Annotated in this window: 50 protein-coding genes (2 of these 50 running past the window's edge); 30 read left to right on the top strand and 20 right to left on the bottom strand. The window is 72.3% G+C overall.

Annotation, left to right across the window (positions count from 1 at the left end; translation table 11 throughout):
* The 4 genes in view from QQX10_RS12155 to QQX10_RS12170 are tightly spaced (at most 1 nt apart) and all read left to right on the top strand, a layout consistent with a single transcriptional unit that may run on beyond the window.
* Window positions 1-530, top strand: partial view of an ABC transporter ATP-binding protein gene (locus QQX10_RS12155; RefSeq protein WP_439710129.1) — the 3' portion only. It extends 301 nt beyond the left edge of the window; 530 of the gene's 831 nt are visible here — the last part of the coding sequence; its start codon lies beyond the left edge, outside the window; the stop codon is at window positions 528-530.
* A complete protein-coding gene (locus QQX10_RS12160) occupies window positions 530-1,327 on the top strand; it encodes an ABC transporter permease (RefSeq protein ID WP_301121099.1) in 798 nt (265 codons plus the stop codon). The genes QQX10_RS12155 and QQX10_RS12160 overlap by 1 nt, the downstream gene beginning before the upstream one ends.
* Window positions 1,324-2,169: an ABC transporter permease gene (locus QQX10_RS12165; RefSeq protein WP_301121101.1), complete on the top strand. Its 846-nt coding sequence runs from the start codon at window positions 1,324-1,326 to the stop codon at window positions 2,167-2,169. The genes QQX10_RS12160 and QQX10_RS12165 overlap by 4 nt, the downstream gene beginning before the upstream one ends.
* A gap of 1 nt (window position 2,170) precedes the next feature.
* On the top strand, window positions 2,171-2,752 hold the full coding sequence (locus QQX10_RS12170) for a helix-turn-helix domain-containing protein (protein WP_301121103.1): 582 nt from the start codon (window positions 2,171-2,173) through the stop codon (window positions 2,750-2,752).
* Window positions 2,753-2,758: 6 nt separating this feature from the next.
* On the opposite strand, the gene QQX10_RS12175 is transcribed toward QQX10_RS12170, so the two are convergent.
* Complete coding sequence (locus tag QQX10_RS12175; protein WP_301121105.1) at window positions 2,759-4,117, bottom strand: 8-oxoguanine deaminase; 1,359 nt, start codon at window positions 4,115-4,117, stop codon at window positions 2,759-2,761.
* Window positions 4,118-4,121: 4 nt separating this feature from the next.
* The gene (locus QQX10_RS12180) at window positions 4,122-4,997 is read right to left on the bottom strand and encodes a M15 family metallopeptidase (protein WP_301121107.1); all 876 of its coding nucleotides are present in this window, start codon (window positions 4,995-4,997) and stop codon (window positions 4,122-4,124) included.
* Between the two features lie 74 nt (window positions 4,998-5,071).
* Between QQX10_RS12180 and ligA the strand changes: the two genes are divergently transcribed.
* The 7 genes from ligA to QQX10_RS12215 all read left to right on the top strand — a co-directional run bounded on the left by ligA (window position 5,072) and on the right by QQX10_RS12215 (window position 12,169).
* Window positions 5,072-7,177 (top strand): NAD-dependent DNA ligase LigA, encoded by a 2,106-nt coding sequence (gene ligA, locus QQX10_RS12185; protein ID WP_301121109.1) that lies wholly within the window; start codon window positions 5,072-5,074, stop codon window positions 7,175-7,177.
* A 107-nt stretch (window positions 7,178-7,284) separates the two neighbouring features.
* Window positions 7,285-7,503 (top strand): hypothetical protein, encoded by a 219-nt coding sequence (locus QQX10_RS12190; RefSeq protein WP_301121111.1) that lies wholly within the window; start codon window positions 7,285-7,287, stop codon window positions 7,501-7,503.
* Window positions 7,500-8,075: a GNAT family N-acetyltransferase gene (locus QQX10_RS12195; RefSeq protein WP_301121113.1), complete on the top strand. Its 576-nt coding sequence runs from the start codon at window positions 7,500-7,502 to the stop codon at window positions 8,073-8,075. The genes QQX10_RS12190 and QQX10_RS12195 overlap by 4 nt, the downstream gene beginning before the upstream one ends.
* Before the next feature lie 39 nt (window positions 8,076-8,114).
* A complete protein-coding gene (gene gatC / locus QQX10_RS12200; RefSeq protein WP_301121115.1) occupies window positions 8,115-8,414 on the top strand; it encodes an Asp-tRNA(Asn)/Glu-tRNA(Gln) amidotransferase subunit GatC in 300 nt (99 codons plus the stop codon).
* The gene (gene gatA / locus QQX10_RS12205; RefSeq protein WP_301121117.1) at window positions 8,411-9,952 is read left to right on the top strand and encodes an Asp-tRNA(Asn)/Glu-tRNA(Gln) amidotransferase subunit GatA; all 1,542 of its coding nucleotides are present in this window, start codon (window positions 8,411-8,413) and stop codon (window positions 9,950-9,952) included. The genes gatC and gatA overlap by 4 nt, the downstream gene beginning before the upstream one ends.
* 5 nt (window positions 9,953-9,957) lie before the next feature.
* Complete coding sequence (gatB, locus tag QQX10_RS12210; RefSeq protein ID WP_301121237.1) at window positions 9,958-11,466, top strand: Asp-tRNA(Asn)/Glu-tRNA(Gln) amidotransferase subunit GatB; 1,509 nt, start codon at window positions 9,958-9,960, stop codon at window positions 11,464-11,466.
* A gap of 58 nt (window positions 11,467-11,524) precedes the next feature.
* Window positions 11,525-12,169 (top strand): polysaccharide deacetylase family protein, encoded by a 645-nt coding sequence (locus QQX10_RS12215; protein ID WP_301121119.1) that lies wholly within the window; start codon window positions 11,525-11,527, stop codon window positions 12,167-12,169.
* Window positions 12,170-12,324: 155 nt separating this feature from the next.
* Here the strand turns inward: QQX10_RS12215 and QQX10_RS12220 are convergent, their stop codons facing one another.
* From QQX10_RS12220 to QQX10_RS12235, 4 genes are read right to left on the bottom strand one after another with little or no spacing between them, the layout of a single operon-like run.
* Window positions 12,325-14,601: a beta-xylosidase/alpha-l-arabinosidase gene (locus tag QQX10_RS12220; protein ID WP_500861481.1), complete on the bottom strand. Its 2,277-nt coding sequence runs from the start codon at window positions 14,599-14,601 to the stop codon at window positions 12,325-12,327.
* Window positions 14,598-15,491: a carbohydrate ABC transporter permease gene (locus QQX10_RS12225; protein WP_301121121.1), complete on the bottom strand. Its 894-nt coding sequence runs from the start codon at window positions 15,489-15,491 to the stop codon at window positions 14,598-14,600. Before QQX10_RS12225 ends, QQX10_RS12220 begins: the two co-directional genes overlap by 4 nt.
* A gap of 1 nt (window position 15,492) precedes the next feature.
* Window positions 15,493-16,491 carry a carbohydrate ABC transporter permease gene (locus QQX10_RS12230; protein WP_301121241.1) on the bottom strand — a complete coding sequence of 333 codons (999 nt, stop codon included), beginning with the start codon at window positions 16,489-16,491 and terminating at the stop codon, window positions 15,493-15,495.
* A gap of 25 nt (window positions 16,492-16,516) precedes the next feature.
* Window positions 16,517-17,821, bottom strand: a complete 1,305-nt coding sequence (locus QQX10_RS12235; RefSeq protein ID WP_301121123.1) for an extracellular solute-binding protein — start codon at window positions 17,819-17,821, stop codon at window positions 16,517-16,519.
* 126 nt (window positions 17,822-17,947) lie between these two features.
* Here QQX10_RS12235 and QQX10_RS12240 point away from each other — a divergent pair, with 126 nt between their 5' ends.
* Complete coding sequence (locus QQX10_RS12240) at window positions 17,948-18,946, top strand: LacI family DNA-binding transcriptional regulator (protein ID WP_301121126.1); 999 nt, start codon at window positions 17,948-17,950, stop codon at window positions 18,944-18,946.
* Between the two features lie 163 nt (window positions 18,947-19,109).
* Window positions 19,110-21,257 (top strand): heavy metal translocating P-type ATPase, encoded by a 2,148-nt coding sequence (locus QQX10_RS12245; protein ID WP_301121128.1) that lies wholly within the window; start codon window positions 19,110-19,112, stop codon window positions 21,255-21,257.
* Between the two features lie 146 nt (window positions 21,258-21,403).
* Here QQX10_RS12245 and QQX10_RS12250 read toward each other — a convergent pair whose 3' ends face one another.
* The 4 genes from QQX10_RS12250 to xylA form a co-directional block, all read right to left on the bottom strand.
* Window positions 21,404-21,724, bottom strand: a complete 321-nt coding sequence (locus QQX10_RS12250) for a hypothetical protein (protein ID WP_301121129.1) — start codon at window positions 21,722-21,724, stop codon at window positions 21,404-21,406.
* Between the two features lie 166 nt (window positions 21,725-21,890).
* A complete protein-coding gene (locus QQX10_RS12255; RefSeq protein ID WP_301121131.1) occupies window positions 21,891-23,240 on the bottom strand; it encodes a M20/M25/M40 family metallo-hydrolase in 1,350 nt (449 codons plus the stop codon).
* A gap of 175 nt (window positions 23,241-23,415) precedes the next feature.
* Window positions 23,416-24,843: a xylulokinase gene (locus QQX10_RS12260; protein WP_301121133.1), complete on the bottom strand. Its 1,428-nt coding sequence runs from the start codon at window positions 24,841-24,843 to the stop codon at window positions 23,416-23,418.
* A gap of 97 nt (window positions 24,844-24,940) precedes the next feature.
* Window positions 24,941-26,131 (bottom strand): xylose isomerase, encoded by a 1,191-nt coding sequence (xylA, locus tag QQX10_RS12265; RefSeq protein ID WP_301121152.1) that lies wholly within the window; start codon window positions 26,129-26,131, stop codon window positions 24,941-24,943.
* Between the two features lie 168 nt (window positions 26,132-26,299).
* Between xylA and QQX10_RS12270 the strand changes: the two genes are divergently transcribed.
* Window positions 26,300-27,469 (top strand): ROK family protein, encoded by a 1,170-nt coding sequence (locus tag QQX10_RS12270; RefSeq protein WP_301121159.1) that lies wholly within the window; start codon window positions 26,300-26,302, stop codon window positions 27,467-27,469.
* A 53-nt stretch (window positions 27,470-27,522) separates the two neighbouring features.
* Window positions 27,523-28,473, top strand: a complete 951-nt coding sequence (locus QQX10_RS12275) for a 2-hydroxyacid dehydrogenase (protein WP_301121161.1) — start codon at window positions 27,523-27,525, stop codon at window positions 28,471-28,473.
* A gap of 12 nt (window positions 28,474-28,485) precedes the next feature.
* On the opposite strand, the gene QQX10_RS12280 is transcribed toward QQX10_RS12275, so the two are convergent.
* From QQX10_RS12280 to QQX10_RS12315, 8 genes are all read right to left on the bottom strand, one after another.
* The gene (locus QQX10_RS12280; RefSeq protein WP_301121163.1) at window positions 28,486-28,845 is read right to left on the bottom strand and encodes a DUF1801 domain-containing protein; all 360 of its coding nucleotides are present in this window, start codon (window positions 28,843-28,845) and stop codon (window positions 28,486-28,488) included.
* A 23-nt stretch (window positions 28,846-28,868) separates the two neighbouring features.
* Entirely contained in the window at window positions 28,869-29,357 is a 489-nt protein-coding gene (locus QQX10_RS12285) for a methylated-DNA--[protein]-cysteine S-methyltransferase (RefSeq protein ID WP_301121165.1), read from the bottom strand.
* Window positions 29,354-30,820 carry a DNA-3-methyladenine glycosylase 2 family protein gene (locus QQX10_RS12290; RefSeq protein WP_301121167.1) on the bottom strand — a complete coding sequence of 489 codons (1,467 nt, stop codon included), beginning with the start codon at window positions 30,818-30,820 and terminating at the stop codon, window positions 29,354-29,356. The genes QQX10_RS12285 and QQX10_RS12290 overlap by 4 nt, the downstream gene beginning before the upstream one ends.
* 82 nt (window positions 30,821-30,902) lie before the next feature.
* Window positions 30,903-31,232, bottom strand: coding sequence for a hypothetical protein (locus QQX10_RS12295; protein ID WP_301121169.1), 330 nt, complete (start codon window positions 31,230-31,232; stop codon window positions 30,903-30,905).
* 135 nt (window positions 31,233-31,367) lie between these two features.
* On the bottom strand, window positions 31,368-32,687 hold the full coding sequence (locus QQX10_RS12300) for a cryptochrome/photolyase family protein (RefSeq protein WP_301121171.1): 1,320 nt from the start codon (window positions 32,685-32,687) through the stop codon (window positions 31,368-31,370).
* Window positions 32,688-32,750: 63 nt separating this feature from the next.
* Window positions 32,751-33,314 (bottom strand): NADPH-dependent FMN reductase, encoded by a 564-nt coding sequence (locus tag QQX10_RS12305; RefSeq protein WP_301121173.1) that lies wholly within the window; start codon window positions 33,312-33,314, stop codon window positions 32,751-32,753.
* Window positions 33,315-33,513: 199 nt separating this feature from the next.
* The gene (locus QQX10_RS12310; protein WP_301121175.1) at window positions 33,514-34,305 is read right to left on the bottom strand and encodes an NADPH-dependent FMN reductase; all 792 of its coding nucleotides are present in this window, start codon (window positions 34,303-34,305) and stop codon (window positions 33,514-33,516) included.
* A 131-nt stretch (window positions 34,306-34,436) separates the two neighbouring features.
* Window positions 34,437-35,180 carry a MerR family transcriptional regulator gene (locus QQX10_RS12315; protein WP_301121177.1) on the bottom strand — a complete coding sequence of 248 codons (744 nt, stop codon included), beginning with the start codon at window positions 35,178-35,180 and terminating at the stop codon, window positions 34,437-34,439.
* A 291-nt stretch (window positions 35,181-35,471) separates the two neighbouring features.
* Here QQX10_RS12315 and ilvD point away from each other — a divergent pair, with 291 nt between their 5' ends.
* The gene (gene ilvD, locus QQX10_RS12320) at window positions 35,472-37,169 is read left to right on the top strand and encodes a dihydroxy-acid dehydratase (protein ID WP_301121179.1); all 1,698 of its coding nucleotides are present in this window, start codon (window positions 35,472-35,474) and stop codon (window positions 37,167-37,169) included.
* Between the two features lie 60 nt (window positions 37,170-37,229).
* Here the strand turns inward: ilvD and QQX10_RS12325 are convergent, their stop codons facing one another.
* Entirely contained in the window at window positions 37,230-37,427 is a 198-nt protein-coding gene (locus QQX10_RS12325; RefSeq protein ID WP_301121181.1) for a hypothetical protein, read from the bottom strand.
* A 604-nt stretch (window positions 37,428-38,031) separates the two neighbouring features.
* Between QQX10_RS12325 and QQX10_RS12330 the strand changes: the two genes are divergently transcribed.
* The 3 genes from QQX10_RS12330 (at window position 38,032) to ilvC (ending at window position 41,553) form a co-directional block, all read left to right on the top strand.
* Window positions 38,032-39,903: an acetolactate synthase large subunit gene (locus QQX10_RS12330; protein ID WP_301121183.1), complete on the top strand. Its 1,872-nt coding sequence runs from the start codon at window positions 38,032-38,034 to the stop codon at window positions 39,901-39,903.
* 5 nt (window positions 39,904-39,908) lie between these two features.
* Entirely contained in the window at window positions 39,909-40,430 is a 522-nt protein-coding gene (ilvN, locus tag QQX10_RS12335; RefSeq protein WP_301121185.1) for an acetolactate synthase small subunit, read from the top strand.
* Window positions 40,431-40,521: 91 nt separating this feature from the next.
* Window positions 40,522-41,553, top strand: coding sequence for a ketol-acid reductoisomerase (gene ilvC / locus QQX10_RS12340; protein WP_301121187.1), 1,032 nt, complete (start codon window positions 40,522-40,524; stop codon window positions 41,551-41,553).
* A 60-nt stretch (window positions 41,554-41,613) separates the two neighbouring features.
* Here ilvC and QQX10_RS12345 read toward each other — a convergent pair whose 3' ends face one another.
* Window positions 41,614-45,771 carry an nSTAND1 domain-containing NTPase gene (locus tag QQX10_RS12345; RefSeq protein ID WP_301121189.1) on the bottom strand — a complete coding sequence of 1,386 codons (4,158 nt, stop codon included), beginning with the start codon at window positions 45,769-45,771 and terminating at the stop codon, window positions 41,614-41,616.
* Window positions 45,772-45,916: 145 nt separating this feature from the next.
* On the opposite strand from QQX10_RS12345, the gene QQX10_RS12350 reads away from it, so the two are divergent.
* The 11 genes from QQX10_RS12350 to QQX10_RS12400 form a co-directional block, all read left to right on the top strand.
* Window positions 45,917-46,375 (top strand): hypothetical protein, encoded by a 459-nt coding sequence (locus tag QQX10_RS12350; RefSeq protein WP_301121191.1) that lies wholly within the window; start codon window positions 45,917-45,919, stop codon window positions 46,373-46,375.
* Between the two features lie 184 nt (window positions 46,376-46,559).
* The gene (locus QQX10_RS12355; RefSeq protein WP_301121193.1) at window positions 46,560-47,615 is read left to right on the top strand and encodes a 3-isopropylmalate dehydrogenase; all 1,056 of its coding nucleotides are present in this window, start codon (window positions 46,560-46,562) and stop codon (window positions 47,613-47,615) included.
* Between the two features lie 81 nt (window positions 47,616-47,696).
* Window positions 47,697-48,806 (top strand): branched-chain amino acid aminotransferase, encoded by a 1,110-nt coding sequence (locus tag QQX10_RS12360; protein ID WP_301121195.1) that lies wholly within the window; start codon window positions 47,697-47,699, stop codon window positions 48,804-48,806.
* A 247-nt stretch (window positions 48,807-49,053) separates the two neighbouring features.
* Window positions 49,054-50,868, top strand: a complete 1,815-nt coding sequence (locus tag QQX10_RS12365) for an AMP-dependent synthetase/ligase (RefSeq protein WP_301121197.1) — start codon at window positions 49,054-49,056, stop codon at window positions 50,866-50,868.
* Between the two features lie 58 nt (window positions 50,869-50,926).
* Window positions 50,927-51,904 carry an alpha/beta fold hydrolase gene (locus QQX10_RS12370; RefSeq protein ID WP_301121200.1) on the top strand — a complete coding sequence of 326 codons (978 nt, stop codon included), beginning with the start codon at window positions 50,927-50,929 and terminating at the stop codon, window positions 51,902-51,904.
* A 47-nt stretch (window positions 51,905-51,951) separates the two neighbouring features.
* Complete coding sequence (locus QQX10_RS12375; protein ID WP_301121202.1) at window positions 51,952-52,917, top strand: ATP-binding cassette domain-containing protein; 966 nt, start codon at window positions 51,952-51,954, stop codon at window positions 52,915-52,917.
* Window positions 52,914-53,753, top strand: a complete 840-nt coding sequence (locus QQX10_RS12380) for an ABC transporter permease (protein WP_301121203.1) — start codon at window positions 52,914-52,916, stop codon at window positions 53,751-53,753. Before QQX10_RS12375 ends, QQX10_RS12380 begins: the two co-directional genes overlap by 4 nt.
* Window positions 53,754-53,875: 122 nt before the next feature.
* Complete coding sequence (locus QQX10_RS12385) at window positions 53,876-54,103, top strand: hypothetical protein (RefSeq protein ID WP_301121204.1); 228 nt, start codon at window positions 53,876-53,878, stop codon at window positions 54,101-54,103.
* A gap of 63 nt (window positions 54,104-54,166) precedes the next feature.
* Window positions 54,167-55,678, top strand: a complete 1,512-nt coding sequence (locus QQX10_RS12390) for a multicopper oxidase family protein (protein ID WP_301121205.1) — start codon at window positions 54,167-54,169, stop codon at window positions 55,676-55,678.
* A gap of 7 nt (window positions 55,679-55,685) precedes the next feature.
* Window positions 55,686-56,105: a hypothetical protein gene (locus QQX10_RS12395; protein ID WP_301121206.1), complete on the top strand. Its 420-nt coding sequence runs from the start codon at window positions 55,686-55,688 to the stop codon at window positions 56,103-56,105.
* A 23-nt stretch (window positions 56,106-56,128) separates the two neighbouring features.
* Window positions 56,129-56,571: the 5' portion of a M50 family metallopeptidase gene (locus tag QQX10_RS12400; RefSeq protein WP_301121207.1), read on the top strand. The gene runs 271 nt beyond the window's last position; only the first 443 of its 714 coding nucleotides appear in the window; it begins with the start codon at window positions 56,129-56,131; its stop codon lies beyond the right edge, outside the window.

Raw genomic sequence — 56,571 nt, forward strand, 5'->3', positions numbered from 1 at the left:
AGGACTCCGCGCTGCTGCCGTGGCGCTCCGTGTACGCCAACATCAAGCTTCCGTTCGAGGTCGCGGGCAAGCCCGTCGACCACGCCTACATCGAGGAGCTCATCGCGCTGGTCGGGCTCAAGGGCTTCGAGAAGGCCAAGCCCGCGCAGCTGTCGGGAGGCATGCGCCAGCGCGTGTCGATCGCCCGCTCGCTGGTGCTGAAGCCCTCCGTGCTGCTGCTCGACGAGCCGTTCGGCGCGCTCGATGACATGACCCGCCAGAAGCTCAACGTGGAGCTCATGCGCATCCTCGCGGCGAAGCCCGCCACCACGCTGCTGGTGACGCACGGCATCTCCGAGGCGATCTTCCTCGCCGACCAGGTCGCGGTCATGAGCCCGCGGCCCGGGCGCGTCAAGGAGATCATCACCATCGACCTGCCCCGCCCTCGCACGCCCGACATCATGCGGTCGCCCGAGTTCCACGCGTACGTGGACCAGGCGTCGGAGCTGCTGTTCGGCATCGGAGGAGCGGCCGCGGACGAGGACCACTGATGGCCCGCCGCCTCCCGCCGTGGGCCACGGGGCTGATGGGCGCGCTGGGCATCCTCGCGTTCTGGTGGATCTCCTCCGTCACCATCTTCGCGAACGTGGGCTCGGGCAACACCAAGGCCATCCCGACGCCCGTCCAGGTGATCCAGGGCTACGCGGACGTGGGCTGGGACTTCTACGCCAGGAACTTCGCGGTCACGCTCAACGAGGCCGCCCAGGGCTACCTCTGGGGCAACGGCCTCGCGCTGGTGCTGGCGGGCCTGGTGCTCGTGGTGCCCAAGCTCGAGGGCGTCGTCAACCAGCTCGCGGTGATCACCTACTGCATCCCGATCGTCGCGATCGGGCCGATCGTGCTCCTCATCGTGGGGCCGCCCAAGTCGGGGGAGCCGTCGGGAACGGCGGTCTTCCTCGCGGCCCTGTCGGTGTTCTTCACCACCGTGGTGGGGGCCCTGCTCGGGCTCAAGTCGGCGGACAAGGCGAGCCTCGACGTGGTCGAGGTGTACGGCGGCTCCCGCATGGCGCAGCTGCGCAAGGTGCGCGTCATCGCCGCCGCGCCGGCCATCCTGACGGCGCTGCAGATCGCCGTCCCGGCCGCGTTCCTCGGCGCGGTGCTCGGCGAGTACTTCGGCAAGGTCGAGACCGGCGTGGGGCCGGCGATGGTGATCGCCCAGCAGTCGCTCAACTCGCCCCGCGTGTGGGGGATCGCCCTCGCCTCGGGCGCCGTGGCGCTCACCGGCTATCTGCTCGTGGGGCTGCTCACGCGTCTCGCGACGCCCTGGTCGAGGGGGGCGGCGGCATGAGCCTCGCATCGTTCACCGGCACCCAGCTGGCCGTCGACCTCAAGCGCCAGTCGCGCCGGGCCACGCTCCGCGCGCTCGGCTCCTCGCTGCTGACCCTGGTGCTCACGCTCGTCGCGGTCCTGGTGCTCTGGCAGGGCGCCATCTGGGCGTTCGACCTGTCGCCGTTCGTGGCCAAGAGCCCCGCCGACGTGCTCGAGTTCATGCTCACCGACGAGGACGCCTCGGAGGTGTTCGAGAACCTCCTGGTGACGCTGGGCGACGCCGCGGTGGGGTTCGTGGCGGGACTCGTGGTCGCGCTGCTGGTGGCGTCCGGCTTCCAGCTGTCCAAGGGTTTCGAGCACGCGGCGATGCCGATCGCGCTCCTGCTGCGCTCGGTGCCGCTGATCGCGTTCGCGCCGGTGATCATCATGATCTTCGGGCGCGACTTCATGACCACGGCGGTCATGGGCGGGATCGTCGTGCTGTTCCCCGCGCTGGTGAACATCGCGTACGGGCTCAAGAGCGCCTCGCCGCAGATGCACGACGTGGTCTCCGTCTACGGCGGCTCTCCGGCGACGGCGCTGCGGAAGGTGTCGCTGCCGAGCTCGCTGCCGGCCTTCTTCGCCGCCGTCCGCATCTCGGCGCCCGGCGCGATCACCGGCGCGCTCCTCGCCGAGTGGCTCGCCACCGGGCGCGGCGTGGGCGGCTCGATCGGCGGCTACATCTCGTCGGCGCAGTTCTCGCTGGTGTGGGCGTCGGTCGTGGTGGTCACGCTGGTCTCGCTGCTGCTCTACAACGTGGTGCTGACGGTCGAGAACACGGTGCTCGCACGGATGGGCATGCACCCCGAGAAGCGCGTCTGAGATGACCGAGTCGACGACGACGTCCGATGAGGGCGCCGCCCGGCTCGGCGCGCGCCTGCGGGAGCTCCGCCAGCAGCGCCGTATGACCCTGGTGCAGCTGGCGGCTGCGACCGATCTGTCGCATCCGTTCCTCAGCCAGGTCGAGCGCGGCCTCGCGAACCTCTCCCTCCCGTCGCTGCGGCGCATCGCGCGCGCGCTCGAGACCAGCCCCGTCGAGCTCATGGCCGCGGCCGAGTCGGACGATGCGCGCCGCCGCCGGGTCGAGGTCACCCGCGCCGCGGCGCGACGCCCGACGCCCGACGGCTTCGCGCGCGGGGTCGCCCAGGCGCTGGTCAAGGCGGGCCGGCCGTTCATGCCGATCCTGGTGGAGTCGGAGTCGGAGGATCCCGAGGAGCCGTTCGTGCACGCGGAGGACGAGTTCGTGCTGGTCCTCGACGGCAGGGTCGTGCTCGAGACCGACGGGCGTCGCCACGAGCTCGGGCCCGGGGACTCGGTCTACTTCGCCGGCGGGGTGCGCCACCGGGTCTGGTCGCAGGGCGGGCCGTACCGCCTGCTCGTCGTGAAGGAGCAGAAGGGGACGTAGGCGCGGTCAGCCGCGGAGCCGCTGCCCCTCGGCGACCACGCGTCGCGCGATCGCCGCCTCGTCGGCCCGCACCAGGCGGCCGTCCGCGACCACGTCGCGGCCGTGCACCAGCAGCCTCCGCAGGACCGGCAGGGAGCCCAGGCCGAGCGCCGCGACCGGGTCGGCGATCCCCGCGTGCTCGACCGCGCCGAGCTCCCACACGGCGATGTCGGCGAGCTTGCCGGGCTCCAGCGAGCCGATCTCGGCCTCGCGCCCCAGCACCCGGGCGCCACCGATCGTGGCGAGCCGCAGCGAGTCGCGCACCGACATCGCGCCGGCACCGTCGCGCAGGCGTGCCGCGAGCACCGCCTGGCGGATCTCGCCGCCCAGCCTCCCGTGCTCGTTGGAGGCGGCGCCGTCCACACCGAGCCCGACCGGCACGCCCGCGTCGACCATCGCGCGCACCGGAGAGATGCCGGCCGCGAGCCGGGCGTTCGAGGAGGGGCAGTGCGCGACCCCGGTGCCGGTGTCCGCGAAGCGCGCGACGTCGTGATCCGACATGTGGACGCAGTGCGCCATCCACACGTCGGCGCCGAGCCACCCCAGGTCCTCGAGGTAGTCCGTCGGGCCCAAGCCGAAGCGCTCCTGGCAGAAGGCCGCCTCCTCCACGGTCTCGGAGCCGTGCGTGTGGAGGCGTGCGCCCAGGTCGCGCGCGAGCGTGGCGGACTCGCGCAGCAGGTCGGAGGTGACGGAGAACGGGGAGCACGGTGCGATCGCGACGTGGACCATCGACCCGGGGCTCGCGTCGTGGTAGCGGGTGACGGCCGCGGCGGAGGCGGCCAGCGCATCGTCCGTCGTCTCGACCGCGAAGTCCGGCGGCAGCCCGCCGTCGGACTCGCCCAGGTCCATCGAGCCGCGCGTCGCCGTCAGGCGCAGGCCCAGGTCGTCGGCCTCGTGCACGATCGCGCCCACCAGGTCGCCCGCGCCCCGCGGGAACACGTAGTGGTGGTCGGCGACGGTGGTGCATCCGGAGCGCGCCAGCACGGCCATCGCGCCCGCGGCGGCGGCGCCCACCGAGTCGGCGTCGATCCGCGCCCACGTCGGGTACAGCGCGACCAGCCAGTCGAACAGGATCGCGTCCTGCGCCATCCCGCGGGTGAGCCACTGATAGAGGTGGTGGTGGGTGTTGACCAGGCCGGGGGTGACCAGGGCTCCGGAGGCGTCGATCCGGTCGGGGAAGGCGTCGCGGACGTCCGACGGCGCGGCGCCCTCGCCGAGGGCGATGATGCGGCCGTCGCGGACGGCGATCCAGCCGCGGGCGTGCTCGGTGCCCGCGGCGTCGACGGTCACGACGTGTCCGCCCTCGATGAGCATGCTGGGTGCCATCGCGTCAGCCTCCGGTCGCCGAGAAGTGCATCCAGTCGTCCAGATCGGTCCAGGTGCCGCCCCAGGTCCAGCCGAGCGCGGTGAAGTCGGCGATGGTCTGCTGCTGGGTCTCGATCATCCCGGGGCGCAGCCACTCGCGGTCGATGTAGGCCTCCGCCAGCTCGGGGAAGACGTACCCGTCGCGCACCCACGGGTTGTGGAACGGGTTGATGTCGACCGCGAGACCGCTGGCGTGCTGGCTCCACACCGAGAAGCCGCCGGTGACCTTGCGGCACTCGAAGGAGATGGTGACGTTGAGGTCGCCGTAGTGGGTGCCGTTGACCTCGTCCCACGTCGTGACGCGCATCTCCTCGATGGGGAAGCGGCGCTCGTACATCTTCTCGAACACCGAGACCAGCTCGTCGGCGTGCGCCGCGTTGGTGATCATCTCGCCGGTGTGGGGCTGCAGGTCGAAACCCCAGAACGTCATGACGATGTGCGAGAGCTCCTCGGGTGCGACCGGGCACTCCTCGCGCCAGCTCGAGCGCGCGAGCACGTCGGCGGGCACGGCGGTGACGGTGGCCGCCCACTCGTCCGTCTCAGGGTCCGGGTACGCGCCGGGCCGCGGCTCCAGGCGGCGGTCGCGCAGCTCCGCGGGCGTCTCGCCGGGGTCGCCCAGGTCGTTGTCGTTCTTCACCAGCGGCGTGGTGGCGAGCCACGCGGGACGCGCGAAGGGCGTCGCGGTCTCCGTGACGGTGGGGCCGGGGACGATGCTCGGCTCGGGTGTCGCGGTGACGGTCGCCGTCGCCGTCACGGTCGCCTGCGGGGCCGGGGTGATCATGCTGCATCCCGCGAGCGCGGCGATGGCGACGGCCAGGGCGGCGAGCGGGGCGGGACGCATGCGCACAGGGTAGCGGGGACGGATGTCCGGCAGATGGCGTGTGGGTGTCGGACCGTCGTGGTGGGATAGGGGGCGTGACCGACCCCCGCGCCCGCCATCAGCAGCTCGTCCAGGAGATCGAGGCGCACCGCCACGCCTACTACGAGCTCGCCGCTCCCACGGTCTCGGATGCCGGGTACGACGCGCTCGAGCGGGAGCTGCGGGACCTCGAGGCACACTGGCCCGAGCTCGTGACCCCGGAGAGCCCCACGCAGACGGTCGGCGGCACGGCCGCGATCGGCTTCGCGTCCGTCAAGCATCGCGAGCGGATGATGAGCCTCGACAACGCGTTCTCGGTCGAGGACGTCGCGGCGTGGTTCGCGCGGGTCGAGAAGGACGCGGGTCCCCAGCGGGTGGTCTGCGAGCCCAAGATCGACGGCCTGTCCATCTCTCTCACCTACGAGCGCGGCGCGCTGGTCCGCGGCGTCACCCGCGGCGACGGCACCACCGGCGAGGACGTGACGGCCAACGTCCTCACCATCGCGGGACTGCCGCGCCGGCTGGCGGGCGAGCACGTGCCCGCGCTGGTCGAGGTGCGCGGCGAGGTGTTCCTGCCGGTCGCTGCGTTCGAGGAGCTCAACGCCCGCCTGGTCGAGGACGGCAAGGCGCCGTACGCGAACCCGCGCAACACCGCGGCGGGGTCGCTCCGCCAGAAGGACGCGACTGTCACCGCGACCCGGCCGCTCGCCGTCACCACGTACGCCCTCGGCGCGCTCGACTGGGGGGCCGCGGAGCCCGACCCCCGCGCATCGTCCCAGCACGGCATCTACGAGGTGCTGGCGTCCTGGGGCCTGCCCGTGACCGAGCACGCCCGGGTGGTGGAGGGCCTCGACGCGGTCGAGGAGTACCTGCGGGACCTCGAGGCGAGGCGCCACGCGCTCGTGCACGAGATCGACGGTGCGGTGCTGAAGGTGGACGACCGGTCGGTGCAGGGCGCGCTCGGGTCGACCAGTCGGGCGCCGCGGTGGGCCATCGCCTACAAGTTCCCTCCGGAGGAGGTGCACACCACGCTCGAGGACATCCGCGTCGACGTCGGCCGGACGGGCCGGGTGACCCCGTACGGCGTGATGACGCCGGTGCTCGTCGCGGGATCGACCGTCACCTACGCGACCCTCCACAACGCTCACGAGGTCGCGCGCAAGGGCGTCATGATCGGCGACACGGTGGTGCTGCGGAAGGCGGGAGACGTCATCCCCGAGATCGTGGGCCCGGTGGTCGCGGCGCGCACCGGGGAGGAGCGGGCGTGGACCATGCCCGCGGAGTGCCCCTCGTGCGGCACCGCGCTGGTCGAGCAGAAGGAGGGCGACAAGGATCTGCGCTGCCCGAACTCCGAGGCGTGCCCGGCCCAGATCATCGACCGGATCGCCTTCATCGGCTCGCGCGGCGCGTTCGACGTCGAGGTGCTCGGGGAGAAGGCCGCGGCCGCGCTCGTGGAGTCCGGCGTGCTCGTCAACGAGGCAGGCCTCTTCTCGCTCACGGAGGACGACCTGCGGCGGGTGCCGCTCTTCACGTACGAGGTGGATGAGAAGCTCTCCCGACGTCAGCTCGAGGCCGGCGTGCAGGGGCGCAAGGCGGGCGACGTGTCCGCCAACGGGATGCGACTGCTCGAGAACCTCGGCGCGGCCCGGACGCAGCCGCTGTGGCGCGTGCTCGTGTCGCTGTCCATCCGCCACGTGGGTCCGACGGCCTCGCGCGCGCTCGCGACCGCCTTCGGGTCCATGGAGGCGATCCGCGGGGCCTCGGAGGAGGAGCTGGCCGCGGTCGACGGCGTCGGGCCGGTCATCGCGGAGTCGGTGCTCCAGTGGTTCACGGTGCCGTGGCACGTGGAGATCGTGGAGCGGTGGAGCGCGGCCGGGGTCCGCATGGAGGACGAGCGGGACGACTCGGTCGCGCGCACCCTCGAGGGGCTCACGATCGTCGCGACCGGCTCGCTCGAGGGCTTCACGCGCGACTCCGTGAAGGAGGCGATCATCTCCCGCGGAGGCAAGGCGGCGGGCAGCGTGTCGAAGAACACGGACTACGTGGTGCTCGGTGCGAACGCGGGCTCCAAGGCGGCCAAGGCCGAGGCGCTCGGCGTGCCGATGATCGACGAGGCCGCGTTCGTCCGCCTGCTTGAGGGCGGCCCCGCCGCTCTCGCCTGACACGGTGCTCTAGCAGGCCGGACGCGGCCCTCGGGTTTCGCCCTGCCGTAAGCGGTTGCGGCTATGTAGTCTGGAGATGAGGCCCAGCGGGGCCTCGTGGAGGAGCCATGGACGTCAGCATCATCATCGGCATCGTCGCCGGCGTGATCGTCCTCGCCGCCGTCGTGTGGGTCATCGTCTCCACGCTGCGTGCGAAGTCGACGCCGCCCGAGGATCCGGGCCGCGGGCCGACCGGCCAGAGCGAGGACCCGACCATCGGGACCCCCTCCGAGACCTCGACTCCCCATTGGGACCGCCGTCCCGAGGGCCGTGAGGGCCCCCTGTGACGTCGATCCGGGTGGTGGCTCCCGACGAGAAGTCACGACTGCAGGAGATCGGCGAGCTCACGGCGCTCGCGTACCTGGCGGACGGCCTGATCGACCACGCCCACCCCTACGTCCCGCAGCTGCGGGACGCCGAGGCCCGCGCGCGCCACGCCGACCTGCTCGCGATGTTCGACGGCCAGGACGGTGCGGGCTCGATCGTCGGCACCATCACCCTGGTGCCGCCGGGGAGCCCCTTCACGGAGCTCGCGCAGTCGGGCGAGTACGAGCTGCGGATGCTCGCGGTGTCGCCCATGGAGCGGGGTCGGGGGATCGGTCGCACCCTGGCCCGCGCCGCGATGGACCGGGCGGTCGAGCTCGGCGCCCAGCGCATCGTCCTGTCGACCATGGACACCATGCACGCCGCCCACCGGCTCTACGAGAAGATGGGCTTCGCGCGCCGGGAGGACCTCGACTGGGTGGTCGAGGACAACGCCGACGGCACCGTGTCGCGGCTCGACCCCGACGTCATCGCCACCGAGCCCTCGCGCGCCCAGGCCGGCGTGCGGCTGCTCGGCTACAGCTGGGAGCCGTAGGCCCCGGGCGGGTCCCGCCCACGCACTAGAATCGCCACCATGTCTTCCCTTGAGAGAAGCGATGTGGCGCGCCTCGCGGCGCTCGCCCGCATCGAGATGACCGACGCGGACCTCGACCGGCTCTCGGGCCAGCTCGCCGTGATCGTCGACGCCGTGGCCAAGGTGGCCGAGGTGGCCGGCGAGGACGTGCCCGCGACCAGCCACCCGATCCCCATGGCGAACATCCACCGCGCCGACGAGGTCCGCCCGTCGCTCGCGCAGGACGCCGCGCTGTCGGGGGCCCCGGAGGCCGAGGACGGCCGCTTCCGTGTGCCCCAGATCCTGGGGGAGGAGGCATGACCGCCGTGGACGCAGCCGCCCGCGACTGGACCCGTGCCACCGCCGCGGAGATGGCCGACGCCCTCGCCGCCGGCGAGGTGACCTCGGTCGCTCTCGTGCAGGCGCACCTCGACCGGATCGCCGCCGTGGACGGCGCGGACCCGTCGGAGGGTGTCCACGCGTTCCTGCACGTCAACGCCGAGGAGGCGCTCGCGACGGCGGCCGCCGTCGACGCCGACCGCGCCGCCGGCGTCGCGATGCCGCGCATGGCGGGCGTGCCGATCGCGGTCAAGGACGTCGTGGTGACGCAGGGCATGCCGTCGACCGCCGGCTCCCGCATCCTCGAGGGCTGGATCCCTCCCTACGACGCGACGGTGACGCGCAAGATCCGCGAGGCGCGGATGCCCATCCTGGGCAAGACCAACATGGACGAGTTCGCCATGGGGTCCTCCACCGAGCACTCCGGCTACGGCCCGACCCGCAACCCGTGGGACCTCGAGCGGATCCCGGGCGGCTCGGGCGGCGGCTCGGCCGCGGCGCTCGCGGCGTTCGAGGCGCCTCTCGCGGTCGGCTCCGACACGGGCGGCTCGATCCGCCAGCCCGCCTCGGTGACCGCGACCGTGGGCGTGAAGCCCACCTATGGCGGCGTGAGCCGCTTCGGCGCGATCGCCCTCGCCTCCTCCCTTGACCAGCTCGGTCCCTGCGGCCGCACCGTGCTCGACACGGCGCTGCTCCACGAGGTCATGGGCGGGCACGACGTCATGGACGCCACCTCGCTCGACGAGCCGGTGCCGGCCGTCGTCGAGGCCGCCCTCGCCGGCGCGGCCATGGACCTCACCGGCGTGAGGGTCGGAGTCGTCAAGGAGATCTCCGGCGAGGACGGCGGCTTCCAGGACGGCGTCAAGCAGCGGTTCGAGGAGTCGCTCGACCGGCTCCGGGCCATGGGTGCGGAGACCGTCGAGGTCTCCTGCCCGTCGTTCGAGTACGCGCTCGCCGCGTACTACGTGATCCTGCCTTCGGAGGCCTCCTCCAACCTCGCGAAGTTCGACTCGGTGCGGTTCGGCATGCGCGTCGAGAAGGAGACCATCGAGAAGACGATGCTCGCGACCCGTGCCGAGGGCTTCGGCGACGAGGTCAAGCGACGCATCATCCTGGGCACCTACGCGCTGAGCGCCGGCTACTACGACGCCTACTACGGCTCCGCGCAGAAGGTCCGCACGCTGGTGCAGCGGGACTTCGACGCGGCGTTCGCGCAGTGCGACGTGCTCGTGTCGCCCACGACGCCCACGACGCCGTTCAAGATCGGCGAGCGCATCGACGACCCGCTGGCGATGTACCTCAACGACGTCGCGACCATCCCCGCGAACCTCGCCGGCATCCCCGGCATGTCGCTGCCCGCAGGTCTTGCGCCCGAGGACGGGCTCCCGACCGGCTTCCAGATCCTCGCGCCCGCGCACGAGGACGCCCGCCTCTACAAGGTCGGTGCGGCGCTGGAGGCGTCGCTCGTGGCCGACTGGGGCGGCCCGCTGACCGCACAGGCTCCGGAGGTGGCCCAGTGACCACGATGACCTACGCGCAGGCGATGGACGAGTTCGACCCGGTCTTCGGCATCGAGGTCCACGTCGAGCTCAACACCAGGACGAAGATGTTCTGCGGCTGCGCGAACGAGTTCGGCGCGGAGCCCAACACCCAGGTCTGCCCGGTGTGCCTGGGCCTGCCCGGCGCGATGCCGGTGACGAACGAGAAGGCCGTCGAGTCGGCGATCCGGCTGGGCCTGGCGCTCGGCTGCTCGATCCGCGAGTCCTCGCGCTTCGCCCGGAAGAACTACTTCTACCCGGACCTCGCCAAGGACTACCAGATCTCGCAGTACGACGAGCCGACCTGCTACGAGGGCGCCCTCGACGTGGTGCTCGACGACGGCACCGTGGTCGAGATCGGCATCGAGCGTGCGCACATGGAGGAGGACGCCGGCAAGAACACCCACGTGGGTGGCACGGGCGGCATCCAGGGCGCCGACTACTCGCTGGTCGACTACAACCGCGGCGGCGTGCCCCTGGTCGAGATCGTCACCAAGCCGATCACCGGCATGGGCGACCGCACGGCCGAGGTGGCACGCGCCTACGTCGCGACCATCCGCGACATCGTGCGGGCGCTCGGGATCTCCGACGGCCGCATGGAGCAGGGTTCCGTCCGCGCCGACGTCAACCTCTCGCTGCGACCCAAGGCCGTGGCGGGGGAGTCGCAGGACGACGTCCCGTTCGGCAAGCGCTCCGAGACCAAGAACGTGAACTCGCTGCGTGCGATCGAGCGCGCGGTCCACTTCGAGGCGGCACGCCAGGCGTCGCTGCTGCTCGCCGGCCGACCGGTGGTGCAGGAGACCCGTCACTGGCACGAGGACACCTCGTCGACCACGCCGGGCCGCTCCAAGGAGGAGGCGGAGGACTACCGGTACTTCCCGGAGCCCGACCTGCTGCCGGTCCAGCCGGCCCGCGAGTGGGTCGAGGAGCTGCGCGGCACCATCCCCGAGCACCCCGCCAAGATGCGGGCGCGCCTCAGGGAGGAGTGGGGCTTCTCGGATCTCGAGATGCGCGACGCGGTCGCGGCGGACGCGCTGGGCCTCATCGCCTCCACCGTCGAGGCGGGCACCACCGCTCAGTCCGCCCGCAAGTGGTGGATGGGCGAGCTCTCGAGGGTCGCCAACGACCGCGAGGTGGCGCTCGGCGAGCTGCCGGTGACCCCGGCCGCGGTGGCGGAGCTCCAGGGCCTGGTCGACTCGGGCAAGATCAACGACAAGCTCGCGCGTCAGGCGCTCGAGGGCGTCCTCGCGGGCGAGGGCTCGCCCACGGAGGTGGTCGCGTCCCGCGGCCTCGAGGTCGTGTCGGACGACTCGGCGCTCGAGAAGGCCGTGGACGATGCGCTCGCCGCCCAGCCCGACGTCCTCGCCAAGATCCAGGACGGCAAGGTGCAGGCGGCCGGCGCCATCGTGGGGGCCGTGATGAAGGCGACCCGCGGCCAGGCCGACGCCGCGCGCGTGCGCGAGATCATCCTCCAGCGCGCGGGAGTCGAGGGCTGAGCCCCGGCTCGACCGGCCCACCTGGCCCCGCCGAATCCCGACTGCAGAGCGAGCACCCATGCTGACCGAGACCCCCGTGAGCCGCGCGGCCCGCGGGGGTCTCGACGCATCGGTGCCCATCGCTGCGCTCACGTTCGACGACGGCCCCAACGGCGCCGACACGCTCCGCCTGCTCGACCACCTGCGCGAGCGGCGCATCCGGGCGGTGTTCGCGGTCATCGGGGAGAACATCCTCGCGCCGGGCGGGGGCGACCTTCCCTCGGGCGCCGAGGTGCTGCGCCGCATCGTCGCCGACGGCCATGTGCTCTGCAACCACGGCATGTCCGACACGGACATGGGGGAGTGGGACGCGTTGACCGTGCGCGACGATCTCCTGAAGGTGCTCGACGTGATCGAGCAGGCGGCGGGTGACGCGGTGCCGGTGCCCTACTGGCGCGCGCCCCGCGGATCCTGGGGCGTCACCGCCCCCGTCGCGACCAGGCTCGGCATGCAGCCGCTCGCGGTCACCGGCACGATCGGCGACTGGGAGGAGCAGGACCCCGCGGTGCTCGCCTCCCGGCTGCGGGTCGCCATGGAGCCCGGCGCCGTGGTGCTCGCCCACGACGGTGGTGGCGATCGCGCGGGAACCATCGACGCGGTCATCGAGGTGGTGGACGAGCGCCTCGCCGACGGCTGGCGCTTCGTGCTCCCCGAGATGCCGTAGAGGGCTCTCGCTCGCGGCTGGCTGGACCTTCAGCACCTACCGGTCCGTGCCCGGGTGGCGACACACGCCACGACCGCGAGCGTCGCACCTGGCAGATGGCTCGAGGGTTGCGCTGGCCCGAGATGAGATCGAGCCGGTAGGTGCCCAGCGACCACCTACCCGACCTCCACCACCGGCAGCCGCGGCTCCTCTCCCGTGAGCCGGTGCACCGGCCCGACCAGGTCCACGGTCGCGGTGGCGCGGCGCCGCTCGCTCGTCCCCGTCCACAGCTCCACCTCGCCCGGCTCGACCACGCGCGCGAGATCCACGCCGGAGAACGCCAGCCGGGACGTCGGCACCCGGAATCGGACGATTCGCGACTCTTCGGGCGCGAGCGGCACCCGGGCGTACGCGAGCAGCTGGGCGACGGGCCGAGGCAGCGAGGCGCGCACGTCGCGCCCGTAGAGCTGCACCACCTCGGTGCCGGCGCGCGCGCCGGTGTTCACCACCGAGACCTCCACCTCGATCCAACCGTCGGTCGCCGCGGGCCCCGCCACGCCGAGCTCCTCGTGCGAGAAGGCCGTGTACGACAACCCGTGCCCGAACTCGGCGGCGGGCGTCGGATCCACATGCGTCACCTCGGTCGCACCGCCCAGGCGGCTGTGCAGGTAGGTGTACGGCTGGGCGCCCGCGGAGCGCGGCAGCGTGATCGGGAGCCTCCCGGACGGGTTCACGTCGCCGGCGAGCACCGCCGCCAGGGCCCCGCCCCCCTCCTCCCCGGGGAAGTACGCCTGGACCACGGCCGCGCATCGTTCCATGGCCCAGCCCAGGGCGTACGGCCGCCCGGTCAGGGCCACCAGCACCACCGGGGTGCCCGTCTCGAGCACGGCCTCGACGAGCGCGCGCTGGACTCCGGGCAGCTCGAGCGAGTCCGCGTCGCAGCCCTCGCCCACCGTGCCGCGTCCGAACAGGCCGGCGTGGTCGCCCACGGCGATCACCGCCACGTCGGCGCCGCGCGCCGCCTCGACGGCCGCGTCGAATCCGGATCGATCGGGGTCGGACACCCCGCAGCCCCGCGCGACGGTGACGGGCGCCTCCCACCGCGCGGCGAGGGCCGCCGCCATGGTCGGCGCCTCGATCCCCATCGCGACGCCCGGCCGCTGGGCGAGCACGTGGTTCACGAACGAGTAGCACCCGAACAGCGCCTGCGCCCGGTCCGCGTTGGGGCCGATCACGGCCACGCGCGAGGCCGGCGACAGCGGCAGGGTGCCGTCGTTGGAGACCAGCACGATCGACTCCTCCGCCAGCGCTCGGGCCACGGCACGATGCTCCGGAGAGTCCAGGTCCACGCCGCCGGGGGGCGCCCCGGCGAAGTCGCGGTCGAGCAGCCCCAGCCGCTCCTTCTGCGCGAGCACGCGCACGACGGACCGGTCCACCAGCTCCTCGGGCACGGAACCCGCGCGCACGGCCGCCGCGAGCGGCCCGAGGTACGCATCGCCCGTGGGCAGCTCGACATCGACGCCTGCCGCCAGCGCCATCGAGGCGGCCTCGCCCAGGTCGGCGGCCACGTCGTGCAGCACGTGCAGGAAGGCCACGCCGAAGTAGTCCGCGACCACCACGCCGTCGAAGCCCCACTCGTCGCGCAGCAGCGCGGTGAGCAGCCGCCGGTCCGCGACCGAGGGCACCCCGTCGACCGCCGTGTACGCGTGCATCACCGCCCGCGCTCCACCATCCTTCACCGCCATCTCGAACGGCGGCAGCACCGTGTCCGCGAGCTCGCGCGGGCCCATCGACACCGGCGCGAAGTTCCGCCCGGCCGCCGAGGCCGAGTAGCCGGCGAAATGCTTGAGCGTCGCGTCGACGCCGGCCGACTGGAGCCCGCGGACGTACGCCGTCCCGATCGACCCCACCAGCAGCGGGTCCTCGGAGATCGCCTCCTCGGTGCGCCCCCAGCGGGGATCCCGCACCACGTCGAGCACGGGCGCGAGCCCCTGGTGGATCCCCAGCGCCGCCATGGACGAGCCGATCAGCGCGCCCATCCGCTCGACCAGCGCATCGTCGAAGCTCGCGCCCCACGCGGGCGGCGACGGGAACGTCGCCGCCTTCCAGGCCGCCAGCCCGGTGAGGCACTCCTCGTGCACGATCGCGGGGATGCCCAGGCGCGTCCCGGTCACCAGGGCGCGCTGGCGCTCCCACAGCCAGGCCGCGCGCTCGTCGGGCTCGACGGGGTTGGTCCCGTAGGCGCGGGTGATCTGCCCGAGGCCGTGCCGCATGGCCTCGCCCGCGCCGCCGGTCGAGGACAGCTCCCCCTGGAGCGGCGCGACCGAGTCGCCCTCCTCGCCCTCCCAGAAACCCACCAGCTGGGCGAGCTTCTCCTCGAGAGTCATCTCCGCGAGCAGCGCGGCGACGCGAGGGGACACGGGTACGGCGACGGCGGTGGTCACGGCGCTCACCCCTTCACCGCGCCCGACAGGCCGCCCACGATCCGCTTCTCCATCAGCGTGAAGAACGCGAGGGCGGGCAGCATCGCCACGGATGTGAACGCAAGGATCGCGGCCGTGTCCGACGAGTACTGCGAGGAGAACCGCGCGACGCCGAGCGGCAGCGTGTACGAGTCGGGCGAGGTCAGCACCAGCAGCGGCATCAGGTAGGCGTTCCAGCTCGCGACGAACTGCAGCACGCCCACGGTCACCATCGCGGGCACCGCCAGCGGCAGCAGGATCCGGAAGAAGAACCCGACCCTCGTGGTGCCGTCCACGAACGCGGCCTCCTCCAGCTCGCGCGGGATCGCCTTGAGGAACGGCCGCAGGATGATCACCGTGATGGGCAGCGCGAACGCGACCTGGGGGATGATCACGCCCCAGTGCGTGCCCAGCAGGTGGAGGTCGCGCAGCTGCAGGTACAGCGGCAGGATCGCGACGCCGATGGGGAACAGCAGGCCCAGCACGAACACCAGGTAGAGCGCCTCGCGCCCGCGGAAGCGGTAGCGGGCCAGCGGATACGCGGCCATGGTGCCCGTGATGATCACGCCGGCGGTCGTGCCGACCGCGATCAGCGTCGAGTTGAGCACCTGCTGCCAGAAGTCGCCGGAGCTCAGCACCCTCCCGTAGTTGGACAGCACCCACGGGTCGGGCAGCGCGGTGGGGGCGGAGGCGATCTGGCCGTTGGTCCGGAAGCCGGAGGTGATGACGTACAGCACGGGGACGATCGTCACCGCGATCACCGCCAGGACGATCACGTACTGCAGGATGGTGCTCGCGCGCAGCGGCGCGCGGCGGGACGATGCGGCGGCCGGGGGCGTCGGCGGGGTCGCGGGCGCGGGGCGGTCGGCGAGGGCGGTCATGTCACGCCTCCCTGTCGTCGGACGAGGTGTTGTCGGAGCGGAGCACGAAGCGGATGTAGACCAGCGCCGCGACGAAGCTGATGGCGAAGAGGATGACGGCGACGGCCGAGCCGTAGCCGAACTGCGAGCGTTCGAAGCCCTGCTGGATCATGTAGGTCGCCATGGTGTGCGAGGACCCGGCCGGTCCGCCGTTGGTCATCACCTTGACCATGTCGAACAGCTGGAGCGAGCCGATCACGGACACGAACGCCCAGATGCGGATGGTGGGGCCGAGCAGCGGGATGGTGATGCGCCGCTGGATCTGCCACCACGAGGCGCCGTCGATCGCGGCGGCCTCCTCGAGCTCGGGGTTGATGCCCTGCAGGCCCGCGAGGAACAGGATGATCGCGAAGCCGATGTACTTCCAGCTGATCACCAGCAGCAGGGTCCACAGCACCACGTCGGTGTCCGCGAGCCATAGGGGCCGCGGGCTGTCGACGCCGAGGGTCTGCAGCAGCCCGTAGACGGGGGAGAGCGCCCAGTCGACCAGCCCGTGCGGCTGAAGCATCAGCGTGAACATCACGCCGGCGATGACCTCGGACAGCACGTAGGGCACGAAGATCAGCAGCCGGAACGCGCCACGGCCGCGCATCCTGCGGTTCATGAGCAGCGCGACGCCCAGGGCGATCGGCAGCTGCACCGCAATCGAGCCGACCACGAAGAACAGGTTGTTGCGCAGGGCGCGCAGGAAGTCGTCGTCGGTGAGCGCCCGCGTGTAGTTGTCGAGGCCGATGAACTTGGTGAGCTCCTCGATCCCGTTCCAGTTGTAGAGGCTGTAGTACCCGGCGCGAGCCACGGGCACCAGCACGAAGATGATGAACAGCAGCAGCGCGGGGGCCACGAAGACCCCGATCTCGAGCCACTTGCGGGCGGTCTGGGCGCGCCGCGCGGGGGCGGCCTTCGTGGACGGCTCGTGCGAGCCGTCCACGAAGGCCGCTGCGCGACCCGGCGTCTCCGTCATGGTCACGGCGATCCCTGCTCGAGGGTCAGCCGTTGTCCGCGGCGGCCTGCATGGCAGCCGGGATGTCGGCGGCCGAGGCCTGACCGGAGAACATGGCCTCGACGGTGTCGTTGAGCGCACCACCCACGTTCGGCCCGAAGCCGATGTCCATCCACAGCTGGACGTAGGCGGCGTCGGACGCGACCTCGATCTGCTCCTGGGTGGTCGGCTGGGAGACGCCGGCGGCAGCGGCCGGGATGACGGGGACGCCGCCCACGATCTCCGCGAAACGGGTCTGCACGTCCTCGGAGAGGATGTACTTCAGCAGGTCCACGCACGCGGTCGGAGCGTCGACGTAGCAGGAGAAGCCGTCGCCTCCGCCCATGGCTGCGGTCGGGTCGCCCGCGCCCTCGACCTCGGGGAACGGGAACCAGTCGAGGTCCGCCGTCAGCGCGTCGGGGTCGTCGACCAGGCCCGTCATGACGAACACGTTCCAGTGGCCCATGAGCTCCATCGCGGCGTTGCCGGTGGCCACCAGGCCCGCGGAGCTGGACGCGCCCTGCTGGGCCGACGTGCCCGCGAAGCCCTCCTGGAACGGCTCGGCCGCGAGCAGCTCCTCGACCTTCTCGCCTGCCGTGACGAAGCACGGGTCGGAGAAGTCGCCGTTCGCGCCCGCCTCGTTGATGGTGTCGAGCGTGCACGAGCGCAGGGCGAAGTTGAACCACCAGTGCGCGGCGGGCCACTGGTCCGCGGCGCCGACGGCGATCGGGGTGACGCCTGCGGCCTTGAGCTTGTCGACCGCGGCGTACAGGTCGTCCATCGTGGACGGCTCCTCCGTGATGCCGGCCTGCTCGAACAGCGACGGGCGATACCAGATGCCCTCGATGCCGAACTGGAAGGGCAGGCCGTAGTAGGTGCCGTCGACGCTCCACGGGGCGGCGGTGCCGCCGATCGCGGCGAGCTCGTCGTCGACCAGGCCGGTGAGGTCCATCAGGTGACCGGCCTCCGCCTGCTGCGCCATCTCCCCGCCGCCCCACTGCTGGAACAGCGACGGGGCGTCGCCGGACTGGAGGGCGACCGCGATGCGGGTCGAGACGTCCTCGTTCTGGATCGCCTCGATCTCGACGGTGACGTTCGGGTTGGCCGCCTCGAACTCGTCCGCGACGGTCTGCCAGAAGCTGTTGAGCGGGTCCTCGGTGCCGTTGTGCCACCAGGTGAGGGTGACGGGGCCGTCACCGTCGGGGGAGTCGGACGAGCCGGTGCTCGCGTCTCCCGAGCTGCATGCGGCGAGCAGCACCGCCGCCGTGGTGGCGAGCGCCGCTGCCGCGCCTGTGCGCCTGCGAACCTTCATGTATCCGGGTCCTCTCTGTCCTCGTTGACATCTCCGGTGCTGTCGAGTCTGTGGCCGGTCCCAGGCATCGTCAAACGTTTTCGACAACGTTTTCGTTTCCGTGACAATCCTGTTACCATCGCCGCCATGGAGCCCGAGGGAAGGGTCAAGCTCGCCGACGTCGCCGAGCTCGCCGGCGTGTCGATCGCGACCGTGTCGAAGGTGGTGAACGGCCGCTACGGGGTGGCCGCGCACACGGTGGCGCGGGTGCGCCGAGCGATCGACGAGCTCGCCTACGTGCCGAACCTGTCCGCCTCGAGCCTGCGGTCGAAGAGCACCGGGGTGCTCGGCTTCCTGGTGGCGGACTTCGAGCCCTACGCCGCCGAGCTGATGAAGGGCGCCGCGCGCGCGGCGCACGGCACCCAGTACGAGCTGATCGCCCACGCGGGCGGCTGGTCACCGGGGTGGGAGCGACGCTCCCTGGCCCGCATGGGCGGCACCCTGGTCGACGGTGCGGTGGTCGCCACGCCCACCGTGCAGCACGCCTCGACCGCGATCCCTGTGGTCGCCGTGGACCCGCACTACGGCCCGAACCAGGTCCCGACCATCGACTCCGACACCTTCGAGGGCGCCCGGGAGGGCACCGCGTACCTGCTGTCGCTCGGGCATCGTCGCGTCGCCTTCATCGGCGGCCGCAAGGACCTGGGGACGTCCCGCCTGCGCGAGGCGGGCTTCCGCGCCGCGATGAAGTCCGCCGGCGTCCCCGTCGACGAGTCGCTGATCGCGTACGCCCGCTACGAGCCGCAGCTCGCCGGCGAGGCGGCGCGCGCGATGCTGGGGGTGGCGCGCCCGCCGACCGCGATCTTCGTCTCCAACGACGTGATGGCGATCCGCGTGATCGAGGTCGCCCAGTCGCTGGGGGTGCTGGTGCCGGAGGACCTCTCCGTGCTCGGCTTCGACGACGTCCCCGAGGCCTCGATGGTGCCGCGCGGGCTCACCACGGTGCGCCAGCCGCTCCAGGCGATGGGCTTCGCCGCGATGGAGATGCTGCTACGCCTCCTGCGGGGGGAGCCCGGGAGCGAGCACGTGCGGATGCCGACCGAGCTGATCGTGAGGGGGACGTGCGCGCCGCCGCGCAGCGTGTGATCCCCGCTCCGCTGCGCCCGCGGAGTGCATCGCGCGACGGTTCCAGCCCGATGCGTCGCGCGGTGCACTCACAGCGCGCGCCGGTGCGGCGGGGCAGCGCTTGACCTTCCCGTCCGCTGGAAGGAATAACGTGCGGAGGCGTTGACTCTTCCAGGAGGTCCCCATGAGCCACGAGCACGGCCGCGACACCATGACCGCGGATCACGACCACGACCACGACGCCCACCACGGCCACGACATGAGCGGCGAGGAGCCGCACGGCGACCACGGCAAGGGTGGTCACGAGATGACCGGCCACGAGCACCATGGCACCGACCACAGCGGCCACGCGATGGTGTTCAAGCGCCTGTTCTGGTGGAACCTGCTGCTCGCCATCCCCGTGATGGCGACCAGCACCATGGTCGAGGGCTGGTTCGGCTACGACCTCCCTGGCAGCGCCTGGATCCCGCCGATCCTCGGCACCGTCATCTACCTGTGGGGCGGGTGGCCGTTCCTCAGCATGGCCTGGCGCGACGAGATCACCGTCCGCCGACCCGGCATGATGACGCTCATCTCGCTCGCCATCACGGTCGCGTTCGGCGCCTCGCTCGCCGCGACGTTCGGCGTCGGCGACTTCAACTTCTGGTGGGAGCTCGCCGGCCTGATCGTCATCATGCTGCTGGGGCACTGGCAGGAGATGAAGGCGGTCGGCCAGGCGCGCGGCGCCCTGGCCGCCCTGGCCGAGCTGCTCCCGGACGATGCGGAGCGCGTCTCCGGCGACGGCGACGCCACCGAGCACGTCAGCATCGGCGACCTGGTCGAGGGCGACGTCGTGATCGTCCGCCCCGGCGGTCGGATCCCCGCCGACGGCGACATCGTCCGCGGCGACGCGAGCGTCGACGAGTCGATGATCACCGGCGAGTCCGCGCCCGTCGCCAAGGCCCAGGGCGACCGAGTGGTCGCCGGCACCGTCGCCACCGACGGCTCCCTCCGGATCGAGGTGACCGCGACCGGTGACGGCACCGCGCTCGCCGGCATCCAGCGCATGGTCGCGGACGCGCAGAACAGCCGCTCCGGCACCCGTCGCCTCGCCGACCGCGCCGCCGCGTGGCTGTTCTGGATCGCGCTCGGCGCCGCCGCGATCACGCTGCTCGTGCACGCGGTGCTCGGGGACCTCGGCGGCGGCCTGACCGCCGCGGTGTCGGTCCTCGTGGTCGCGTGCCCCCACGCGCTCGGCCTCGCCATCCCGCTGGTCATCGCCATCTCGACCGCGCAGAGCGCCAAGCACGGCATCCTCATCAAGGACACCGCCGCGCTCGAGGCGATGCGTACCGTCGACTCCGTCCTGTTCGACAAGACCGGCACGCTCACCGAGGGGTCCCACCAGCTCACCGGCGTCGCGACCGTCGACGGCTGGGAGGACGATGCGGTGCTCGCGCTCGCGGCGGCCGTCGAGTCCGAGTCGGAGCACCCCATCGGGCGCGCGGTGGTCGCCGCCGCGAAGGATCGCGGCCTCGACATCCCTGCGCCGAGCGACGTCGACACGGTTCCCGGGAAGGGCGTGAGGGCCGCCGTGGACGGGCAGGAGGTCGCGGTCGGTGGCCCCGCGCTGCTCGAGGAGCTGGGCGTCGAGGCGCCGGGCGGCCTGGACGATGCTGCGGACGCCTGGCGTGAGAAGGGCGGCGCGGTCCTGCACGTGGTGGTCGACGGCACGGTGATCGGCGCGTTCACGACCGCCGACCCCGTACGTCAGGAGTCCCGCGCGGCAGTCGACGCCCTGCACTCGCGCGGCGTCGAGGTCGCCCTCATCACCGGAGACGCGCGATCCGTCGCGGACGCGGTCGCGGGCACCCTCGGCATCGACGACGTGTTCGCGGAGGTCCTGCCGGACGACAAGGACCAGGCGGTCGAGGACCTGCAGGGCACGGGCAAGCGGGTCGCGATGGTCGGCGACGGGGTGAACGACGCGCCGGCCCTCGCGCGCGCCGACGTGGGGCTAGCGATCGGCGCGGGCACGGACGTCGCCATGGAGGCCGCGGGCGTGGTGCTCGCGAGCTCCGACCCGCGCGGCGTGCTCGGCGTCATCGAGCTCTCGCGCGCGACCTACCGGAAGATGCGCCAGAACCTGGTGTGGGCCACCGCCTACAACGTCATCGCCATCCCCATCGCGGCGGGTGCGCTCGCGCCGCTCGGCATCACCATGCCGCCGGCGATCGCCGCGATCGCGATGAGCCTGTCGACCATCGTCGTCGCGCTGAACGCGCAGCTGCTGCGTCGGGTCGAGCTCGACGGCGACGTGCTCGCACCCAAGCGCTCCGACTGGGCACGCTGACGGCCGACGCTCCGCACCTACCGGCGGGCTCACGGCGGTGGCTGCACATTGCTGCGCAGCGTCATCCCTGCTAGATCGGTGCCGGCTGGCAAGCCCGGGGGTGACGGGTCGCGGCGGTAGGTGCGCAGCGTCCGGGACGGGCGGCGTCAGCCGAGGACGCCGACGCCGATCATCGCGTACACCATCAGCGCGATCGCCACCCCGGTGGCGACCAGCACGGGCATCCCGTAGCCGAGCCAGAGCGCGATGATCGCCGACTTGCGGTTCGAGGCGCTGCCCGAGCGCTGCCGGCGGAGGCTGACGTGGCCCATGGCGATCGCGAGGGGGAACAGCAGCACCGCGGCGGCGGCGAGGGCGGCCTTCGCGATCCAGTCGTCGCGGTGGAGCGGATGCACGCCCAGGTACGGGTGGTAGCCGTGCGGCAGCTCCGGGTGCCCGACGTAGCCGAGCTCGTCCTTGTAGGTCATGACGCCCTCCCCAGGCCAGGCGCCGGGGGGCGCCCGATGGGAGCAGGGTAGACCCGTCGCGGTCTCGGCGGAAGGGTGCACACAGGACGAAGCCCTCGCGACCCCACAGAAAAGGAAAAGGAAGAGGACGCGAGGGCTCCGCCGGGACAATGCTACGGCGTCGGAACTACCCCTCCTGGGACCCGAGGCCCTTCAGCAGGAGCGTCTGGGCGACGATCATCCTCTCGATCTCCTCCGGGTCCACGCTCTCGTCCGAGGCGTGGATCCGGGAGCCGGCCATGTCCTCGGGTCCCCACAGGACGAACTCCGCCCGCGGAGCCACCCCGCGCAGGGTCTCGAGCAGCGGGATCGACCCGCCCGAGCCGACCTCGGACACCGCTCGGCCGAACGCCGCCTCCATCGCTCGCTGCGCGGCGGTGACCAGCGGCCCGTCGGTGGAGCACAGGAACGGGGGCGCTGTCTTGTTCGGCACCACCTCGACCTGGGCGCCCCAGGGAGCATGGCTCTCGAGATGGGCGACCAGCGCGGCCAGCTCGGCCTTCGGGTCCGTGCCGGGGACGATGCGCATCGACACCTTCGCGCTCGCGGCCGGATGGATCACGTTGGAGGAGTCCGCGATCGAGGTGATGTCGACCCCGATCGCGTTGATGGAGGGCTTGGCCCACAGCCGGTCGCCGATGCGTCCCGTGCCGATGGTCTCGACACCCGGGAGCAGCGCGGCGTCCGCGCGGAACTGCTCCTCGCTGACGGACGTCCCCGGCCACGTGCCGCCGGTGACCCCGGCGACGGCCACGTCCCCCGCATCGTCCACCAGGGTCGACAGGAGGCGGGCGAGCGCCATCATCGCGTCGGGCGCGGCGCCGCCGAAGACGCCCGAGTGGAGCGGGTGGTCGAGCGTGCGGACCGTGACCGTGCACGACACGTCGCCGCGCAGGCCCGTGGTCAGCACGGGCTCGCCGACCACCAGGTTGCCCATGTCGGTGATGACGAAGAGGTCGCAGTCGAACAGGTCGGGGTGAGCCTCGACGAACTCCTCCAGGTTGCTCTCCGTCTCCTCCATCCCCTCGAGGATGATCCGGAGGGTGACGGGAGGCTTCCCGCCGAGGGCGCGCAGGGTGCCGAGGTGGGTGACGATGCCCGACTTGTCGTCGGCGGCTCCGCGGCCGTAGATGCGACCGTCGTCCTTGCGCGTCGCGGTGAACGGCTCGGTGGTCCAGCCCTGGCTGACGGCGGCCGGCTGCACGTCGTAGTGGGCGTAGAGCACCACCACGGGGGCGCCGGGCGGGCCGGGGATCTCGCCGTAGATGGGCGGGTGGCCCCAGGGGACGTCCATGAGCTCGGCGTTCGCGAAGCCGGCCTCGCGCACCAGCTCGAGGGTGCGCCGCGCCATGCGCTGGACGGGCTCCTCGGGGTAGCCGGGGAAGGCGATCGAGGGGATCGCGATGAGCTCCTCGAGGTCCGCGATGACGCCGGGCATGAGCCCCTGGACGGTGGCGATGATGTCGTCTGAAGTCACCCGATCGATGCTACCGACCGCGCCGACCGCCCCTCTCTCTCCTCCCGCCCCCGGACAGTCCGCACGGATCTCGACGCGACACGCCGCGCATGGCGGCGGCTACGGGGTCGACACGCCGCAGACCCGGGACCAGCTCCGTGCGGACTGTCCAGGGAGGGGGAGGGGGAGGCGGGCGTCAGGGGAGGTAGGACGATGCGGCGGCCGTGTAGGCCTCCATGATCTCCGGACGGGTGTCCTGGGCGGGGGCGGCGACCACCGCGAGCGGCCACTCTGGACGCGATCCCGTGAGCGCCCACGCGGCCTGGACCGCCGCGCCGGCGGCCACGTACTCGCCGGGCTCGGGCACCTCGACCGGCACGTCGAGCACCTGCGCCGCGATCGCCTGCACGGCGGCGTTCTGGGCCGAGCCCCCGACCAGCAGCGCGCGCTTCGCCACCACGCCGGCGGACAGGATCGCCTCCATGCCGACCGCCTGTGCCGCGAGCATGCCCTCGATCGCGGCGCGCGCGATGTTCTCGCGCGTCGTGTTGGCCAGCGTCATGCCGTGCAGGGAGGCGGTGGCCTCGGGCAGGTTCGGCGTGCGCTCGCCCTCGAAGTACGGGACCAGCGTGAGGCCGCCGGCACCCGGCTCGGCCGCCATGGCGAGCGCGCCCAGCTCGTCGTAGCCCACCCCGAGCACCTTCGCGAAGGCGTCGAGCACGCGCGAGGCGTTGAGGGTGCACACCAGCGGCAGGTACTCGCCCGAGGCGGAGGCGAAGCCGGCCACGATCCCGGTCTCGTCGCGGCAGCCCTGCTCGGTCACGGCGAACACGGTCCCCGACGTGCCGAGCGACACGACGACGTCGCCCACGGTCGCCCCGAGGCCGAGCCCGGCGGCGGCGTTGTCGCCCGCCCCTGGGCCCACGATGCAGGTCGCGCCACCGGTGAGGTCGCCGTGCACGGTGCCGGCGCTCTCGCCGGCGCCCAGCACGCGCGGCACCACCGCATCGTGCCCCAGGGCGGAGATCAGCAGGTCGCGGTCGTACTCGCCCGTCGCGGGGTTCCAGTAGCCGGTGCCCGACACATCCGAGCGGTCGGTCGTCAGCTCGGACAGCACGGGCCCGAGCGGCGACGATGCGGCGGGCCCGTAGCCCCGCAGCCGCCAGGTCAGCCAGTCATGGGGAAGGGCGACGGCCGCGACCCGCGCCGCGTTCTCCGGCTCGGCGTCGCGCAGCCAGCGCAGCTTGGTCGAGGTGAACGATGCGACGGGCACCAGCCCCGTGCGCTCCGCGAGGGCGGCGGCGCCGAACTCCTCGGTGAGGTCGCGCGCGGCGCCCGCCGAGCGGGTGTCGTTCCACAGCAGCGCGTCGCGCACCACCTCGCCGTCCCTGGACAGCGCGACCATGCCGTGCTGCTGGCCGCCCACGGAGATCGCCGCGACGTCGGCGAGGCCGCCCGCCTGCTCGATCGCGGCGAGGAGGGCCGTCCACCAGGCCGCGGGATCGACGGACGTGCCGTCGGGGTGCGAGGCGCGGCCGGAGCGCACCACCTCACCGGTCGACAGGTCGCGGACGACCACCTTGCAGCTCTGCGTCGAGGAGTCGACGCCGGCGACGAGCGTCATCGCGCGTCCTTTCTGATCACGGGGGAGAGGAAGAGGCCGATGCCCGCTCGCCCCAAGGAGGAAGGGCGGGCGGGCATCGGCGGGGGAGGGGGTGCGTCTAGCGGGCGCCCATGAGGTGCTCGACGGCCAGCTGCTGCAGCTTGACGAAGCCGAAGCCCTTGCCGTCGAAGTAGACGTCGGGCTCGAAGTCCTCGTACGCCGAGGCGTCGGCCAGCAGGTCCGCGGTGGTCTCGCCCTCGCCGAGCGTGGTCTGCGCGAGCTCGCCCTGGCGGGTCGCGGCGATGGCCTCCTGCACCTCGGGGTCGGCGCGGAAGGCCGCGGCGCGCTCCTTGAGCAGCAGGTACATGCGCATGTTGGCCTTGGCCGACTCCCAGACGCCGTCGATGTCCTCGGTGCGCGACGGCTTGTAGTCGAAGTGGCGCGGGCCCTCGTAGGCCTTGCCGCCGCCCGGGCCGCCGTTCTCGAGGAGATCGACCAGCGAGAACGCGTTGATCAGGTCGCCGTGGCCGAACACCAGGTCCTGGTCGTACTTGATGCCGCGCTGACCGTTGAGGTCGATGTGGAACAGCTTGCCGTGGTCGAGCGCCTGCGCGATGCCCGCGGTGAAGTTGAGGCCCGCCATCTGCTCGTGGCCCACCTCGGGGTTGAGGCCCACCAGCTCGGGGTGGTCGAGCGTGTTGATGAACGCCATCGCGTGACCCACGGTCGGCAGCAGGATGTCGCCGCGGGGCTCGTTCGGCTTGGGCTCGATCGCGAAGCGCAGGTCGTAGCCCTTCTCGAGGACGTAGTCGCCGAACAGGTTGGCGGCCTCGCGGTAGCGCTCGAGGGCGACGCGGATGTCCTTCGAGAAGTCGTACTCGGCGCCCTCCCGCCCGCCCCACATCACGAACGTCTTCGCGCCCAGCTCGGCGGCGAGGTCAATGTTGCGCAGGATCTTGCGGATGGTGAAGCGACGCACGGCGCGGTCGTTCGAGGTGACGCCGCCGTCCTTGAACACGGGGTGGGAGAACGTGTTGGTGGTGATCATCGGGATGGTCATCCCGGTCTCCTCGCACGCCTTCTTGAGCGCGTCGATCGCCGCGCGCCGGTCCGCCTCGGAGCAGCCGAAGGGGAACAGGTCGTCGTCGTGGAAGGTCATGCCGTAGGCACCGAGCTCGGCGAGCTTGTGGATCGCCTCGACCGCGTCGAGCGGTCCACGCGTGGCGGACCCGAAGGGGTCGGCCGCGTTCCAGCCGATGGTCCAGAGGCCGAACGTGAACTTGTCGGCCGGGGTGGGCGTGATCGCCATGCGAGCTCCTCTGCTCTGTGCGGGTGCACGTGATAAGTTTCTGGCATAAACATATGACGGGCGGGGCGTCGTGTCAAAGCGACGGCGGGGGATCGCGGCGCGACGATGCGGCGGTTTCAGCATCGTCCCTCGGTCCCGGCATACTGGCGGGCGACACAGGAGGTGCGCGTGGGTGCAGGCGACGCGACGATGGCGGCCGAGCAGACCGCCTCCCCGGCCATGCGCGCCCGCGGCAGCCGCAACGACCAGACCAGGCGCCACAACCTGTCTGCGCTGCTGACCGCGGTCCACTACGGCGGGCCCCTGACGCGTGCGCAGCTCACCCGCGACACCGGCCTGAACCGCTCGACCATCGGCGGGCTGGTCGCGGAGCTCGCGGACCTGGGGCTCGTGGTCGAGGACTCGGCGGCGGAGACGGGCGCGGTCGGCCGCCCCAGCCTGATCGTGCGGCCGCGCACGGACGTGGTCTCGCTCGCGATCCACCCCGATGTCGACGCGCTCGAGGTGGGGGCGGTCGCCATCGACGGCACCGTGGTGGGCCGGCGCCGCGTCGCCCTCGACGCGCCGCCGAGCGCGGAGAGCGCCGTCCAGATCGCCGCAGCGGAGGCGCGGTTCCTCCTGGGCTCGATGCCGGGCGTCCGGGTCGCGGCCGCGGCCGCGGCGGTGCCCGGTCTGGTCGCGATGGACGCGTCGACCGTGGTGGACGCCCCGCACCTGGGCTGGCGCGGCGTGTCGTTCGGCGAGCGCCTCTCCGACGCGCTCGGGATCCCCGCGACGGTCGGCAACGATGCGAACCTCGGCCTGCGCGCCGAGTGGGGCTACGGCGCCGCGAAGGGCCACGACAACGTCGTGTACCTCAACGGCTCCGCCTCGGGCATCGGCGGCGCCGCGCTGCTCGGCGGCGTCATGCTCCGCGGCGGCCGCGGCTACGGTGGCGAGTTCGGTCACATGATGATCCGCTCCGAGGGGGTCGAGTGCTCGTGCGGGCGCACCGGCTGCCTCGAGACCGAGCTCAACGCCGTCGCCCTCGACGCCGCGGCCCACGACGACGAGGCCCTCGACGCGCTCGCGAGGACCCTCGCGCGCGCGGTCGCCAACCTCGAGTGCGCCTTCGACCCGGACGTGGTGCTGCTCGGCGGGTTCCTCGGGACGCTCTACGAGGAGCGGGAGGCGCTCATCGAGACCGAGGTGGACCGCCACAGCTTCCTGCCCAAGGCCGAGGGCGCCTCCATCGCCCGCGCGGCTCTGGGCGGCAACCGGCTGCTGATCGGCGCCGCGGAGCGCGCCTTCATGCCGTTGCTCGCGGACCCCGCGGGCACCGTCCTCATCCAGCGCTGACCGATCCGGCGGGCTCGGGCCGCCCTGCCGTCCCGTCCTGGCAGACTGGCGGCATGATCACCGTCTCCGTGCCGGCACAGGAGGTGGCGGACGCCCTCGGCGACCTGGGGTCCGACGCCCGCGTCATCGTCTGGGACCCGCGCGAGTCCGACCCGCCCGCCGAGGAGCGCGAGCGCATCACCATCGCCTGCCTGCCGCACTGGAGCGGTGGCCGGAAGGTGTACGGCCGGCTCGGCATGTGCCCCGACCTCAAGGTGATCCAGATCGCCTCCGCCGGCTACGAGCACGCGCTGCCGTTCATCCCCGCGGGCGTGGCGCTCGCGAACGCGCGCGGGGTCCACGACACGCGCGTGGCGGAGATGACCCTCGCCCTCGCGCTCGCCTCGCAGCGCCGCCTGCCCCAGTTCCTCGACGCGCAGCGCCGCGGCGTCTGGGAGCCGGACTTCGCGGCGCCCTCGCTCGCGGACTCGCGCGCCCTGGTGGTCGGCTACGGCAGCATCGGCGAGGCGATCGCGGCGCGGCTGCGGGCGTGCGAGGTCGAGGTCGAGGGGGTCGCGCGGTCCGCGCGCATCGCTCCCGACGGCACGCTCGTGCACGCCGCCGCGGACCTCCTGAGCCTGCTGCCGCACCAGGACCTCGTGGTGGTGGTCACGCCCCATGACGAGTCGACCGACAAGCTGGTGGACGCCGCCTTCCTGGCGGCGATGAGGGGCGGCGCGCTGCTCATCAACGTCGGCCGTGGCAAGGTGGTCGACACCGACGCGCTGGTCGCCGAGCTTCGGACCGGCCGCATCCGCGCGGCGCTCGACGTCACGGATCCCGAGCCGCTGCCCGAGGGCCACCCGCTGTGGACGGCGCCCGGGTGCATCGTCGTGCCGCACGTCGCGGGGGTGGAGACCCTCCTGAACCGTCGCTACACCGATCTGGTGCGCCGCCAGGTGGAGGCGCGACGGCATGGGGACGACCCGGTCAACTTCGTGATGATGGGGGCGTTCCCGGCCTAGGGATCGCGGCGGTCAGGCGGCGTCGCGCATGGCGATCCAGGCCTGCACGATCGCGGTGAGCTCGTCGCGGCGCTCCTCGGCCTCGGCGATCGAGATGAAGGTCATCGACCGCCCCTCCTTGCCGTCCCCGAGCAAGTGGGGGAAGGTGCCGGGGATGAGCGCGCCCTGGTGGAACATCAGGGACGCGTGGCGGGTGGCCTTGGGGAAGAAGCTCGCGATGTTGCCCTTGTAGGTGAAGGTCGGTGCCTGCCACTTGATGCATTCGTCGACCCGGTCGTCGGCGTGAAGCATGATCCGCCTGACCCGCTCGACCACGTCCTTCATGGGGTTGTCGTAGCGAGTCATCCACAGGTCGACCTCGTTGTCCGCCATGAGGTCACCGTACTCCCGCGGTATCAGTCCTGGAAGGGCCGTTCGTGCTCGAGCAGCCAGCGCTTGCGCTCGACCCCGCCCGCATAGCCGGTGAGGGAGCCGTCAGCGCCCACCACCCGGTGGCACGGCACCAGCACCGTGAGCCGGTTGCGGCCGATGGCGCCGGCGACGGCGCGCACCGCGGTGGGGCGGCCGATCGCGTCCGCCACCTGCGCGTACGTCCGAGTCTCGCCGCACGGGATCGCGGAGAGCGCGGCCCAGACGCTGCGCTCGAAGTCGGTACCCGCGGCGAGCGTCGCGACCGGCGGCACCGCCGTCGGGTCCTCCAGGTAGGCGGCGTAGGCCGCCTCGGCGGCATCGAGCACGGCGTGCACCGGCGGGCGGTCGAGGCCGTCGAGCTCGGGGCGCCGGCGATGGTCGTCGAAGTAGGCGCCGACGAGCGCCTCCTCCGAGGCGACGAGCGTGAGCGGACCCATCGGCGTGGGGATGTCGCGTGCAACCTGGGTGGTCATGGGGTTCTCCCTTCAGAGACGGCGGTCCACAGGTGGAGGGCCGCGTAGGCGCGCCAGGGCCGCCAGGCCTCGGCGCGAGAGTCCAGCTCACGGGGGGTGAGGCCCGCTGCCTTGGCGAGCACCAGGTCGGTCGCGGGGAACGCGTCCGGGTCGCCGAGCGCGCGCATCGCCAGGTACTCGACCGTCCACGGGCCGATCCCGCGGATCCCGAGCAGGGTCGCGCGCGCGGCGTCGCGGTCGGCGCCGGGACCCAGGTCCAGGTCGCCATCGAGCATCGCCTTGGCCACGGAGGAGATCGCTCGCCAGCGCGCGGCCGGCAGCAGCCCGGAGCCGGGATCGACGTCGACGAGCGCCTCGGGCCCCGGCAACATCCGCGCCGGGACGCTCAGTACTGCTCCAGACCCCTCGGGCCCCTCAGCCGGGACGTCCAGTACCGATCCGTACGCCTCGACCAGCCTCCCGAGCGTGCGCCGCGCAACGGCGACGGACACCTGCTGCCCGACGATCGCCCGCACGGCCATCTCGAAGCCGTCGACGGCGCCCGGCACCCGGAGCCCGGGCGCGGCGGCCACGAGCGGCGCGAGCAGGGGGTCGGAGCCTAGCGCATCGTCCACCGCGACCGGATCCGCGTCGAGGTCGAGCAGCCGGCGCACCCGCGCGACGGCCGCCGCGAGGTCGCTGACGTCGGCGAGCTCCAGCACCGCGCGCACGCCGCCGGCGACCGCGCTCAGCGCGACCCGTGCGGCCCCGCGCGGCAGCCGCATCGTCCGCTCGTAGGTCTCGCCGTCCCAGGCCTCGACCCCGTCGATCGCGCGCACCCCCAGGAAGGCGAGGGTGCGCCCGAGCGTCGCGGGCGCGCGCAGCCTCAGCCGCAGCTCCACCCGTGCGTCGCCGGTCGCGCGGGTCCCCGCGCGACCGCGCACCTCGCCCGGCGTGAGGTCCCAGGCGCTGCGGGCCGCGTCGTTGAACTGCCGCACCGAGCCGAAGCCCGCCGCTCGCGAGACCGCGTGCACCGGCAGGTCGGTCCCCTCGAGCAGGGTGCGGGCGTGCTGGAGGCGATGCGCGATCGCCAGCGCGAGCGGACCCGCACCGAGCTCCTCGGTGAGCAGCCGCGACACGTGCCGCTCGGTGTAGCCCAGGCGCGCGGCGAGGCCCGCGACCCCCTCGCGCTCGATGACGCCGTCGTCGATCATCCGCATCGCCCGCGACGCGACGTCGGCGCCCACCCGCCAGCGGGGCGAGCCGGGAGCATCGTCCGGGAAGCACCGGCGGCATGACCGGAAGCCGGCCCGCTGCGCTGCGGCCGCGCTGGGATAGAAGTCGACGTTCGCGCGGGCGGGGGTGCGGGCGGGGCAGGACGGACGGCAGTAGATGCCGGTCGAACGGACGGCCGTGACGAACTGCCCGTCGTAGCGTGCGTCGCGTCCGCGGATCACCGCGTAGCGCGTCTCGTCGTCCCACATGCCTCGAGTGTCGCGCATCCTGGGCGCCGCGGATGGCGGATTTCGGACATCGCGGTGCGGGGTTGCCGCCGGCGGCGGCGCGTCAGCCGACGATCAGCCCCGCGGTCGCGGCGCCCTGACCCAGCACCACCAGCGAGATGAACGCGGCGAGGGCCATGAGCGCCGCCATGTAGCCCAGCCCGAGCGCGAGCGGCGCCCGGGACGATGCATGGGCGCGCCCGTCCCGGACCGCCCGGATCGAGAGGTGCCCGAGCACGAGCGCGACGGGGAACAGCCCGATCACCGCCGCGGTGAGCGCCGCGCGGGCCATCCAGTCCTCCGGGCGCTCGCGACGATGCGCGAGGTAGGGGTCGTAGCCGTGCGGGAGCTCGGGATGGCCGATGAAGCCGTGGTCCGATGAGGTGGCGCCCATGCGTGCCCTTCCTGTCCGGGCGGCACGCGAGGGGCAGGGCGCGGCCGGTGGCCGTGCGCCCAGGCGGGCGCCCTCGTTGGCTTTCCGCCACCGTAGCCCGCGCGCGTTACGACGGGATGACCGCGGTGCTACGTCTCAGCGCAGCTCCTTGCCCCGCTGGAAGTCCGCGAGCGAGACCTCCCGTTCTGCCTTGTGGTCGACCATGGGCTCCGGGTACGCCGGGGTGTCGAGCTCGGGCAACCAGCGCTCGACGTAGCGCCGGTCGGGGTCGAACTTCTTCGCCTGGGACTCGGGGTTGAAGATCCGGAAGTACGGCGCCGCGTCCCGTCCCGTGCCGGCGACCCACTGCCAGTTGAGCTGGTTCTGCGCGTGGTCGTAGTCGAGCAGCGCCTTGCGGAAGTACGCGGCGCCGCGCTGCCACGGCAGATGCAGGTCCTTGACCAGGAAGCTCGCGACCACCATCCGCACGCGGTTGTGCATGGTGCCGGTGGCGGCGAGCTCGCGCATGCCCGCGTCCACCAGCGGGAACCCGGTGCGCCCGTCGCGCCAGGCCATGAACGCCTCGTCCGCCTCGGACCCCGTCGCCCATGCGTCCTCGGGGATCACCGGCGTCAGCGATTCGCGCTGGGCGCGGGGGTGATGGTGCAGCACATCGGCGTGGAACTCGCGCCAGGCGACCTCCGACTCGAACTTGCGCGCGGCGTCCGAGCGCAGGCGGGACGATGCGGCGAGGACCGTCCGCGGATGGATCTGCCCGTAGGCGAGGGGCGCGGACAGGTGCGACGTGGCGTCGAGATCGGGCCGGTCGCGCTCGCTCGCGTAGCGGTCGATGTCACCGGCGAGGAAGTCGGCGAGCTGGTCGTGGATGCGTGCCTCACGGAACTCGGCACGCTCCGCGAGCGGGTCGTCGGCGTCGCCGTGGGCGGCGCGCTGGTCGAGGTCCACATCGCTCTCGACGCGCACGAACCCATCAGGATCGGCATCCGGGGCGGGGGAGCGCCAGCCGTGCTCGCGCCAGGCGCGCAGGAAGGGCGTGAACACCTTGAACTCGGTCCCGTCGCCCTTGCGCACCCGCCCGGGCGCGACCGCGTACGGCGAGCCGATGAACCGCAGCTCGCGCCCGTCGGCCCGCAGCGCCGCCGCGACGGCCTCCTGCTCGCGCACGCCGGCGGGCGAGAACTCCTGAGCCGCCCAGACCACCGGCGCATCGTGCTCCCGCGCGACCGCGAGCACCGCATCGTCGGCGGGACCGCGACGGACGCCGAGCGCACCCCCGGTGTCCTCGCGCAGACTCCACCAGACGCGGGCCAGGTGGGCCCGGCGACGTCCCGACCAGAGGCGGATCGCGGGGGTCCACACGGCGACGGCGGCGGCGGGGCCGTCCTCCTGAGCGCTGACCAGGGCGGGATTGTCGGCCAGGCGCGCGTCGCGCCGGACCCACCACACGGATGTCATGTCCGGCACAACACGAGGGGCCCGCCGGAAGATTCCGGCGGGCCCCTGAGAGGTGGGTGAGCGTCAGGCGCCCACGGCCACCGGCGCGTGCGCCTCGACGTGCGCGACCGCGGCGGCCAGGAAGCCGGACAGGATCGCCTTGACCGCGTCGTCGACCACGGCGCCGTCCGGGCCGAAGGCGGCGGGGTTGTACTGGAAGAACACCTCGGGCTGGCCCATGGTCAGCGCGTTGAAGTGGCCCAGGATCGCGCGCAGGTGCTGCTGCGCGGCGGCGGTGCCGACCGAGCTGATCGAGGCGCCGGCGATCGCGACGGGCTTGCCGTTGAAGGAGTTGGTGCCCCACGGACGGGCCGCCCAGTCGAGCGCGTTCTTCAGGGAGCCGGGCAGCGAGCGCGAGTACTCGGGCGTGAGGATGATGATGCCGTCGACCGACTCGATCGCGTCCTTCCACGCGGTCGCCTCGGCCGGGTAGTCGGCGTCGTAGTCCGGGGTGTAGAGCGGCAGGGCGCGGAAGTCGAGCTCGACGAGCTCGACGTCGGCGGGTGCGAGACCGACCAGCGCCTTCGCGACCTGGCGGTTGATGGACGTGCTCGAGAGCGATCCGACGATGTAGCCGATGCGGGTCATGAGTGTCTCCTCAGGGGTAGGGGGGGTGGAGTCTCCGACGACGCTGGCGGACAGTCACGAGAACTACGGTGACACGTCAACTATTCCAGAAGATGACAGGTCAACAAAATGCCCTGGTGCGCGCGGCGCGTCGCTGTGAGGGCGGGGGGGCGATGTGGGGAGGGGACGATGCGGCCGGCCGCAGGAGCCGGCCCGCGCCTCAGCCCGGCGCGCCGGTGGTGGTCTCGGTGGAGAACGCGAGGATCGCCGGATCCCCGGTGGCCACGAGCGGGTCGATGGTCGACGCCGTGTCGACGAACGGGCTCGGTGTGCCGTCGACCGGGCTGGCGGGACCGCCGTCAGCGCTCGCCTCGAGCCGCTGGAGCACGCGCATGGGACGGCGGGTCTCCTCGGTCGACAGGCGGCCCGCCGCCGTGTCGATCACGGGGCGCTCGGCGGTGGCGACGCGCTCGCGGCTCAGATGCGCGACGTAGCCCGCGGCCGCCGAGACCAGCTCGCTCACCTGCGAGTCGAGCTCGGCGTCGACGCAGCGTCCGGATCCGCCGAAGCAGTGCGGGGCGACCGCGAGCGTCCGCTCGGGCTGCCCCATCAGGCGCGCACCGGCGTCGTTGAGCACGGTGCGCAGGTGCTGCAGCGCGGCGAAGTATCCGGAGCGGGGCGCGGAGGCGCCGGCGATCACCACGGGCTTGCCCTCGAGCGAGCTCGGCGAGGCGGACGCCCAGTCGATCGCGTGCTTCAGGGCGCCGGGGATCGAGCGCTCGTGCGACGGGGTGATGATCACCAGCCCGTCGACGTCGGCGATCGCACGCTTGAAGGCGATCGCCCCCGCGGGCGTCGGCATGTCGGCGTAGGGAGCGTGGAACGGCAGCTCGGCGGTCGAGATCTCGACCAGGGTGGTGCCGCTCGGCGCGGCGGCGTGAAGCATGGTGGCGAGCTGGCGAGCAGTGCGGGCGTGCGGGAGCTGGCCCAGCAGCAGTCCAATGACCGGCATCTGCGGTCCTTCCTCGGAAGCGATGATGTCTCGACACTGCGACCGCAACCCCTCGCGGACACCCTCACCAACCAGGGGTGACGCAGAGACATTCCCGACACCTGCTCAGCCGCGGTGTCGAGAGGCCGTGCTCAGTCTGACAGACCGCTCGCGTACACGGCGATCGCGTCCCGCAGGAGCTCGGCCGTGCCGTCGCCGAACTTGTCGTACGTCGCCCGGAAACGCGGGTCCTCCGCGTACATCCGGCCCAGGCCTTCGTAGACCTCCCGGCCCGGCGTCCAGAACAGCGACACCCAGGCATGGTGGCGCGCGATCAGGGCCTGGAGCTCCTGGTCCTCGGGCGAGACCTCGGCGGCCGCGAGCCGCGCGACGCCCTCCGCGATCGCCGTGTGCTCCGCCTGGTGGCGGCGCTGCCCCTCGACCCCGAGCGAGGCCCACACGGCGTTCGACGTCTCCACGGCATCGTCCCCCCAGCGCTCGCGCGCCTCCGGCTCGTAGCGGTGGTGGTCGAAGCCCTCGAACATGTCGGCGGCGGTCATGGGCAGTCCTGTCTCGAGGTGGGTGAGGGTGGTCTCGACCGTCTCCGCCAGGGCGGCGTAGCGGTCGCGGCGGGCGAGGAGCGCGGCGTGATGGTCGCGGAGGAACGATGCGGTGAGCGCCGGGTCGTCGGTGTCGACGATGCTCGCGATGGTCTCGAGCGGCACGTCGAGCTCGCGCAGCACCAGGATGTGCTGGAGCCGGAGCAGCCCGGGCTCGTCGTAGTGCCGGCGCCCGTCGGGTGTGGTCCACGCGGGAGGCAGCAGGCCGATCGCGTCGTAGTGACGCAGCGTGCGGCTGCTGACGCCGGCGAGTCGCGAGAGCTCCGAGATGTCCATACCCACCACGGTAGAAGTTGACGTAGCGTCAAGCGCAAGCGGTGATGCGCGCGGACCGGGGATGCCTCGCTCTCCACGCTCCCGTATTCATGCACGAGCGCGCATCGTGATGGTGGGCGGGGTGCGGGGGCACCCGTTCGTTCGTGCATGAATACGGGAGCGTCTGGCGAAGGGGTAGGCGACGCCCCGTGGACCGCGCCGCGGTGACACGAGGGCCCCGGGGCCGGCGTGACGGAGCCGGCCCCGGGGCCGCGCGCGAAGCCCGCCCGCGCATCGTCCTAGACTCGGCACATGAGCCAGACCCCCGACATCAAGCCCCGTTCGCGCCAGGTCACCGACGGCCTGGAGGCGACCGCCGCGCGCGGCATGCTGCGCGCCGTCGGTCTCGGTGACGAGGACTTCGCGAAGCCGCAGATCGGCATCGCGTCCTCGTGGAACGAGATCACCCCCTGCAACCTCTCACTGCAGCGCCTGGCGGCCTCGTCGAAGAACGGCGTGCACGCCGCCGGGGGCTACCCGCTCGAGTTCGGCACGATCTCCGTCTCCGACGGCATCTCGATGGGTCACGAGGGCATGCACTACTCGCTCGTGTCGCGCGACCTGATCGCGGACTCCGTCGAGACGGTGATGATGGCGGAGCGTCTCGACGGCTCCGTGCTGCTCGCCGGCTGCGACAAGTCGCTGCCCGGCATGCTCATGGCCGCGGCCCGCCTCGACCTGGCGAGCGTGTTCCTGTACGCCGGCTCGATCATGCCGGGCCACGTGACGCTGTCGGACGGGACGTCGAAGGACGTCACGATCATCGACGCGTTCGAGGCCGTGGGTGCGTGCGCCGCGGGTCTGATGTCCGAGGAGGACCGCCTCGCGATCGAGAAGGCGATCTGCCCGGGTGAGGGCGCCTGCGGCGGCATGTACACCGCCAACACGATGGCGTCCGTGGGCGAGGCGCTCGGGATGTCGGTCCCCGGCTCCGCGGCCCCGCCGAGCGCGGACCGCCGCCGTGACTACTACGCGCACAAGTCGGGCGAGGCCGTGGTCGAGATGCTCCGGAAGGGCATCACCGCCCGCCAGATCATGACCAAGGAGGCGTTCGAGAACGCGATCGCCGTGGTCATGGCGTTCGGCGGGTCGACCAACGCCGTGCTGCACCTGCTGGCGATCGCGAACGAGGCGCAGGTGGACCTCACGCTCGACGACTTCGCCCGCGTCGCCTCGAAGGTGCCGCACCTGGGCGACCTCAAGCCGTTCGGCCAGTTCGTGATGAACGACGTCGACCGCGTGGGCGGCGTCCCCGCCGTCATGAAGACCCTGCTGGACGCGGGCCTCATGCACGGCGACGTCATGACCGTGACCGGCAAGACCCTCGCCGAGAACATGGACGAGCTCAAGCCCGCCAAGATCGACGGCCGCGTGGTCCGCGCGCTCAACAACCCGATCCACAAGACCGGCGGCATCACCATCCTCAAGGGCTCGCTCGCCCCCGAGGGCGCGGTGGTGAAGTCGGCGGGCTTCGACGACGACGTCTTCGAGGCCACCGCCCGCGTGTTCGACCGCGAGCGTGCCGCGCTCGACGCGCTCGAGGCCGGCGAGATCCAGAAGGGCGACTGCGTGGTCATCCGCTACGAGGGCCCGAAGGGCGGTCCCGGCATGCGCGAGATGCTCGCGATCACCGCGGCGATCAAGGGTGCGGGCCTGGGTAAGGACGTGCTGCTGGTCACGGACGGACGCTTCTCGGGCGGCACCACCGGCCTGTGCGTCGGCCACATCGCCCCCGAGGCGGTGGACGGCGGGCCGATCGCGTTCGTGAAGGACGGCGACAAGATCACCCTCGACGTCGCCAACGGCACCCTCGAGGTGCTGGTGCCGGCCGAGGAGATGGAGGCGCGCCAGGAGGGCTGGGCGCCGATCCCGGCGCGCTTCACCACCGGCGTGCTCGGCAAGTACCAGAAGCTGGTGGGCTCGGCGTCGAAGGGCGCCGTGCTCGGCTGAGCCTCCGCGTCGTCGAATCGCAGGAGCCCCGTCCGGTCCGTCCGGGCGGGGCGTTCCGCGTCACCGGCCGGTGAGGGACCGCCGCACGTCGTCGAGCACGGTGGTGGCGATGCCGAGGCCCAGCAGCACCAGGATCGCCGCGATGAGCCAGTCCTGACGCACGACCTCGATGAGGACGAGCACGGTCAGGACGGCGGCCAGCGCGAACTCGATGCGTGCGGAGCGCGGCGGCACCCGGGTGGTGTCGATCGGCGTCATCGGCGATCTCCTCATGTCATCGGGAGACGTCATCGGCTCCCGGTGTTTCGAAAACTAGCAGACCCTGCGGCGTGCGGATGAGACGCAGGTCCCGGGTGGAGACACCCACCCCCCCGCCGTCCCGCCCCTCCCGCGTGTCGGGACACTCAGTCCTCAATCTCGGGCGCATGCGCGCCTGCCGGGACACTCAGTCCTCGTGAGCGCGCGGCACCGTCCACGCAGGTCGCGATCCGCCGGACCGTGGCTGCTCTCGGCGGGGTCGAGGCGATGAGGACTGAACGTCCCGGGAGGCGCGGGAGGGCCTCGATAGGAGGACTGAGTGTCCCGAGCGCCACGAGGGGGCTGGATACGCCACACCAATCTCACTATTCAAGATCGTGAACCAATATGTGAGATAGTTGGTCCGGATGGTGAGCCGTCGCCCCGACCCCGGCGTAGAGTCGCTGCATGCAGACGATCCTTGTACGAGTTATCGGGCGCGCGGACCGCACCCCGTAACCCACGCAGACGTCCGCGCGCATCCCCCGACCGGCCACCGGGCAGGGGGACTTTTCATGCGAGGCGGACGTGAGGGCCGCCGCAGTCCACGAACCCAGGAGAGAAGATGGCACAGGTCCAGGCCAAGCCGGGCGTTCCCGCGTCCCGCATCGCCCGTGAGCCCGCGAGCGTCACCTCGCTCGCGCAGCCCACGCCTCAGTCGAACCCGGATCCGTCGCTCAACGGCGTCGAGATGACCGGTGCTGAGGCGATCATCCGCTCGCTCGAGAACGCCGGCGCGACCGACGTCTTCGGACTCCCCGGTGGAGCGATCCTCCCGACCTACGACCCGCTGATGGACTCGACCAGGCTCCGTCACATCCTGGTGCGCCACGAGCAGGGCGCCGGCCACGCCGCCCAGGGCTACGCGCACGCCACCGGCAAGGTCGGCGTCTGCATCGCCACCTCGGGTCCCGGCGCCACCAACCTAGTGACCCCGATCGCGGACGCGAACATGGACTCGATCCCGCTGGTGGCCATCACCGGCCAGGTGGGCGCCTCGATGATCGGCACGGACGCCTTCCAGGAGGCGGACATCGTGGGCATCACCGCGCCCATCACCAAGCACAACGTGCTGGTGACGGACGCCGCCGACATCCCCCGCGCGATCGCGGAGGCCTTCTACATCGCGAGCCACGGTCGGCCCGGCCCGGTGCTCGTCGACATCGCGAAGTCCGCGCAGCAGGCGACCACCACGTTCCAGTGGCCCGGCCGCATCGAGCTGCCCGGCTTCAACTCGGGCGCGCGCCCGCACCACAAGACGGTGCAGGAGGCCGCGCGCCTGCTCGCGACCGCCCGTCGCCCCGTGCTGTACGTGGGCGGCGGCGTGATCCGCTCCGGCGCGAGCGCCGGCCTGCGCAAGCTCACGGACCTGTCCGGCGCGGCCGTGGTCACCACCCTGATGGCGCGCGGCGCCCTGCCCGACAGCCACCCGCAGAACCTGGGCATGCCCGGCATGCACGGCACCGTCCCCGCGGTGGCCGCCATGCAGAAGGCCGACTTGATCGTCGCCCTGGGCGCCCGCTTCGACGACCGCGTGACCGGAGCGCTCAGCAGCTTCGCGCCGCACGCGACGATCGTGCACGCGGACATCGACCCTGCGGAGATCGGCAAGAACCGCGCCGTCGACGTGCCGATCGTGGGCGACCTCAAGGAGGTCTTCGAGGCCCTGGTGCCCGCCCTCGCGGAGGAGCACGTCAAGCACGGCAAGCCGGACCTCGAGGCCTGGTGGGCGCAGCTCGACGACTGGCGCACCACCTACGCGCTCGGCTACACGCCCACCAAGGACGGCCTGTCGAGCCCGCAGCATGTGATCCAGCGCCTGGGCCAGCTCAACGACCCGGAGCAGACGATCTACGTCGCCGGCGTGGGCCAGCACCAGATGTGGGCCAGCCAGTTCATCAAGTACGAGCACCCGAACACCTGGATCAACTCCGGTGGCCTCGGCACCATGGGCTTCTCCGTGCCCGCCGCGATGGGCGCCCAGGTGGGCATGCCCGACAAGCAGGTGTGGGCGATCGACGGCGACGGCTGCTTCCAGATGACCAACCAGGAGCTGGTCACCTGCGCGATCAACGAGATCCCGATCAAGGTCGCGATCGTGAACAACTCGTCCCTGGGCATGGTGCGCCAGTGGCAGACGCTGTTCTACAACGAGCGCTACTCGAACACTGACCTGCACACCGGCCACGGCACCCGCCGCGTCCCCGACTTCGTCAAGCTCGCGGACGCCATGGGCTGCGTGGGCCTGCGCTGCGAGTCGGACGCTGACGTCGACGCGACCATCAAGCGCGCCAACGAGATCGACGACCAGCCCGTGGTGGTGGACTTCACCGTGTCGCGCGACGCGATGGTGTGGCCGATGGTGGCCGCCGGCAAGTCGAACGACGAGATCCAGTACGCCCACGGCATCGCACCCCAGTGGGACCGGGAGGACTGAACCCCATGACCAAGCACACCCTGTCCGTGCTCGTCGAGAACAAGCCCGGCGTGCTCGCGCGCGTCGCCGGCCTCTTCTCACGCCGCGCGTTCAACATCCACTCCCTCGCGGTGGGCCAGACCGAGCACCCGGAGATCTCCCGCATCACCGTCGTGGTCGACGTCGACGAGCTCCCGCTCGAGCAGGTCACCAAGCAGCTCAACAAGCTGGTGCACGTGCTCAAGATCGTCGAGCTCGAGGACGAGCGCTCCGTTCAGCGCGACCTGCTGCTGGTCAAGGTTCGCGCGGACGCGCGCCAGCGCACCGACGTCCTGCAGATCGTCGACCTGTTCCGCGCCCACGTCGTCGACGTCGCCCCGGACTCGCTGATCATCGAGGCCGTGGGCAACCCCGGCAAGCTCGAGGCGCTCCTCGCGGCCCTCGCGCCGCACGACGTCCGCGAGATCGTCCAGTCCGGCACCGTCGCCATCGGCCGCGGCGCCCGCTCCATCACGGAGCGCGCGCTCGATCGCGTCGCCACCGCCTAGCAGCACGCGGGACGATGCGGCGGTCACCCTCGCATCGTCCCTCCCGCAAGAATTCCCTACGTCAGAGAAGAAACTGAAGGAGATCCCCAGCATGGCTGAGCTGTACTACGAGCAGGACGCCGACCTCTCGATCATCCAGGGCAAGAAGGTGGCCATCGTCGGCTACGGGTCGCAGGGCCACGCCCACGCGCAGAACCTCCGCGACTCCGGCGTCGAGGTCCACGTCGCGCTGCGCGACGGCTCGAAGTCGATCGCGAAGGCGGAGGAGGACGGCTTCACCGTCCAGAACGTCGCCGACGCCACCGCGTGGGCCGACGTCATCATGATCCTCGCGCCCGACCAGCACCAGCGCGGCATCTACAACGACGAGATCAAGCCGAACCTCACCGAGGGCAAGGCGCTCGCCTTCGCGCACGGCTTCAACATCCGCTTCGGCTACATCCAGGCGCCCGAGGGCGTCGACGTGATCCTGATCGCGCCGAAGGCCCCCGGCCACACGGTGCGTCGCGAGTACGTCGCGGGCCGCGGCATCCCGGACATCATCGCGGTCGAGGTGGACGCCACCGGCGGCGCCTGGGACCTCGCGAAGTCCTACGCGAAGGGCATCGGCGGCACGCGCGCCGGCGTCATCAAGACCACCTTCACCGAGGAGACCGAGACCGACCTGTTCGGCGAGCAGGCCGTGCTCTGCGGCGGCACCTCGCACCTGGTCCAGTACGGCTTCGAGGTCCTCACCGAGGCGGGCTACCAGCCCGAGATCGCCTACTTCGAGGTGCTCCACGAGCTCAAGCTGATCGTCGACCTCATGTGGGAGGGCGGCATCGCGAAGCAGCGCTGGTCGATCTCCGACACCGCCGAGTACGGCGACTACGTCTCGGGCCCGCGCGTCATCACCCCGGAGGTCAAGGAGTCGATGAAGGCCGTGCTCGCGGACATCCAGTCGGGTGCCTTCGCCACCCGCTTCATCGCGGACCAGGACAACGGCGCGGTCGAGTTCAAGGAGCTGCGCGCCAAGGAGGAGTCGCACCCGATCGAGACCACCGGCAAGGAGCTGCGCGCCCTGTTCAGCTGGTCCGGCGCGAGCGCGGACAAGGATTACGTGGACGGTTCGGCCGCGCGCTGACCCCACCGTCCTGACCCGCCGAGGGGGAGGTCCCGTCCGGGACCTCCCCCTCGTCGTGCGTCAGGACGATGCGGTGGGCGGCGTGCGACCGAAGCCGCACGTCGATCGCCACGGGCCGAACGCGGCGAGGTGGGTCTCCCACTCCTGGGCCGTGAGGTCGCGACCCGCCGACGCGCATGCCGCCCGGCGCAGGATCTCCGGGTCGAGCGACCAGACGTCGATGCCCTCGCCGGTGGTGACCGCGAGCTCCAGCCCGTCGGACCGGAGCGCGACGGGCCAGGGGTACGGCGAGTCCGAGGCGAGCGGCCCCGCGATCCGGGTGGTGGTCGCCGTGTCGAACACCATGGAACCGTCGCCGTCGTCGCCGACGACGAACAGGTCGCCGTCGGCGCTGAACCGGATGACCGTGATGTCCTGGCCGGGCATGTCGAAGCGGCGGCGCGGCTCGAGCTCCGCGGAGAGCGTCGAGACGCCGCCCGGAGCGCCGGCCGCGACCACCCCGTCGTCGTTGATGGCCGCCTTCCACAGCTCGGGGGTGAAGGTCGAGACGGGCGCGCCGGTCGCGGTCTCGAACACCTGCACGCCGGAGGTGCCGTCGTCGGCGACGCTCGAGATCGCGACGAGGCGTCCGTCCGGCGACGACGCGACCAGGGTGGCCTTGCCCTCGACGTCGGCCGTGAGCGTCTCCGGCGCCCCGGTCGCGACGTCGATGCCCCAGGGGCGGTCGCTCCCGTCGACCACGTAGATCATGGTCCGATCGCGTGACAGGGTGAGCTCGGTCGAGGGTGCCAGGAAGAAGGTCCGCCCGAGCGCGCCGTCGGCGAGCGAGAACAGGCCGGACTCGCGAGTCTCGAACGAGAACGCCACGACCGACTCGTCGTTGACCCACGCGTAGCCCGTGACGCCGTCGTACCGCCGCACCTGCGCACCTGTGCCGACGTCCCAGGTGCTGAACTCGGTGTAGAGGTCCCACCCGACGTCGTCGGGGCGCCGGGTGCTGGTGAGCAGGCGGGTGCCGCTGGGCGAGTAGCCGTCCAGCAGGATCTGACCCTGCGCGATCGACCGGCGCACCGGGCCGTCGCCGGTGGTGGTCCACCGGGTGACCACGGGCGCGGTCGAGCCGAAGGCCGCGAGCTCGCCGTCGCCGCACGCGAGCGCCCCGGCGTGCTCCGGCTGCGTGCGCAGGACGCGGCCGGTGAGCTCCCCGGTCGCCAGATCCCGCTCGCTCACCGCGCCGTCGACGTCCGCGCAGTACAGCAGCGAGGCGGCCTCGTCGGTCGCCATCCAGGCGCACGGGCCCGAGGCCTGAGGGTCGAGCGGAGACAGCCACGTCGTGGTGCCCGAGGCGAGATCGACCGCCTGCATCGCGCCCGCGCCGGCGGTGATGAGCACGCCGTCGCGGGTGACGGTGGCGGACAGGCCGGACGTGGAGCCCATGAGCCGCGAGGACCACACCTCGGTCGCGGTCTCCATGTCCACCAGCCTGACGTTTCCCGGCTGCACGATCACCAGGCGCCCGTCCGGGGCGAGCGTGAGCGCCACCTCGTCGGTCCGGGCGCCCGAGACGCCGATGGATCCGACCGGCTCCAGGGTGGCGAGGTCACGGATCTCCACCGCGCCGTCGCCGCTGTCGACGGTCGCCACGGTGCTGCCGGCGGCGTCCACCTGGGTCTGGAGCGGATGGCTGCGCTCGGTGGGGATCGCGCCGGTGACGATCGCCGAGGCGAGCAGCCGACCGGTGGCCGTGTCGACGCTGCTCAGGACCCCGCACGGAGCAATGCCGGGGCACTCCGCGGCCTCCGCGAGCACCGCGATCCGCGAGCCGTCCGCCGCTGCGGCGACATCGCGCCGTCCGTCGGCCGCCCACGTGTCGAGCGCGGCAACCGTCCACGCCGCCGCGTTCGAACCCGGCTCGTTCAACGTGACCCCGGTCCCGGTGACCAGGACCTGGCCCTGGCCGCCGAGGTCCGCGAATCCGAGGCCGCCACCGCCGTCGAGGACCGTCGCGTCGAGCAGGTCCGGGTGCGCGGCGGCCGAGTCGAAGAGCGCAGCTCGAGCGCGCGGGTCGTCCGGGTCCCGCGACCAGATCTCGACGGCCAGCAGCGCCGCGACGGGACGCGCCCAGGTCGCCATGTCGCGCACGCGTGCGCTGATGGTGGCGACCGCGGCGTCCTGGCGACGCTCCTCCGCGATGCCGCGCAGCCCGGCGGTGGCGAGGCTGAGCGCGACGAGGGCGAGGCTGGATGCCGCGACCCATGCCCGGAGCCCCCGCGAGCGTCGCCGGATCCGTCGCTCCCGGTCGGCGACCGCGGCCGCGACGGCCGCGGAACGGGCGAGGAACTCCCGTTCCACCCGCGTCAGCGCCGCGTCCGATCCATCGCGCCAGGTGAGGGCCGCGGCAAGGCGGGCGCCGCGGTACAGATCGTCGTCGTTCCGGTCGCCGCGGTCCCACTCCGTGGCCGCCTCCGTCAGGTGGGCGACGATCCGGCTGGTCTCCGCGTCCTGCTCCAACCAGGCCCCCAGCCGCGGCCATTCGCGCGTGAGCGCCTCGTGGGCGAGCACATAGCCGTCCTCGCGCGCGACCACCAGGCGGGCGCCCACCAGCCGTGCCAGCGCGGCGGCGCGCGCGGCCGTCGCCTGCGCGACCGCCGGGACGACCGGATGGAGCAGCACGCCGCCGTCGGTGGACACCTCGACCAGGCGGTGCATGAGCGCTCGGCACGCGTCCCTCTCCGCCTCGCCCAGGTTGAGGTACAGGCGCTCCGCCGCGCGCGCGATCGCTCCGAGCAGCCCGCCCGTCGCCTCGTACGCCTCGATGGTGAGCGTGCCCCCGTCGCGCCGCTCCCAGGTCGCGGCCAGCGAGTAGGAGAGCAGCGGAAGGGCGGTGTCCACCCGCGCGGCGTCGTGCAGGATCACGTCGACCAGGCCGTGCTCGATCGACAGTCCGCTCCGCAGCGCGGGCCGCTCGACCGCCGCGCGGATCATGTCCGGTGTCGGGGGCGCCATGAAGTGCAGCCCGCCGCCCACGAGCGCGCCGATCGCCGGCTGCGCCACGCACCCGTCGAGCTGGAGCGACTGGACGGCGAGGATCACGCGCACGCCCCCGGCGTGCGCGTCCGCCAGCGCCTCCGCGAGAGCCGCGGCGCGAGGGCGGTCTGCGAACTCGCGGCCGATGTCGTCGAGAACCATCGGGCGGCGCCGTGAGCCTGCCGCGACGTCGCTCGGAGAGGCGCCGGGGCCCAGCAGGATCGGATCGAGCCCCCGCCGGCGAAGCGCAGGGATCACGCCGGCGCGGAGCAGCGACGACTTCCCGACCCCGGACGGACCCGTCACGGTGACGAAGCCGGTGCGGTCGAGGACCGCGAGCACGGCCGCGACGTCCTGGTCGCGTCCATGGAACAGGTGTGCATCCTGCGGCTCGTACGGTCGCAGGCCCCGGTAGGGGCAGTCGGGGCTCGGAGCACGCGCCTCGGGCGGAGCGAGCAGCGCCTCATCGTGGCGGAGGATCGCCTCCTCCAGCGCGACCAGCGGCGCCCCGGGATCGACGCCGAGCTCGTCGGCGAGCAGGCGTTGCGCACGACGAGTCGTCTCGAGCGCGTCCGCCTGGCGTTCGCACCGGTACTGCGCGAGCGCGAGGCAGCGCCATCGGCGCTCGCGGTACGGCTCGGCCGCGACGAGCGCGGTCGCGCCCTCGGCCACCGCACGGTGATCCCCGGCCGCGAGGCGCGCCTCGAGAAGGTCGTCCGTGGCGGCCTCGCGCAGCTCCGCCAGCCGCGACGCCTCGTCGCGCGCCGCCGGCCAGTCCGCGATGTCCTCGTACGGGGCGGCGCGCCACAGACCCAGCGCCCGTTCCAGCGTGGCCACGGCGCGGTGGTGCTCACCGTCGGCCGCATACTCGCGTGCTCGCGCGACCGCCGCCTCGAACTCGTCGGCGTCGGCGACGACGGTGCCGCCGTCGGCGCTCGGGACGATCCGGTACCCGGCGGGCGTGGTGGCGATCGCGTCGGGTCCGAGCGCCTTGCGCAGGCGTCCGATCGCGGCCTGGAGCTGCTTGGGCCAGGTCGCGGGCGGCGCATCCCCCCACACGGCCTCGGCGATGCGCTCGGGGCTGGCGGCGACCGGTCGGGCCACCAGCAGCGCCTCGAGGACGGCGTGCTCCCGCGGGCTGACCCCCGGTTCCGCCGAGGCGCCCGTGCCGCCCAGGACGGACACCCTCACTCTTCGAGTCTGGATCCGATGGCGGGCCCGGTCAAACGGTCGCCGCCGCATGCATACCGGGCGGATACCGACCGCTCCCGGGCGCATACCGGTGCCATACGCGCGAGGTGTGTCCTGAAGGTGCCCACGGAAGGAGGGCAGGATCATGAGGACTCGGATGAAGGTGAGGAGCCATGGCGGTGCAGCCGTCCTCGTGAAGGGGATGGGGGCCCTCGCGGGCCTGGCCGCGGCAGCCACGCTGTCGTTGGCGGCATGCGCCGACCCGAACACGGCGGAGAACCAGGCGGGTGCGGGTCAGAACGTCGGCTACGTGTACTCCGGGGGGTCGTGGGGCTCGACGCAGAGGCTCAGCGACACCGGGCTCGTGCGCGAGCCCATGACGGGAGGCCTGCCGGCCTACGCCGTCCCGGCGCCGGTCGCCGAGGAGTACGAGGCGATGCCATGCGTGCCTGACGCGTCCTGCGGTCGGGACACGGTGGGGGACGCCGTCGAGCCGATGGGCGGCATGCCGGACTACGTCCGCGAGAGCCTGGGCGACCAGGTCGACCACTACGAGCCGCTCGGAGGGGTGCCCGAGTACGCGTACTCGAGCGTCGACGAGTAGCGCACGGGGCGATGTCGGCACCTTCTCGAAGGGTGTCGGCATCGTCTTGCATGTTGAGACAATGTTGCCACCAGGTGGACAGCGGCCCTACGATACGAGGTGTTCGACCGGCGTCGCCGCCCCGCGCCCACGCGGCCGGCAGGGTGGCGCTCCGGGCCTCGTTTCGCACCGCAGGGAGACCTTGATGACCACGTACCGCCTCGCCGTCGTCGCCGGTGACGGGATCGGTCCCGAGGTGGTCGCGGAGGGGCTCAAGTGCCTCGCCGCCGCCACCGAGGGCACCGACCTCGCCTTCGAGACCACCGAGTTCGACCTGGGCGCGAAGCGCTGGCACGCGACGGGGGAGACCCTGACGGACGCCGACCTCGCCGCGATCAAGGACCACGACGTGATCCTGCTCGGCGCGATCGGCGACCCGACGGTCCCCTCGGGCGTGCTCGAGCGCGGCCTGCTCCTCAAGCTCCGCTTCGAGCTCGACCAGTACGTCAACCTGCGTCCGTCGCGCCTGTACCCGGGAGAGGTCTCGCCGCTGAGCGAGCCCGGCGACATCGACTTCGTCGTGGTCCGCGAGGGCACCGAGGGTCCGTACGTCGGCAACGGCGGCGCGCTGCGTGTCGACACGCCCCATGAGATCGCGACCGAGGTCTCCGTCAACACCCGTCACGGCGTCGAGCGCGTGGTCCGCTACGCGTTCTCGGTGGCCGCCGGCCGCGAGCGCAAGCACGTGACCCTGGTGCACAAGCACAACGTGCTGGTGCACGCCGGCCACCTGTGGCGCCGCACGGTCGAGGCCGTCGCGCCCGAGTTCCCCGACGTCACCTGGGACTACCTGCACGTGGACGCGGCGACCATCAAGCTGGTCACCGCGCCCGCGTCGTTCGACGTGATCGTGACCGACAACCTCTTCGGCGACATCCTCACGGACGAGGCGGCCGCCATCTCCGGCGGCATCGGCCTCGCCGCGTCGGGCAACGTCAACCCCGACAAGACCGGCCCGTCGATGTTCGAGCCGGTCCACGGCTCGGCGCCCGACATCGCCGGCAAGGGCATCGCGGACCCGTCCGCCACCGTGCTCTCCGTCGCGATGATGCTCGACTTCCTCGGCCACCCGGAGCTTGCCGCGAAGGTCGAGGACGCCGTCGCCGCCGACGCGGCCGCCAAGGTCGCCGCCGGCGCCGCGGGCTCGCAGCGCACCACCGCCGAGATCGGCGACGCGCTCGCCGCCCGCATCCGCGGCTAGCGGTATCCCGCCGGGACGATGCGGTGACCGCCGCATCGTCCCGGCGCTACTCTCTCCCCACGACACCAGGAAGGCAAAGAAGTGACCGACACTCTCGACTCGTCCACCTCGGAGGCCTTCCGCGTCGTCCGCCACCCGAGCCCCGCGACGGACGAGGAGCGCGCCGAGAAGCTGCGCGACCTCGCCTTCGGCCTCCAGTTCACCGATCACATGGCGCGCGTGACCTGGGACGCGGAGCAGGGCTGGCACGACCGCCGCGTCGAGCCCTACGGCCCCATCCCCATGGACCCCGCCGCCTCCGTGCTGCACTACGCGCAGGAGGTCTTCGAGGGCCTCAAGGCGTACCGCTGGGCCGACGGCTCGATCCACCTGTTCCGCCCCGAGGCGAACGCCCTGCGCCTGCAGCGCTCGGCGGCCCGCATGGCGCTGCCCGAGCTGAGCGTGCTGGACTTCATGGAGTCGATCCGCTCGCTGCTCGCGCTCGACCACGCGTGGGTCCCGGAGGCCGACGGCACCTCGCTCTACCTTCGTCCCTTCCTCATCGGCACGGACGTGTTCCTGGGTCTGCGCCCCCCGAAGAAGGTCGACTACCTGCTGATCGCCTCGCCCTCCGGCCCCTACTTCGCCGGCGGCGTGAAGCCGGTGAGCATCTGGGTCGAGCGCGACTTCCACCGCGCCGGCCCGGGCGGCACGGGAGCGGCCAAGTGCGGCGGCAACTACGCGGCATCGCTGCTGCCGCAGGTCAAGGCCTACGAGCGCGGCTTCGACCAGGTGCTCTATCTGGACGCCGCGACCGGCTCGGTGCTGGAGGAGCTCGGCGGCATGAACGTGTTCGCCGTACGCCGTGACGGCACGGTGCTGACCCCCGTGATCAACGGCAACATCCTCGAGGGCATCACCCGCTCGAGCATCATCCAGCTGCTCGAGGACAACGAGCTGAAGGTGGTCGAGCGTGACATCACGCTCGCGGAGCTTCAGGACGGCATCGCCGAGGGCGAGATCACCGAGGTGTTCGCGTGCGGCACGGCCGCGATCGTCACCCCGGTGGGCCGGATGGCGTCGTCCGACTTCGAGGTGACGGTGGGGGACGGGCAGCCCGGCCCCGTGACGCTCGCCGTCCGGGACCGCCTCATGGGCGTCCAGTACGGGCGTGTGGAGGACACGTACGGCTGGATGGAGCGGGTCCGCTAGCTCGCCGCGCCCGGCTCCCGCGCCCCGCTCCCGCCTGGACAGTGCGCACGGAGTCGGTCCCGGGTGCACGGCGTGTCGCGGGACGATGCGCGCGGCCCGTCGGTGTGTCGGAACGAGATCCGTGCGGGCTGTCCGGGGAGCGCTGTCCGGGGAGCGGGCTGTCCGGGCTGTCCGCGGCGGGGCGCGCACCCGCGTGTCCGGGACCTCCAGCGGCCTAACCTACGGAACCGTAGGTTAAGATCGATCCATGGCCCCGATGCACATGTCCTCCCCGAGCCTCGCCACCGTCGACGAGCACCTCAACCTGGCCGCGCTGCTGCGTGAGCGCGCCACCGCCACCCCCGCCGCGCCCTTCGCCGAGGTGAAGGACGACGCCGGGGAGTGGACCCCCGTCTCCCTCGCCGAGTTCCACGCGCGCGTCCGCGACGTCGCCAAGGGCCTGGTCGCGCAGGGCGTCGGCCCCGGCGACCGCGTCGGCATCATGGGCGACACCAGCCTCGAGTGGTCCGTCATGGACTTCGCCGTCCTCACCGCGGGCGGCGTCTCGGTGCCGATCTACCCGTCCTCCTCGGCGAAGCAGTGCGCGTGGATCGTGGACGATGCGGGCCTCGCCTTCGTCGCCGCCGAGACCGCGGAGCAGCGGGAGATGATCGCCGGCCTCGACTCGGAGCCGACGGCGCTCGCGCTCACCGCCGCCGGGCTCGACCAGGTCGCGGAGGCCGGGGGTGCCGTCACCGACGCCGACCTCGACGCCCGCACCGCCGACGTGGTGCTGGACGACCTCGCGAGCATCATCTACACCTCGGGCACCACCGGACGCCCCAAGGGAGCGATGCTCACCCACGGCAACCTCGTGGTGCACTGCGCGAACATCGAGCTCGACCCGCACTTCGGCGCGTTCGTCCAGGGCGAGACCCGGGTGCTGCTCTTCCTGCCGCTGGCGCACGTGTTCGCGCGGCTCGCGATGGTGCTCGCGCTGAGCTCCGGCGCCGTGATCGGCTACACCCCGAACCACAAGACCCTCGCCGCCGACCTCGCGGGCTTCCGCCCGACGTGGATGCCGCTGGTGCCGCGCGTGCTCGAGACCATCTACAACCGCGCGGACGCCGCGCAGTCGGGGATCAAGAAGAAGATCTTCCGCTGGTCCGCGTGGGTGGCGCGCAAGGTGTCGATGGCGCAGGAGACCGGCGGCCACGGCATCGTCCTCCGCGCGCAGTTCGCCGTCGCGGACGCGCTGGTGCTGAAGAAGATCCGCCACCTCATGGGCGGCCAGCTCGGCTACGTCCTCGCGGGCGGCGCGAAGCTCACCCCGCAGGTGGGCCACTTCTTCCGCGGCCTGGGTGTCACGGTCATGCAGGGCTACGGCCTGACCGAGACCACCGCAGCGCACATGGGCACCCCGAGCACCGACCAGGTCATGGGGACCGTGGGCCACCCGATCGCCGGCTGCGAGATCACGCTCGCCGAGGACGGGGAGGTCCTCGCCCGCGGCGTCAACCTGTTCACGGGCTACTGGAACGCCCCCGAGGCGACCGCCGAGGTCATGCGGGACGGCTGGTTCGCCACGGGCGACCTGGGCGAGATCCACGACGGCAACCTCACCATCACGGGTCGCAAGAAGGAGATCCTGGTCCTGTCGTCGGGCAAGAACATCCAGCCCGCGGTCCTGGAGGACTCGATCCGCTCGCACCCCGCGATCCAGGACTCCGTGGTGATCGGCGACGGACGGCACTTCGTCTCCGCCGTGGTGACGCTCGACCCGGTGCTCCTGCCGACCTGGCTCAAGGCGCACGATCTGCCGGACATGACGCTCGAGGAGGCCTCGATGAACGAGCGCGTCCGCGAGCTCATCGGCCGCGCGATCGCCGCCGCGAACGAGCACGTCTCCCGCGCCGAGGCGATCCGCGAGTACCGGATCCTGCCCCGGGAGTTCACGGAGGCGCGCGAGGAGATCACCGCGTCCCTCAAGATCCGCCGCGCCGTGGTCATGGAGCACTTCGCGGATGTGATCGAGTCGATCTACGCGAAGAAGGACAAGAACCCGCCCGGCTCGCCGGCCTGAGGCGGGTCGGCCGCGCCTGCACGATGCGGCGGCCCCGGCTCCGTCCTAGCCTGAAGGCGTGAGGCCCCGTCCCGTTCGCGACGATGCGCGCTACCGCTCCGCCGAGGCGGCGCTCTGGGCGCATCACGGCATCCCGGACCCCGTCGAGCGGTGGGTCCAGGTGCCCTCGCTCGGGATCCGGGTCCGGGTCGTGGAGCGCGGCGAGGGGCGTCCGGTGGTCTTCGTCCACGGCACCCCGTCCGCGGGCGCGAACCTGGTGCCGCTGGTCGCGGCGCTGCCGGGGGTCCGAGCGATCGTCGTCGACCGCCCCGGCTGCGGGCTGAGCGACCCGATCGACTACCGCGACCTCACCCGCGACGGCCTGCTCGCGGCACTCGAGGCGTACCTCGCGGCCGTGATCGAGTCCATCGACGAGGCACCCGTGGACCTGGTCGGCAGCTCGGCGGGCGGGATGGCGGTGCTGCACCTGGCGTCGGTGCGGCCGGACCTGGCCCGCAGCATCGTCCTCGCCGGTGTGCCCGCGGTGCGAGGCATGCGTCTGCCCGCCCAGATGAAGGCCGCCGCGACGGCGCCGATCGCCAACGCGATCCCGCGTCACTGGACCACGGAGCGGGAGGTGCGGGCGTCGCTGCGTGCGGTGGGTCATGAGCGGCTCATCGCCGAGGGCGGTGTCACCGGCCCCGACATGGAGTGGCGGCTCGCTCTCGCGCGGCACACGGACACGTTCGCGCACGAGCTGCGCCTGCTGCGTCGGGTCGCCACGTGGCGGGGGCTCCGCTCCGACTGGATGATCGCGCAGGCGGGGCTCGAGGCGATCCAGGCGCCCTCGCTGTGGCTGGTCGGCGATCGCGACCCGTACGCGTCCCCGGAGCGGGTCCGCGGGTGGGCGGCGCACGCGCGCGGCTCGACGGTGGTCACGCTGCCTGGGGTCGGCCACCTGCCCTGGCTCGACGACGCGGCGGGCGTCGGGGCCATGATCGCGCGGTGGTGGGCCGATGCCCCGGTCCGCATGGCGGATGTCGGAGGGCGGATCTAGCCTGACGGGGTGCGCTCCCGCCCCGGGGATGCGCCGGGGGAGGCGCCATGTCGGACCTGGTCATCGAGACCGCCGGACTGACCAAGATCTACGGCAGGCAGCGTGCCGTCGACTCGATCGATCTGAGCGTCCCGCGCGGCGGCGTCCACGGCTTCCTCGGTCCCAACGGGGCGGGCAAGACCACGGCGATCAGGATGCTCTCGACGCTGATCCTTCCCGACGAGGGCAGCGCGCGCGTGCTCGGGTACGACGTGGTGCGTGAGGCGGACCACGTGCGCAGCCATGTGAGCCTCACGGGCCAGTTCGCCTCGGTCGACGAGGACCTCACCGGCCACGAGAACCTGCGCCTGCTCGCGCGGCTGCACGGCTACCGCGGCACGGCTGCGGGGGAGCGTGCCGACCAGCTGCTCGCGGCCTTCGGGTTGGACGATGCGGCGGGCAAGCAGGTGAAGAAGTTCAGCGGCGGCATGCGTCGCCGGATCGACATCGCGGCCTCCCTGGTGGTGACGCCTGAGCTGCTGTTCCTCGACGAGCCGACCACGGGCCTGGACCCGCGGGCACGCAACGAGGTGTGGGACATCGTGCGCGCGCTGGTCGCCCATGGCACCACCGTGCTGCTCACCACGCAGTACCTCGACGAGGCGGACCACCTCGCGGACCGCATCAGCGTGATCGACCGCGGCCGCATCATCGCCGAGGGGACGTCGTCGGAGCTCAAGGCGTCGGTCGGCTCGGGGACGCTCCACGTGCGCGTCATGCACCGCGCCGATCGAGCGCGCGCCCGCGACGTGCTGGTGCGCGAGCTGGGCGTCCCGGTGGAGGAGGCGCACGACCCGCAGCTGCTCGTCGCCGCCATCGAGGACCGCGGCCGCGTGACCCGCGCACTGACGGCCCTCGAGGAGGAGCGGCTCGAGCTCGCCCAGTTCGCGCTCGGCCAGCCGACCCTCGACGAGGTGTTCCTGGCCCTCACCGGCCATGCCGCCGACGACGCGGACGCGGAGGAGGCGGCATGAGCGCGGAGACCAAGGCGAGCGTCGCATCCTCCGCCCCGACCATCGCGGATGCGCTCGCGTCGGCGAGCCGGCCGCCGCGCGCGAACGCGCTCAGCACGTCGATCACGTTCGGCTGGCGGGCGCTGCTGAAGATCAAGCACGTCCCCGAGCAGCTGTTCGACGTCACCGTGTTCCCGGTGATGATGACGCTGCTGTTCACGTACCTGTTCGGCGGGGCGATCGCCGGATCCACCGGCGAGTACATCGCCTACATCGCGCCGGGCGTCCTGGTGCAGTCCGTGCTCTTCATCACCATGTACACGGGCTCGAACCTGCGCACCGATATCGACCGGGGGGTCTTCGACCGCTTCAGGTCCCTTCCCATCTGGCGACCGAGCCCGCTGGTCGGGATGCTGCTGGGCGACGGCGTGCGCTTCCTGGTGGCGTCGCTCATCACCGCGGCCGTCTGCCTGGCGATCGGCTGGCGTCCCGCGGGCGGCGTGATCGGCGTGCTCGCCGGCATCGCGCTGCTGCTGGTCTTCGCGTTCTCGCTCGGATGGATCTGGACGTTCCTGTCGCTGATCCTGCGCACGCCGCAGGCGATCATGGGCGTGGCCGGCTTCACGCTGATGCCGCTGCTGTTCGGATCCAACATCTTCGTCGATCCCGCCACCATGCCGGGCTGGCTGCAGGCCTGGGTGAGCGTCAACCCCGTCTCGGATCTGGTGACCGCGGTGCGCGCGCTCATGGACGGCGCGCCTGTCGGCGGGGAGCTCGGGATCGCGCTCGCGTGGTCCGCCGGGCTGGTCGCGGTGTTCGGATCGCTCACCATGTGGCGGTACCGCGACCCCCGTTAAGGCTCACATCGCAGCCGAGACAATAAGGCACCGGGTTCCTCCTTGTGCGAATCGATTCGCGATGCCTAACGTCGGAATCACCCCCCCACTCTTCGCCGCGACGATGCGGAAGGAGGCCCAGCATGATGCCCATGGTCGAGGTCGGTGAGCTGGTCACCGCTCCGTTCGAGTTCACGTGCGTCGCGAAGCACCATCACGACATCGAGGAGGTGCGCCTCTCCGCCATCCGCGAGGTGGTGGACCGGCGCTTCAAGGACGGCATCCGCGTCGAGCTCAGCTGGCAGGGCTACTGCCCATGCTGCGGGCGCCGCGTCTCCGTCGAGCCGATCCACGGCTCGGTCGCCGTCTGAGCGCACTCTCAGTTTCACGAGGCACCATGGACTGATCAGTCCAGCCGAGGGAGCGTGAGAGCCATGGCCGAGAGGCCGTCGCGACGTACCGCGCTGACGCTCGGTCTGGTGGGCGTCGGGACCGTCGGCGCGGGGCTCGCGGGGCTCAAGATCGCCGGCGCGCCGCCGTTCTCGGAGCCCGTCGCCTCGACCTCGCCCTCCGCCGCCGACGCGACCGGCGGGGGCGCCGCGTGGGCCGAGCCCCCGGTGCTCGCCAGCGAGGACGGCTTCCTCGAGCTGGACCTGACCGCGGCGCCCACCCAGGTCGAGGTCGCGGGCGGGACCGCGATCATGCTCGCGTACAACGGCTCCGTCCCGGGCCCGACGCTGCACCTCAGCCCCGGGGACACGCTGCGGGTCCGCCTCACCAACGCGCTCGACGAGCCGACGAACCTCCACACCCACGGCCTGCAGGTGTCGCCGCTCGCGGACGGCGACAACCCCTTCATCAGCATCGAGCCGAGGCAGTCCTTCGACTATGTGATCGTGATCGACCCGGATCACCCGCACGGGGTGTTCTGGTACCACCCTCATCACCACGGCACGGTCGCGGACCAGGTCTTCGGGGGGCTCTACGGCGCGATCGTGATCGACCGCGACGACTGGTCGCAGCGCGCCCCGCGGGTCGCGGTGGTCTCCGACGTGACGCTCGTGGACGGGGGCGTCGCCACGGTCTCGGCAGCCGAGCGGCGTCAGGGCCGGCTGGGCGAGGCGGTGCTGGTCAACGGCTTGCTCGCGCCCGACCTGGCGACGGCGCCGGGCGCGACCGAGCGCCTGCTGCTGATCAACGCGTGCGCCAGCCGGTACCTCGACCTCGATCCCGGAGGCGCCACGGTGCGGGTGCGCGGCATCGACGGCGGCACCTTCGACTCGCCGCGGGACGGGTCGCGGCTGCTGCTCGCGCCAGGCAACCGTGCCGACCTCGAGATCGACATGGTCGACGCGCCGGTCACGCTGACCGCCCGCGCCCACGGCATCGGCTCGATGGGCATGGGGATGATGAGCGCCGGCGTCGAGCCCGACGACGCCCTGCTGCTCACGCTGGTGCCCGACGCGAGGGCCGACACGCCGGTTCCCGTGCCGCCCGCATCGTTCCGGCCCCGGGACCTGCGCGAGGCGGACGTCGACGCCCGCCGCACCCTGAGCTTCACCATGGCGATGGGGGGAGGCGGGATGCGCTTCCTCATCGACGGGGAGGAGTTCGACGCCACGCGGATCGACCAGCAGGCCGACGTGGGCACCGTCGAGGAGTGGACGCTGCGCAACCGCACCATGATGGATCACCCGTTCCACCTGCATGTGTGGCCCATGCAGCTCATGGAGGCGGACGGGATCGACCTGCGCGACGTGGTCGATGTCCCGGCGGGCGAGGACGTGGTGGTGCGGATCGGCTTCGACCGGGTGCCCGGGACCACCGTGTACCACTGCCACGTCCTCGACCATGAGGACCTCGGGATGATGGGTGTGATCGATGTCGCACCTGCCGTACAGACCGGTGCGGAGGTCCCGGAGGACTCCGCGGACGTGGAAGGATGATGGGCTCGTGAGCATCTCCGCTGAAATCGAACCCCGGACCTACTTCAGCAGCCTCGAGAACGCGCTGGGCGACTTCCAGCCGCCCTACGAGGCCCTCCCCGTCATCCGCGACGTGGCGCGCGGACTCGACTACACGCACGTCTTCATCCCCGAGTCCCGGGCCCACATCGGGCTCGAGGCGGCCGGCGGCGGCGAGCCGATCGCGTACATCTTCCCCGGCTTCATCGCGCTGCACCCGCGCGGCGGCGTGAGCTCGTTCGTCGAGCTCCCGCAGCCCCTGGCCGAGGAGGCTCCCGCCCCGGCGACCACCAAGGCCTCCCGGGCCGCCGCATCGTCGCCCGCGAAGGCCGTCCAGGCCGAGCCCGTCGCGTGCGCCGGCTGCTTCACGGCGCTGCCTGCCTCGGGCCGGTGCGACTACTGCGACTGACGGGGCCCTAGGCTCTGGTGTCCGTGAGCCTCGCCGAGATCTGGGACCGCCTGTGGGCGGACGTTACCACGCCCGTCGACGTCGCCCAGTCCACGGTGCTGATCGCGCTCGCGGTCGTGGTCGCATGCATCGTGGTCGCCCCGCTCTGGGGGATCGTCCGCCACGCGGTCACCATCGCGCACGAGGGCGGTCACGCCCTGGTCGCGGGGCTCACGGGGAGACGCGTCTCCGGCATCCGGCTGCACTCGGACACCTCGGGCCTGACCACGTCCTACGGCGAGGCCAAGCGCTTCCCGCTGACCCTGGTCGCGCTCGCCGGCTATCCGGCGCCCGGCGTGCTCGGGCTCGCCGCCGCGTGGGCGATCGCCGCCGGTCACGCGGTGGCGGTGCTGTGGGTGCTCGAGGCGGTGCTGCTCCTCATGCTGGTCAGGATCCGCAACTGGTACGGGCTGCTGGTGATGGTCGT

The sequence above is a fragment of the Demequina lignilytica genome, assembly GCF_030418305.1.
In the GTDB taxonomy this organism is placed as follows: domain Bacteria; phylum Actinomycetota; class Actinomycetes; order Actinomycetales; family Demequinaceae; genus Demequina; species Demequina lignilytica.

Bases quoted from the DNA above. Each gene is read 5' to 3' on its own strand.
- gatB (WP_301121237.1), top strand. From the start codon at position 9,958: ATGACCTACGCGCAGGCGATGGACGAGTTCGACCCGGTCTTCGGCATC.
- QQX10_RS12235 (WP_301121123.1), bottom strand. From the start codon at position 17,821: ATGAAGGTTCGCAGGCGCACAGGCGCGGCAGCGGCGCTCGCCACCACG.
- QQX10_RS12170 (WP_301121103.1), top strand. From the start codon at position 2,171: ATGACCGAGTCGACGACGACGTCCGATGAGGGCGCCGCCCGGCTCGGC.
- QQX10_RS12190 (WP_301121111.1), top strand. From the start codon at position 7,285: ATGGACGTCAGCATCATCATCGGCATCGTCGCCGGCGTGATCGTCCTC.
- QQX10_RS12355 (WP_301121193.1), top strand. From the start codon at position 46,560: ATGACCACGTACCGCCTCGCCGTCGTCGCCGGTGACGGGATCGGTCCC.
- QQX10_RS12230 (WP_301121241.1), bottom strand. From the start codon at position 16,491: ATGACGGAGACGCCGGGTCGCGCAGCGGCCTTCGTGGACGGCTCGCAC.
- gatA (WP_301121117.1), top strand. From the start codon at position 8,411: ATGACCGCCGTGGACGCAGCCGCCCGCGACTGGACCCGTGCCACCGCC.
- QQX10_RS12160 (WP_301121099.1), top strand. From the start codon at position 530: ATGGCCCGCCGCCTCCCGCCGTGGGCCACGGGGCTGATGGGCGCGCTG.
- xylA (WP_301121152.1), bottom strand. From the start codon at position 26,131: ATGGCGATCACGCCCACCCCGGCCGACAAGTTCACGTTCGGCCTCTGG.
- QQX10_RS12285 (WP_301121165.1), bottom strand. From the start codon at position 29,357: ATGACCACCCAGGTTGCACGCGACATCCCCACGCCGATGGGTCCGCTC.
- QQX10_RS12275 (WP_301121161.1), top strand. From the start codon at position 27,523: ATGATCACCGTCTCCGTGCCGGCACAGGAGGTGGCGGACGCCCTCGGC.
- QQX10_RS12250 (WP_301121129.1), bottom strand. From the start codon at position 21,724: ATGACCTACAAGGACGAGCTCGGCTACGTCGGGCACCCGGAGCTGCCG.
- gatC (WP_301121115.1), top strand. From the start codon at position 8,115: ATGTCTTCCCTTGAGAGAAGCGATGTGGCGCGCCTCGCGGCGCTCGCC.
- QQX10_RS12260 (WP_301121133.1), bottom strand. From the start codon at position 24,843: ATGACGCTCGTCGCCGGCGTCGACTCCTCGACGCAGAGCTGCAAGGTG.
- QQX10_RS12280 (WP_301121163.1), bottom strand. From the start codon at position 28,845: ATGGCGGACAACGAGGTCGACCTGTGGATGACTCGCTACGACAACCCC.
- QQX10_RS12305 (WP_301121173.1), bottom strand. From the start codon at position 33,314: ATGACCCGCATCGGCTACATCGTCGGATCGCTCTCGAGCACGTCCATC.
- QQX10_RS12165 (WP_301121101.1), top strand. From the start codon at position 1,324: ATGAGCCTCGCATCGTTCACCGGCACCCAGCTGGCCGTCGACCTCAAG.
- QQX10_RS12240 (WP_301121126.1), top strand. From the start codon at position 17,948: ATGGAGCCCGAGGGAAGGGTCAAGCTCGCCGACGTCGCCGAGCTCGCC.
- QQX10_RS12175 (WP_301121105.1), bottom strand. From the start codon at position 4,117: ATGGCACCCAGCATGCTCATCGAGGGCGGACACGTCGTGACCGTCGAC.
- ilvC (WP_301121187.1), top strand. From the start codon at position 40,522: ATGGCTGAGCTGTACTACGAGCAGGACGCCGACCTCTCGATCATCCAG.
- QQX10_RS12245 (WP_301121128.1), top strand. From the start codon at position 19,110: ATGAGCCACGAGCACGGCCGCGACACCATGACCGCGGATCACGACCAC.
- ilvD (WP_301121179.1), top strand. From the start codon at position 35,472: ATGAGCCAGACCCCCGACATCAAGCCCCGTTCGCGCCAGGTCACCGAC.
- QQX10_RS12380 (WP_301121203.1), top strand. From the start codon at position 52,914: ATGAGCGCGGAGACCAAGGCGAGCGTCGCATCCTCCGCCCCGACCATC.
- QQX10_RS12330 (WP_301121183.1), top strand. From the start codon at position 38,032: ATGGCACAGGTCCAGGCCAAGCCGGGCGTTCCCGCGTCCCGCATCGCC.
- QQX10_RS12385 (WP_301121204.1), top strand. From the start codon at position 53,876: ATGATGCCCATGGTCGAGGTCGGTGAGCTGGTCACCGCTCCGTTCGAG.
- QQX10_RS12215 (WP_301121119.1), top strand. From the start codon at position 11,525: ATGCTGACCGAGACCCCCGTGAGCCGCGCGGCCCGCGGGGGTCTCGAC.
- QQX10_RS12290 (WP_301121167.1), bottom strand. From the start codon at position 30,820: ATGTGGGACGACGAGACGCGCTACGCGGTGATCCGCGGACGCGACGCA.
- QQX10_RS12295 (WP_301121169.1), bottom strand. From the start codon at position 31,232: ATGGGCGCCACCTCATCGGACCACGGCTTCATCGGCCATCCCGAGCTC.
- ilvN (WP_301121185.1), top strand. From the start codon at position 39,909: ATGACCAAGCACACCCTGTCCGTGCTCGTCGAGAACAAGCCCGGCGTG.
- QQX10_RS12315 (WP_301121177.1), bottom strand. From the start codon at position 35,180: ATGGACATCTCGGAGCTCTCGCGACTCGCCGGCGTCAGCAGCCGCACG.
- QQX10_RS12365 (WP_301121197.1), top strand. From the start codon at position 49,054: ATGGCCCCGATGCACATGTCCTCCCCGAGCCTCGCCACCGTCGACGAG.
- QQX10_RS12180 (WP_301121107.1), bottom strand. From the start codon at position 4,997: ATGCGTCCCGCCCCGCTCGCCGCCCTGGCCGTCGCCATCGCCGCGCTC.
- QQX10_RS12225 (WP_301121121.1), bottom strand. From the start codon at position 15,491: ATGACCGCCCTCGCCGACCGCCCCGCGCCCGCGACCCCGCCGACGCCC.
- QQX10_RS12325 (WP_301121181.1), bottom strand. From the start codon at position 37,427: ATGACGCCGATCGACACCACCCGGGTGCCGCCGCGCTCCGCACGCATC.
- QQX10_RS12310 (WP_301121175.1), bottom strand. From the start codon at position 34,305: ATGCCGGTCATTGGACTGCTGCTGGGCCAGCTCCCGCACGCCCGCACT.
- QQX10_RS12375 (WP_301121202.1), top strand. From the start codon at position 51,952: ATGTCGGACCTGGTCATCGAGACCGCCGGACTGACCAAGATCTACGGC.
- QQX10_RS12300 (WP_301121171.1), bottom strand. From the start codon at position 32,687: ATGACATCCGTGTGGTGGGTCCGGCGCGACGCGCGCCTGGCCGACAAT.
- QQX10_RS12350 (WP_301121191.1), top strand. From the start codon at position 45,917: ATGAGGACTCGGATGAAGGTGAGGAGCCATGGCGGTGCAGCCGTCCTC.
- QQX10_RS12390 (WP_301121205.1), top strand. From the start codon at position 54,167: ATGGCCGAGAGGCCGTCGCGACGTACCGCGCTGACGCTCGGTCTGGTG.